This is a genomic window from Kribbella sp. NPDC023855, from assembly GCF_040639475.1.
Taxonomy (GTDB): domain Bacteria; phylum Actinomycetota; class Actinomycetes; order Propionibacteriales; family Kribbellaceae; genus Kribbella.
Genome location: NZ_JBFAAA010000020.1, coordinates 1 through 57,172, shown reverse-complemented (window position 1 = coordinate 57,172; position 57,172 = coordinate 1). Strand labels below are relative to the sequence as shown.

Annotated in this window: 49 protein-coding genes and 1 pseudogene; 16 read left to right on the top strand and 34 right to left on the bottom strand. The window is 67.3% G+C overall.

Going from position 1 to position 57,172, the window contains the following annotated elements:
• Positions 1-35 precede the first annotated feature (35 nt).
• The gene (locus AB0F51_RS37940) at positions 36-1,397 is read left to right on the top strand and encodes a polyketide antibiotic transporter (RefSeq protein ID WP_360288379.1); all 1,362 of its coding nucleotides are present in this window, start codon (positions 36-38) and stop codon (positions 1,395-1,397) included.
• A gap of 256 nt (positions 1,398-1,653) precedes the next feature.
• Here AB0F51_RS37940 and AB0F51_RS37935 read toward each other — a convergent pair whose 3' ends face one another.
• Genes AB0F51_RS37935 through AB0F51_RS37920 form a run of 4 tightly spaced genes read right to left on the bottom strand, consistent with a single transcriptional unit; the run spans position 1,654 to position 4,297 of the window.
• Entirely contained in the window at positions 1,654-2,409 is a 756-nt protein-coding gene (locus AB0F51_RS37935; protein ID WP_360288377.1) for an ABC transporter permease, read from the bottom strand.
• Entirely contained in the window at positions 2,406-3,137 is a 732-nt protein-coding gene (locus tag AB0F51_RS37930; protein ID WP_360288375.1) for an ABC transporter ATP-binding protein, read from the bottom strand. Before AB0F51_RS37930 ends, AB0F51_RS37935 begins: the two co-directional genes overlap by 4 nt.
• Positions 3,130-3,684 (bottom strand): TetR family transcriptional regulator, encoded by a 555-nt coding sequence (locus AB0F51_RS37925; protein WP_360288373.1) that lies wholly within the window; start codon positions 3,682-3,684, stop codon positions 3,130-3,132. Before AB0F51_RS37925 ends, AB0F51_RS37930 begins: the two co-directional genes overlap by 8 nt.
• A 58-nt stretch (positions 3,685-3,742) precedes the next feature.
• Positions 3,743-4,297 (bottom strand): DUF3592 domain-containing protein, encoded by a 555-nt coding sequence (locus AB0F51_RS37920; RefSeq protein WP_360288371.1) that lies wholly within the window; start codon positions 4,295-4,297, stop codon positions 3,743-3,745.
• Positions 4,298-4,640: 343 nt separating this feature from the next.
• On the opposite strand from AB0F51_RS37920, the gene AB0F51_RS37915 reads away from it, so the two are divergent.
• Positions 4,641-5,387: a nuclease-related domain-containing protein gene (locus tag AB0F51_RS37915; protein ID WP_360288369.1), complete on the top strand. Its 747-nt coding sequence runs from the start codon at positions 4,641-4,643 to the stop codon at positions 5,385-5,387.
• A gap of 475 nt (positions 5,388-5,862) precedes the next feature.
• Here the strand turns inward: AB0F51_RS37915 and AB0F51_RS37910 are convergent, their stop codons facing one another.
• The 4 genes from AB0F51_RS37910 to AB0F51_RS37895 all read right to left on the bottom strand — a co-directional run bounded on the left by AB0F51_RS37910 (position 5,863) and on the right by AB0F51_RS37895 (position 10,267).
• A complete protein-coding gene (locus AB0F51_RS37910) occupies positions 5,863-7,485 on the bottom strand; it encodes a DUF6345 domain-containing protein (protein ID WP_360288367.1) in 1,623 nt (540 codons plus the stop codon).
• Positions 7,486-7,792: 307 nt separating this feature from the next.
• Entirely contained in the window at positions 7,793-8,362 is a 570-nt protein-coding gene (locus AB0F51_RS37905) for a hypothetical protein (protein ID WP_360288365.1), read from the bottom strand.
• 420 nt (positions 8,363-8,782) lie between these two features.
• Complete coding sequence (locus AB0F51_RS37900; protein WP_360288363.1) at positions 8,783-9,757, bottom strand: MvdC/MvdD family ATP grasp protein; 975 nt, start codon at positions 9,755-9,757, stop codon at positions 8,783-8,785.
• Positions 9,758-9,799: 42 nt separating this feature from the next.
• Positions 9,800-10,267, bottom strand: coding sequence for a hypothetical protein (locus AB0F51_RS37895; RefSeq protein ID WP_360288361.1), 468 nt, complete (start codon positions 10,265-10,267; stop codon positions 9,800-9,802).
• Between the two features lie 394 nt (positions 10,268-10,661).
• Here AB0F51_RS37895 and AB0F51_RS37890 point away from each other — a divergent pair, with 394 nt between their 5' ends.
• The 3 genes from AB0F51_RS37890 (at position 10,662) to AB0F51_RS37880 (ending at position 12,239) form a co-directional block, all read left to right on the top strand.
• Positions 10,662-10,892, top strand: a complete 231-nt coding sequence (locus AB0F51_RS37890) for a M4 family metallopeptidase (RefSeq protein WP_360288359.1) — start codon at positions 10,662-10,664, stop codon at positions 10,890-10,892.
• Between the two features lie 492 nt (positions 10,893-11,384).
• Positions 11,385-11,753 (top strand): hypothetical protein, encoded by a 369-nt coding sequence (locus AB0F51_RS37885; protein WP_360288357.1) that lies wholly within the window; start codon positions 11,385-11,387, stop codon positions 11,751-11,753.
• A 3-nt stretch (positions 11,754-11,756) separates the two neighbouring features.
• Positions 11,757-12,239: a hypothetical protein gene (locus tag AB0F51_RS37880; RefSeq protein WP_360288355.1), complete on the top strand. Its 483-nt coding sequence runs from the start codon at positions 11,757-11,759 to the stop codon at positions 12,237-12,239.
• A gap of 939 nt (positions 12,240-13,178) precedes the next feature.
• Here AB0F51_RS37880 and AB0F51_RS37875 read toward each other — a convergent pair.
• Complete coding sequence (locus AB0F51_RS37875; protein WP_360288353.1) at positions 13,179-14,435, bottom strand: MFS transporter; 1,257 nt, start codon at positions 14,433-14,435, stop codon at positions 13,179-13,181.
• A 77-nt stretch (positions 14,436-14,512) separates the two neighbouring features.
• On the opposite strand from AB0F51_RS37875, the gene AB0F51_RS37870 reads away from it, so the two are divergent.
• Entirely contained in the window at positions 14,513-15,184 is a 672-nt protein-coding gene (locus AB0F51_RS37870; protein WP_360288351.1) for a CGNR zinc finger domain-containing protein, read from the top strand.
• Positions 15,185-15,257: 73 nt separating this feature from the next.
• On the opposite strand, the gene AB0F51_RS37865 is transcribed toward AB0F51_RS37870, so the two are convergent.
• Positions 15,258-16,043 (bottom strand): SDR family oxidoreductase, encoded by a 786-nt coding sequence (locus tag AB0F51_RS37865; protein WP_360288349.1) that lies wholly within the window; start codon positions 16,041-16,043, stop codon positions 15,258-15,260.
• Between the two features lie 250 nt (positions 16,044-16,293).
• Here AB0F51_RS37865 and AB0F51_RS37860 point away from each other — a divergent pair, with 250 nt between their 5' ends.
• Both AB0F51_RS37860 and AB0F51_RS37855 read left to right on the top strand, forming a co-directional pair.
• On the top strand, positions 16,294-16,713 hold the full coding sequence (locus tag AB0F51_RS37860; RefSeq protein WP_360288347.1) for a hypothetical protein: 420 nt from the start codon (positions 16,294-16,296) through the stop codon (positions 16,711-16,713).
• Between the two features lie 56 nt (positions 16,714-16,769).
• The gene (locus tag AB0F51_RS37855) at positions 16,770-17,786 is read left to right on the top strand and encodes a hypothetical protein (protein WP_360288345.1); all 1,017 of its coding nucleotides are present in this window, start codon (positions 16,770-16,772) and stop codon (positions 17,784-17,786) included.
• Between the two features lie 34 nt (positions 17,787-17,820).
• Here the strand turns inward: AB0F51_RS37855 and AB0F51_RS37850 are convergent, their stop codons facing one another.
• From AB0F51_RS37850 to AB0F51_RS37765, 18 genes and pseudogenes are all read right to left on the bottom strand, one after another.
• Positions 17,821-18,039, bottom strand: a complete 219-nt coding sequence (locus AB0F51_RS37850; RefSeq protein WP_360288451.1) for a hypothetical protein — start codon at positions 18,037-18,039, stop codon at positions 17,821-17,823.
• Between the two features lie 102 nt (positions 18,040-18,141).
• Positions 18,142-18,784, bottom strand: a pseudogene (locus AB0F51_RS37845) (CapA family protein); the annotation flags it as partial.
• Positions 18,785-19,137: 353 nt separating this feature from the next.
• Complete coding sequence (locus AB0F51_RS37840; RefSeq protein ID WP_360288343.1) at positions 19,138-21,339, bottom strand: DUF6351 family protein; 2,202 nt, start codon at positions 21,337-21,339, stop codon at positions 19,138-19,140.
• Between the two features lie 35 nt (positions 21,340-21,374).
• Positions 21,375-22,565 (bottom strand): hypothetical protein, encoded by a 1,191-nt coding sequence (locus AB0F51_RS37835; RefSeq protein ID WP_360288341.1) that lies wholly within the window; start codon positions 22,563-22,565, stop codon positions 21,375-21,377.
• A 47-nt stretch (positions 22,566-22,612) separates the two neighbouring features.
• Positions 22,613-23,476, bottom strand: coding sequence for a sialidase family protein (locus AB0F51_RS37830; protein WP_360288339.1), 864 nt, complete (start codon positions 23,474-23,476; stop codon positions 22,613-22,615).
• 3 nt (positions 23,477-23,479) lie between these two features.
• A complete protein-coding gene (locus AB0F51_RS37825) occupies positions 23,480-24,391 on the bottom strand; it encodes a dihydrodipicolinate synthase family protein (protein WP_360288337.1) in 912 nt (303 codons plus the stop codon).
• Complete coding sequence (locus tag AB0F51_RS37820) at positions 24,391-26,244, bottom strand: trehalase family glycosidase (RefSeq protein WP_360288335.1); 1,854 nt, start codon at positions 26,242-26,244, stop codon at positions 24,391-24,393. Before AB0F51_RS37820 ends, AB0F51_RS37825 begins: the two co-directional genes overlap by 1 nt.
• A complete protein-coding gene (locus tag AB0F51_RS37815) occupies positions 26,241-27,035 on the bottom strand; it encodes an ABC transporter ATP-binding protein (protein WP_360288333.1) in 795 nt (264 codons plus the stop codon). Before AB0F51_RS37815 ends, AB0F51_RS37820 begins: the two co-directional genes overlap by 4 nt.
• Positions 27,032-28,003 carry an ABC transporter ATP-binding protein gene (locus AB0F51_RS37810; RefSeq protein WP_360288331.1) on the bottom strand — a complete coding sequence of 324 codons (972 nt, stop codon included), beginning with the start codon at positions 28,001-28,003 and terminating at the stop codon, positions 27,032-27,034. Before AB0F51_RS37810 ends, AB0F51_RS37815 begins: the two co-directional genes overlap by 4 nt.
• 2 nt (positions 28,004-28,005) lie before the next feature.
• A complete protein-coding gene (locus AB0F51_RS37805; RefSeq protein ID WP_360288329.1) occupies positions 28,006-29,520 on the bottom strand; it encodes an ABC transporter substrate-binding protein in 1,515 nt (504 codons plus the stop codon).
• Positions 29,521-29,564: 44 nt separating this feature from the next.
• Positions 29,565-30,434: an ABC transporter permease gene (locus tag AB0F51_RS37800; protein WP_360288327.1), complete on the bottom strand. Its 870-nt coding sequence runs from the start codon at positions 30,432-30,434 to the stop codon at positions 29,565-29,567.
• Complete coding sequence (locus AB0F51_RS37795) at positions 30,431-31,360, bottom strand: ABC transporter permease (RefSeq protein ID WP_360288325.1); 930 nt, start codon at positions 31,358-31,360, stop codon at positions 30,431-30,433. Before AB0F51_RS37795 ends, AB0F51_RS37800 begins: the two co-directional genes overlap by 4 nt.
• Positions 31,361-31,388: 28 nt before the next feature.
• Positions 31,389-32,768 carry an FAD-dependent oxidoreductase gene (locus AB0F51_RS37790; RefSeq protein ID WP_360288323.1) on the bottom strand — a complete coding sequence of 460 codons (1,380 nt, stop codon included), beginning with the start codon at positions 32,766-32,768 and terminating at the stop codon, positions 31,389-31,391.
• 28 nt (positions 32,769-32,796) lie between these two features.
• On the bottom strand, positions 32,797-34,392 hold the full coding sequence (locus AB0F51_RS37785) for an FAD-dependent oxidoreductase (RefSeq protein ID WP_360288321.1): 1,596 nt from the start codon (positions 34,390-34,392) through the stop codon (positions 32,797-32,799).
• Positions 34,393-35,424, bottom strand: coding sequence for a LacI family DNA-binding transcriptional regulator (locus AB0F51_RS37780; RefSeq protein ID WP_360288319.1), 1,032 nt, complete (start codon positions 35,422-35,424; stop codon positions 34,393-34,395).
• A 125-nt stretch (positions 35,425-35,549) separates the two neighbouring features.
• Complete coding sequence (locus tag AB0F51_RS37775) at positions 35,550-36,236, bottom strand: SDR family oxidoreductase (RefSeq protein WP_360288317.1); 687 nt, start codon at positions 36,234-36,236, stop codon at positions 35,550-35,552.
• Positions 36,236-37,015 (bottom strand): SIS domain-containing protein, encoded by a 780-nt coding sequence (locus tag AB0F51_RS37770; RefSeq protein ID WP_360288315.1) that lies wholly within the window; start codon positions 37,013-37,015, stop codon positions 36,236-36,238. The genes AB0F51_RS37775 and AB0F51_RS37770 overlap by 1 nt, the downstream gene beginning before the upstream one ends.
• Entirely contained in the window at positions 36,981-37,925 is a 945-nt protein-coding gene (locus AB0F51_RS37765; RefSeq protein WP_360288313.1) for an ROK family protein, read from the bottom strand. Before AB0F51_RS37765 ends, AB0F51_RS37770 begins: the two co-directional genes overlap by 35 nt.
• Positions 37,926-38,049: 124 nt before the next feature.
• Here AB0F51_RS37765 and AB0F51_RS37760 point away from each other — a divergent pair, with 124 nt between their 5' ends.
• The 6 genes from AB0F51_RS37760 (at position 38,050) to AB0F51_RS37735 (ending at position 45,049) form a co-directional block, all read left to right on the top strand.
• Positions 38,050-38,751, top strand: coding sequence for a GntR family transcriptional regulator (locus tag AB0F51_RS37760; RefSeq protein ID WP_360288311.1), 702 nt, complete (start codon positions 38,050-38,052; stop codon positions 38,749-38,751).
• 25 nt (positions 38,752-38,776) lie between these two features.
• Positions 38,777-39,709 (top strand): hypothetical protein, encoded by a 933-nt coding sequence (locus AB0F51_RS37755; RefSeq protein ID WP_360288449.1) that lies wholly within the window; start codon positions 38,777-38,779, stop codon positions 39,707-39,709.
• 75 nt (positions 39,710-39,784) lie between these two features.
• A complete protein-coding gene (locus AB0F51_RS37750) occupies positions 39,785-40,639 on the top strand; it encodes a phytanoyl-CoA dioxygenase family protein (RefSeq protein ID WP_360288309.1) in 855 nt (284 codons plus the stop codon).
• Positions 40,640-40,959: 320 nt separating this feature from the next.
• Complete coding sequence (locus tag AB0F51_RS37745) at positions 40,960-41,517, top strand: helix-turn-helix transcriptional regulator (RefSeq protein WP_360288307.1); 558 nt, start codon at positions 40,960-40,962, stop codon at positions 41,515-41,517.
• Between the two features lie 674 nt (positions 41,518-42,191).
• Positions 42,192-43,484, top strand: a complete 1,293-nt coding sequence (locus tag AB0F51_RS37740) for an MFS transporter (RefSeq protein WP_360288305.1) — start codon at positions 42,192-42,194, stop codon at positions 43,482-43,484.
• A 431-nt stretch (positions 43,485-43,915) separates the two neighbouring features.
• On the top strand, positions 43,916-45,049 hold the full coding sequence (locus AB0F51_RS37735) for a serine hydrolase domain-containing protein (RefSeq protein WP_360288303.1): 1,134 nt from the start codon (positions 43,916-43,918) through the stop codon (positions 45,047-45,049).
• A gap of 209 nt (positions 45,050-45,258) precedes the next feature.
• Here the strand turns inward: AB0F51_RS37735 and AB0F51_RS37730 are convergent, their stop codons facing one another.
• Together AB0F51_RS37730 and AB0F51_RS37725 are read right to left on the bottom strand one after the other, a co-directional pair.
• Positions 45,259-46,404, bottom strand: a complete 1,146-nt coding sequence (locus tag AB0F51_RS37730) for an ATP-binding protein (RefSeq protein ID WP_360288301.1) — start codon at positions 46,402-46,404, stop codon at positions 45,259-45,261.
• 4 nt (positions 46,405-46,408) lie between these two features.
• Positions 46,409-47,065, bottom strand: a complete 657-nt coding sequence (locus tag AB0F51_RS37725) for a response regulator transcription factor (protein ID WP_360288299.1) — start codon at positions 47,063-47,065, stop codon at positions 46,409-46,411.
• Positions 47,066-47,180: 115 nt separating this feature from the next.
• Here AB0F51_RS37725 and AB0F51_RS37720 point away from each other — a divergent pair, with 115 nt between their 5' ends.
• Entirely contained in the window at positions 47,181-48,425 is a 1,245-nt protein-coding gene (locus AB0F51_RS37720; protein ID WP_360288297.1) for a serine hydrolase domain-containing protein, read from the top strand.
• 719 nt (positions 48,426-49,144) lie between these two features.
• Here the strand turns inward: AB0F51_RS37720 and AB0F51_RS37715 are convergent.
• Together AB0F51_RS37715 and AB0F51_RS37710 are read right to left on the bottom strand one after the other, a co-directional pair.
• A complete protein-coding gene (locus AB0F51_RS37715; protein WP_360288295.1) occupies positions 49,145-50,536 on the bottom strand; it encodes an ATP-binding protein in 1,392 nt (463 codons plus the stop codon).
• Between the two features lie 3 nt (positions 50,537-50,539).
• On the bottom strand, positions 50,540-52,192 hold the full coding sequence (locus AB0F51_RS37710; RefSeq protein ID WP_360288294.1) for an FAD-dependent oxidoreductase: 1,653 nt from the start codon (positions 52,190-52,192) through the stop codon (positions 50,540-50,542).
• 282 nt (positions 52,193-52,474) lie between these two features.
• Between AB0F51_RS37710 and AB0F51_RS37705 the strand changes: the two genes are divergently transcribed.
• The gene (locus AB0F51_RS37705) at positions 52,475-53,524 is read left to right on the top strand and encodes a M4 family metallopeptidase (RefSeq protein ID WP_360288292.1); all 1,050 of its coding nucleotides are present in this window, start codon (positions 52,475-52,477) and stop codon (positions 53,522-53,524) included.
• A gap of 63 nt (positions 53,525-53,587) precedes the next feature.
• Here AB0F51_RS37705 and AB0F51_RS37700 read toward each other — a convergent pair whose 3' ends face one another.
• Both AB0F51_RS37700 and AB0F51_RS37695 read right to left on the bottom strand, forming a co-directional pair.
• Complete coding sequence (locus AB0F51_RS37700) at positions 53,588-54,457, bottom strand: LLM class flavin-dependent oxidoreductase (protein ID WP_360288290.1); 870 nt, start codon at positions 54,455-54,457, stop codon at positions 53,588-53,590.
• A gap of 622 nt (positions 54,458-55,079) precedes the next feature.
• Complete coding sequence (locus AB0F51_RS37695; RefSeq protein WP_360288288.1) at positions 55,080-55,436, bottom strand: hypothetical protein; 357 nt, start codon at positions 55,434-55,436, stop codon at positions 55,080-55,082.
• Positions 55,437-57,172: the final 1,736 nt, after the last annotated feature.

Sequence of the window (57,172 nt, the reverse complement as noted above, 5' to 3'; positions counted from 1 at the left end):
CTGGCTACGGTCTCGACCACTACACGCTCGGGGCCATGATCACCAACGAAATGGTGCTGTGGCTGGCTGTTCCGGCCGCCATGATGAGCATCTTCTTGGTGGTTCGCCACACCCGCGCCGAGGAGGAGACAGGTCGGGCCGAGTTGATCCGATCGGCAGTGGTCGGTCGGCATGCCGCACCGCTGGCCGCGCTGGTCGTCGCGGTGATCGCGAACGCCGCAGTCGCAGTACTGACGACGCTGGCGATGATGTCCGGCGGCCTCGCGGTCGCGGACTCGCTCGCGGTCGGTGTCGGCATCGGGATGACAGGGCTCGCCTTTGCCGGAGTCGCGACGGTGACGGCTCAACTCACCGAGCACGCTCGATCGGCGTCGAGCCTGGCGATGACCGTGGTGGGTGCGGCCTTTCTCCTGCGCGCGATCGGCGACGCCGCCGAACCTGGTGGCAGCCTGGTGTCGTGGTTCTCTCCACTGGCCTGGGTGCAGCAGACGCGTCCCTTCGTGGACCTGCGGTGGTGGCCGTTGCTTCTGGCGGTCGCAGTTGTTCTCGGATGTGTTGCGATCGCGTATGCGCTGTCGGGCCGGCGCGATGTCGGTGCCGGCCTGCTGCCTGCCCGGCTCGGACGGGCGGAGGCGCCGGCGTCGCTGTCGACGCCATTCGGGCTGGCCTTCCGTCAGCAGCGCGCCTCGGTCATCGGCTGGGCGATCGGGCTGTTCATCTTCGCCGCGGCCAGCGGCTCCCTGAGCGACTCCGTCACCGAGGCAGTCGCCGAGAATCCCGACATGGGCGAGGTGTTCGCCGCCAACGGCAAAGATCCGACTGACGGTTTCTACGCCACTATGGCGTTGTTCTTCGCCTTGCTGATCGCGGCTTTCGCGGTTTCTTCCGTACTACGGCTGAGGTCGGAGGAGCGCACCGGTCACGCGGAAGCGGTTCTCGCGACAGCTGTCAGTCGGGGCCGGTGGATCACGGCTTGGCTGACCTTCACCGTCCTGGCGTCTACGTTCCTGCTAGCCGTGAGTGGACTCGGCGTCGGACTCGGTGCGGTCGGCGGCGCCGCCGGCGCCGGCGTCATCGGCGAAGTGACTGTCGCGACGCTGGCCTTCCTGCCCGCTGAACTCGTCGTCATCGGAGTTGCCGCCGCACTGTTCGGGATCCGCCCGGGATGGTCGGTGTGGGTCTGGCTGCTGGTCGGTTATGCGTTCTTCTTCGGCATGTTCGGCGCGCTGCTCGACCTGCCCGGCTTGGTCGCTGACATCTCCCCGTTCAGCCACCTCACGGTCATGCCACTCAAGGGGCTCGACGCGGTACCGCTGATCGCACTCGCAGCCATCGGAGTCGCTCTGCTCACCGCCGGCAGAACCACCTTCCAGCACCGCGACCTCGACCTTCCCTGACAGCCCTTCCAGCTAGGAGGTCCGGAGGCTTCAAGAGGCGCTCTTTCGAGCCGGACTGAGAAATGTGGTGAGCGTTCTGATGGTCCTCGAACGAGGAATCGTCCCGTGCGCAACGGAAGGCTGGGGCGGTTCCTCGATCGGACATCTCCCCACTCCAACCGACCGGCCGGCCGGCCCAGCCCACGCACTATGCCATCGATCCTGATGACTGCTGAACGTCTGGTCGGGGTCGCGGGCCGGTGTCCTGGGCGGCGGTTCAGCGGTCGAGTTGGAGGCGGCGCCAGGCGTGGAGGGCGAGCCAGGTGCTGATCAGCACGATGGGCAGGACCAGGGCTAGTTGGGGGAGGGATACGTCGGCGCCGCCGGTGACTGCCCAGAGAGCCGGGGTGGAGAAGGGGAACCATGGGCCTGCGCCGGCGACCACCATGAGCTGGGCGAGTACGAGGATGCCGATGGTGGTTCCGACCCCGGCCAGTACGGAGCGGCCGACTGTTGCGGCCCACGCGACCGGGGCGGCGACCAGACCGGTGAGGATGGTCAGGGCGAATTGGCGGCCGATCGCGTCGAGGACGTCGGCGGGGATCGGGCCGAGTCCGCCCGCCAGTCCGCAGACGAGTAGGGCGCAAAGTAGCGCAGTACTGGTGAACACGACCCAGGCCAGGTAGACGCAGAGTTTCGCGGCGGCGATGACCGGCCTGGAGACCGGGAGGGCGAAGAGGCCGGTGATGGTGCCGTCGGCGAACTCGCGGCCGAACAGCCAGCTCAACATCATCCCGCAGCCGATGAGGTCGGCCGCGGCGGTCACCTGGGCGGCGGAGGCCAGATAGCCAGCCCAGCCGCCCGGGTCCACGAGCGGCCCGAGTTTCGCGGCGAGCTGAGGATCTTTGGTGCCCGAGGCAACGAGCATGACGGCGCAGATCAGCGCGATACCGAGCGCGGTGAGGACCGTGGTGGCGCGGACGAGGGTCGCGTGGACCAGTTTGGTGAACTCGACGGCGAGGGCGGATCTCATCGGGTCACCTCGTTCCGGTTGGCCGTGTCGTCGGCCAGGACGAGGTCGAAGAACGCACGCTCGATGTCGACGCCGCCCGGGTCGATGGCGCCGATGATCCGGCCCGCGTTCAGTACCGAGATGCGATCGGCGATCCGCGCGACCTCGTCGAGGTGGTGACTGCTCACCAGTACTCCGGCGCCCTGCGCCGCGCGGCGCATCAGCACCTCGCGGAGGAGGATCACGCCGGACGGGTCGAGCGCGTTCGTTGGTTCGTCCAGCACGATCAGTCCGGGCTGGTGCTGCAGAGCCGACGCAAGCCCGAGGCGCTGTCGATTGCCGAGGGACAGCTTCCCGGCGCGGCGATCCCGGTACTGCGTCAGTCGCAGCTCAGCCGTCGCTGCCGTGACGACCTCGTCGAGTTGGCTCGGAGCAACACCGTGCAACCTGGCCGCCAGGGCTAGGTTCTGACGGCAGGTGAGTTCCGGGTATGCCAAGGGGTATTCGACGAGGTGTCCGACGTCGGCCCAGTCGGTCTGATCCAGGCTTCGGCCGGCGATGGTGACCGAGCCCGCGGATGGTTTGAGCATGCCCAGCAGGAGGCGCATGAGTGTGGACTTCCCGGCGCCGTTCAGACCGACGAGGGCGTGAATCTCGCCTTGCCCGACCGAGAGATCCGTCCCGAGCACGCCGGTGCCGTCGTCGAAAGCCCGGACGAGACCGCGCGCGTCGAGCGCCTGCTCAGCCACGACGCTCTTCCAGTACGTCGAGTGCGGTCGTGATCGCCTCGCCGAGATCGTCGCTGTCGGTCTGACTCCACGCGAGCAAGGCGGTATTGAGCGCACCCATCACGGCTCCGGCGGCGATCACCGCAGTACGGCGTACCGTGCCGCCCGAAACCAAGGCGTCCGCGATCACCGCCTCGGTCGCGGCCGTACCGGCCACCATGCTTGCCCGCAGGGACGGGGTCTCGGCCACGATCCGCAGCCGGATCCGCACCTCGTCGGTCGCCGGCGAAGGAAGCTCCAGCCAGGCCGACCGCACCCCACGCGCGGCCCGGGTGATCGGATCCAGCTCCATCGGCTGCTTGCGAATCGCCTCGCCGATCACCGGATCGTAGGGATCGTCGACCAGCACATCGGCCTTGGTGGGGAAGTGCCGGAAGAAGGTCATCTCGGTGACGCCGGCCCGAGCGGCGATCTGACCCGCACTGGTCCGCTCGTACCCATTCTCCACGAACAACTCCAACGCAGCCTTCAGCAACCGCTCCCGAGTCCGCTCTTTACGACCACTCACACTGAGGAATGTTAGCCACTAACATTTCCAATCGCAAGCCCCCCGCGGTGCTGTGGTGTTACGAGGCGCCAGCTCCACGCGACCCGTCGGTGTACCACTGCCACCAGGCAAGGCCTCGCCGTCGTGCATCTCGACTGAGCAAGACAAGCGCTACGACAGTGACCCCAAGCCCACCGGCCAGCATCCAGACTCCCTGCTGCGGCGTCTTCCGGTCGTCAACCCACTCTTGTGCATCGATCGACGCCAGAGCTACTGAGGGATCCGCTCGCCGATACACGACCTTGAGGGGCATCGAATACCTTGTACCGGCCGCGGGCGTCTGCGGCCCTTCCGGCATGCCTTGAGCGTCGTTGGTTTCGTTGTCCGCAAGGTCGGTCCGAATCCGCTGGCCATCGGCGGTCCGGAACTCAACGGTCACCGGACCGACGAGTCGGCCAACGTTCACCTCCACCGACTCCGCGAGAACCTCGCCGCCGCTCGTCAGCAACTCCCGACTGAACTCCTGCCGATGCGTCACCTCGCCAAGCGTGAGCCCACCCACGACTGCTATCACCAACGCCGGTACTCCGAGCCAGGTCGGCCCTCGGCCCGGCCAGCTCACATCGCCGGTCATGTCACGCCTCTCGCGCGGAACGCTTCGCTCCACGACTCAGGCGGCAAAAGCGGCGGCCAAGCGCAGGACGATGATCGCGGCAAGTCCGTCGTACAGGCCCTCGGGTGCGATGGCAACGATCGCTCGGCGCCCCACCACCACGTCGATGGCTTCATTTCGCCCCCTAACGACGTTCCGCCCCTGCGCAATCATCACACGCGTAACGAGGCCCTAAGGAATGCCGATGGTAGGGGCAGGGGGACTTATGAAGCAGGACGGCTTGTCTGTTGCCGGGCGCGTGGTGGGGCTTCGGGATCGGAGGCCTGGCCATGCGGTGATGCATGCGGTTCTGACGGAGCCGGGCATGTTGCGTTCGCGGGGCCGGGTGCTCAGAGTGCTGGGTGCGTCGCCGCTGACAGCTGACGGATTGAAGTGGTTTCGCGGAGCCCACGCGGAGTTGGCGGTTGGGCGGATGCTGTCGAGACTTGATGACGGCTGGACCGTGTTGCACGCGGTGCCGGTCGGCGTACGCGGGGCTGATGTCGATCATCTGGTTGTCGGGCCGGCGGGCGTGTTCACGATCAACACAAAGAACCACTCTGGGCAGCGGGTGTGGGTGGGTGGCAAGACCTTCCTCGTGGGTGGAGTCAAGTGCGATCACATTCGCAAGAGTGAGTTCGAGGCAACCAGAGTTGCTCGCCTGCTCAGCGCCGCTGTCGGCTGGGAGGTGCCGGTGCGTCCGGTGGTTGCCGTGTTCGAGCCGGCGAAGTTGGAGATCAAGACTCGACCCACGGCCGTCGACGTGATCTCCACCGGCAGCCTGCTGCGCTGGCTCCGCAAGAAGCCGGCCGTACTGACCGCCGACGAGGTCGCCAGGATCAACGCCATCATCGGACTCCCGTCCACCTGGCGCCGTACTCCGGACGATCTGGCAGACCTCGACCGACAGGACGAATTCAGCGCGCTGCGAGCATCGGTCCGTCAGAGCACCCTGCTCCGCCGCCTGTGGGCAACCGCAATAGGCGGAACCGCCGCTGCCGGCGCCATTGCGGCATACCCAGACACTGTCCACCTGATCGCTCGTCGCCTCGGAGAACTCCTAGGAGCCTAGGCCGACGTGAAATCACGCTGGTCAAAATCAGCGACGCTCTCATCCCATGGTGTGTCGGCAACCGACAGCTAATGGCGGAGGCAGCTGCTGTATCAGCAGCGGCCGCGCTGCGGTTGCATACGCCCGAAATGCTGCACGCATGGTCGGCGACCACTGATGGACCGTTGATAAGCCAGCTCACGGTCGTCGTCGGCCATCGCCGCGAGCTGACCGCATGGCTCTCAGTTTTCCGGATCGGCCGGCAAGGTGGCTTACAGGTCGACGCCGTTGCCGGGAGGGTCGGCGACGCCGGCGTAGCGCATGCGCGATGGAGCGCGAGGAACATTCGGCCATTGGCCGGCGGCGCCCAGTTCGCGGTGGTCTTGGTGCGCAGGTCGGGGTCCAGGATCAGGTGCAAGCCCTTGGGTAAGTCGCAGCCGGTGTGCCTGACGCGAATGCCGCGGGTTCGGGATAGGTCTCTGCTTGGCTGGGCGACTCAGCAGACGGTCCACATGCAGGAGAGGCTTGTGGGCGATGTCGGATCGGCTGCCACCGATCCGTGGTTCCATGCATGATCGTTGATCGGATCGACTCCGAGCCTTGTCACCCACATGACACCGACCCAGACCGTCGGGCCGTTGGGTGGCGCTTCGCCGTTGGATGCGGGCTGGATCTCCTTGGCCGTGCGGAACCACGCGTCCTTCAGCGTCTGCCCCTGGCGCGCGTACGCGGCTAACGTCCGGCCTTCGCTTTCGTTGTCGAACGTGATCGCCCCATACCCCATCAGCAGATGCAGGCCGTCGAAGGCACCGTCCCAGCGGGAGAGTACATCCCCGCCGCCCTTGGACAGCAGCTCGTCCTGCAGTGGACCGCAGGCGGCCACGACAAGCCACTCCAAGTCGTTCTCGCCCCATAGGTCACCAGGGTTGCCCGGCGATCCGCCGACCTCGTTGAATTGGAGGCTCCCATCGTCGGGACTGGCCAGGGTCCAGCCGTTCATGTCGGCATGACCTGTGTAGAAGACGAAGTCTGCGGCATCGACCCACGTGTCGTCGTTGCGTCGCCAATCACTCTCCCATGCGTTGCCGTCGCCCCAGTTGAAATTGATGTTCCAGCCATCATCACGCCACTGGTCGATGAAGCCTTGCGCGTTCTTCTTGCTACCGGCAAGACCGCCGGAGCTCCCGATCCAGGAGGCCCCGGCTTCAAAAGGATTGGCGACAACTCTGGCACCCTGCCGTGACGCGCCAGAGTTGTACCCTCGGCGGACGTGCTTGGCTTCCGCGTCGCGACCCGTGGATCGTCTCGCTCCGATCTTGGACCGGCGAATCCGCTCGGGCGCTGGCAGCGAACGCTTAGGGCCGAACTCGGTGGCCGGGAACATGCTCAACCGCAACGGAACCTCGCGATCACCGAATACGCCGGTGCCGCCCATGACATATACCGGGTACAAAAAGTCTTGGCGATCGAATGCCGGCGCGGAGTAGAACGCAAGGTATTGCGACACGGCTGTCGTCTTGACGCCTTGGGCCGCGAGCTCCTCGCGGAAGATCTCGTCGATTTGCTCGGCCGGTAGAGCCGCCGAGCTGAAGGAGTCGTGGATCTCCCTCCATACGCCGTGCAGGCCGATCGGCCTGCCGCCGTCGCCAAAGGCGAGCGTGAAGTCCCCACCACCTCCGACGACCGGCAGGCCGTCTACGACAACCGGGAAGACGATCTGCCGGTCCAGCAGCACCTCTGTACGGCCGCCTTCGGTCAGGGTGACCACCCGGCTTGAGGCCGTCAGTAGTTCGCCCCAGGTTGCGGAGCCTGTGAGTGAGGGCAGGAGACCCGCACTCTCCATGAACGTACGCGCCTCGCTGACTGCTTCGTCTTCAGATGGCAAGTCAGGTGTCAGGTCAGCATTGAAGAGCTGGGACTTGTCCGCGGCCCAGAGTCCACCGCTCGCGCGGGATAGTTCGACCGAATGAGTAGCGCTGGACAGGGCCAGCATCGACTCGTCGGTCGTCATTGTGAACTGATCGTGATCCGAGATGCGGAAGAGGCGTGCCGCGCAGTCGAGCAGGTCGTCGACCTCGGGGCGCCGGAAGCTGGTTCGGAAGATCGGCAATGTAGTCACGTTGTGTCTCCTTGCCTGCACGAGTAGAACTTCGGTCTACCCTCGAGCGGCATGTGCAGTCGATGCCTGAATTGCTTAGGAAAGATATAGACCAGGTGTCCCAGGCTGTAGCCAGAGGTGACGAAGAGTTTGACTGCGAGCCCAAATCAATAAACCGAAGCACTCATGCAAATCGATGATTTGCATGGAAACGCCGGACGGGCAAGGCGGCGCACCTACCGTCGCGGTGAACGGCAGACCTAGCGCCGCTCCAGACAGTGCTCCACGATCGGACCATGGAAAGGTCCGGACCGCGGGTGGCGCCGGGTCAGTCGTTGACCGGGTTCAGAGCAGTCCCGTCGTCGAACGGTACGGGCCCGTGCAGTTTCGCACCGCCCTGCGGAGTCCAGTCGATGAATCCATGTTCGAAATCGCTACGCCGCCCGTTCGCGTGGCCGGCCGATGCGTGCTCGTCGCTGGTTGGGTAGCCGAGGGGGCCACGTTCCCAACCGCGAGTCTCCCAGGCTCTGCGGATGGCGCCGTGGACCTCGTGGGCACCTGTTCTAGGTGTCCAGTAGACGGAGGCGTCCGGATGGCCGGCGAGCTGCATCGCGCGGAAGTGGTTGAAGCGACCGCGCCCGTCCGGGCATGGCGACTCATCGGTGATGGGATAGCCGAACTGCTCACGCCCCAGCGAGATCCACTTCTGTCCGATCGATCCCCACACCGCGAAGGCACCGAGCTCGGGATGCCAGCTGATCGTCGCGCCGCCGCTGAACGACTGGGCTCGGCCTTGGCCGTCGAACGTTGGCCGTTCGCCGTCGAGAGGTTGTCCGAGACCGGCCTCCCCACCTAGGGCCAGCCACTTATCGCGAATAGCTCCAATGACCTCGTTCATGATTGTCCCCCAAATTAATGAAACGATTGAATGCCCTGCCCGGCGATTTCAATGCTGTCACTGTGTGGGGGTATTTGAAAGGGTTCGTGAGAATCAAAGGGCATCGATCGTTTTTCGGAATACTTGAAAATCCAGCCATAATCTCGAACGAGTACTCCGGCGGGTGCGGAACCCGCCACTGCTCCGCGAGCGCCGGTACCACCAAATCCCTGGCCGACCCATCACGCTGTCAACGCGTGCAACAACACCATCGCCATACTCGACGTCGTGAAACGACCGCTCTGACCGACCGCTGGCGGGCGAAGCCATACCTGCGACTAGCAGACCCGTCTACCGCCAGGACCTGGCGGCGGCGATGGTCACGGGTATATCTGCTTCGTAGTTGAGGGTGTAACGGCGGTCGGCGCAGAAGCAGCGCTGCTACTTCTGGGACTGCCGAGTTGGTTTGGCGTTGAGGAGGTGGGCGGTGAGGGCTGCGGTGATCGGCTGACCAGATGAGCGCTCGACGTACAGGAATTGGCCGGCTGGATTGACCTCGAAGAACACGTAGTGGCCGTCGGGGGTGAGTCTCATGTCGATGGCGCCGTACTCCAGGCCCAGCGTGTGCATGAGGCGGAAGATCGATGCGGTCACTTCGTCGGGAAGAACGTGTGGTTTGTAGGCAATTCCCGGGTTGAAGCGAATGTCGACGGAGTAGGTCGCATCGTCCAGCGCAGCGGCTGCCGCGAAGAGTTCGTCGCCGATCACGGTGACACGAAGGTCGGCGACCCCTTTGACCAGCTCCTGAAAGAGGACCGGGGTGAGCTGAACGGCGTCGATCGCCGATACGTCCTCGGGGAGTACCACCCGGGTTTCGCGCCAGGCGCCACGGGTCTGGCGGAACGGTTTGTGGACGACGTTTCCCGCATGCGTCTCCCAGAACGACCTGGCTGCTTCGGGATCGTTGGTGATCAACGTGTCCGGGAGGGTCAGGCCCGCTGCCCGCGCGGTCGCGAGTTGCCAGGGTTTGTGGGCGGCGGCAGCGTCGTTGCCCGGATGATTGACCCACAGGCAGGTCGTTGCCTGCCAGATACCGGCCGCCGCCGTGCGGGTTTCACTCAACGCGAAGTGGCGCATCGCGGGGTCGGTGATCTCGGCAGAAATCCGGTACGGCTGTGGACGTCGCCACCAGATCGCCCTGGCCTCGGCCAGGTCAAGGATCGCACCGTCGGGAAAGCGCAGCTCGAAACGCGGGTCGCTGTTCCCGCCGGCGTCCCTGGGGTATCGAGCGGTCAAGGCGATGCGGGACGGGAACAGCGACAGATCGAGGAGGCGGCACCGCGCACCCTGGTCGCTCAGCGCTTTCATGACCACTTCGGCATGGCCGTCGCCCGGCGCAGAGCTGACGAGAATCATCGATCTGGCGAATCTTGCCCGCGGCAACGCCGGTTCGGCAGCTCAGAAGGGGAGCGTCTGGTCGACGGGGACATCGAAGAACGCATCCGTCGTCTCGCCGTCTCCCCAGACATCCTTGATGAAAGCCGTCTCGACATCGAGGATCGCGGCGCTCATCTCGGCCCGCCGGAGTTGCGCCCGGATGGAAGCAGCCGACGCACGATGCGGGGTGGCCATGACGAACGGCACCCGTCCACCACCCTCGCCGGGCACCCGGCGTGCCGCGGCGTCGCGTACGGAGGCCGCGTTCAGCGTGATTCTGGTCTGTCCGCCGTCCAGCGGCTCGAAGTCCACGACTGCCCCGACATTGAGCTCGAGTGTCCCGGATTCCGGGGAACTGAAGACGAACTTGCTGTCGTCCGCCGACCGTCTCACCTCGCCGGTCAGGATGACCTGTGCCGACGCGTCGGGGGCAAGCGGCGCGTCCTGCAGGTACTCGGCAAACGACCGGCCGGAACTGTCCGTACTCATCGCTCGATCATCTCCCCGTCAACGCGATGACATTCGCCTTGAAACTCCAGAGTGCATCGGCGCCAATAGCTTGTCCACAGATGAGAAGACGGTCGTTCCGGCGTACGCACGGAGTAGTCGAAGGGGGAGATCCATCATGGCGAAAATCATGGTCGCGACCCGGTCGAATGCCCGATCGATCAGATGTCGTGGGCTGCTCGATCGACGAGAGCGGCGGAGTTCAGGGGGTGAACGCCGGGGCCGTCGATCAAGCCGCTTCGTGACCTGTCTAACCCGCCACGCTTCGGGCAGCCAGAGCACATGAAGAACTATCGCGATCTGGAGTACAGCATCGAGGGCGACTGGGGCGGCGTACACATCAACAGCGGCATCCACAACAAGGCCGCCTTCAAACATGTTCACTGCCACGGACAACGCCGGCGCCCTGATTCTCACCCCAACCGAGGTAGCCGCGATCTTCTACCTGGCCCTGACACAGCGGCTGTCCCGCAGATCCCAGTTCGCCGGTAGCCGCCGCTTCCCCGTCTCCAGCGCCCGAAGCCTCTTCCGGGCCCTTCCCGCAACTCAGCGCACCGCCAAGATCGCGGCAGTGGAATCAGCCTTCGAAGCAGTCGGTATCGCCTAACGGAAGCAAGCGTTTGAGCCCTCTTGGTGCATCGCGGGTTGATGACGGCCACTCTGGTGACAGGCCTGCTGCCGTTGTCGACGGCCCAGCCTGTCGCCGGCGGCGCAGATCTCGCAAGCCAGACTGGCAAGGTCAGGCTGCCGGTCTTCAGCAACGTGCGGGTCAGCTGCGAGGACGTCGGCGCTGAGGTCTCGGCCAAGTTGAGCAAACGCCAGGCGTGGAGACCGAGGTGCTTGTACGCTCGGCCGCATTCGTGGCACAGCAGACCTTCGGCTGTCTCTTCGAGCAGCCCGATCAACGATCTGCCGTTGACAAGCTCGACGTCCAGTCCGGTCCCTGCAGCCAGCTTTGCCCAGCATCTGAGCGGGTGCTTTCTGGTTGCTTTCCGCCCGCTTTCTGGGCGCTGAAGAGGCCTGTCGGCAGCCCCTGGACGGTGGCTACCGTGCGGCTGTGGCGCAACGCCACCTAGCCCTCCTCAAGAAGGAGAAACGAATGCAGATCTTCCGAGCCATGGCCTCGGTCACCGTGACACTGGGGATCACGGCGGCCGGCCTGTTCGCGAGCGCAGCTCCCGCGGCAGCCACGACGGGCACCATCGAACGCAGCTGTGGCGACTACTTCATGTCGAGCACAAAGTACGGAGCGGAAACGCGCAAATCGGCGAGTGCGAAATGTGCCGGGTGGGCCTATGTACTGATCGTCTACAAGAGCCGCAAGGACGGAAAGTGGTACCACACCGACTATCGCGGTGACCCGACGAAGGCGCGGTTCGCGTCCAACGTGGACACGTTCTTCAGCGAGCAGAAGCAGAGTTGGCACAAGGGCTGCCAAGACTGCGTCGGCCACTCGCTGTACCCCTGAGCCGTGCGGACCCGTTGGGTAGCTGTCGCCGTACTGCTGATGCTCACCGGCACAGCGTGTCGCGGCGGCAGCGTCACCGAGGCTGACTACCTGGATGCGGTGGACGACTTCACCGCCTGTCTGGCCGAGCATGACGTCGAGGTGGTTCGCCACGGCTGGGATCCGGTCAATCGCCTGACCGTGGCGTTCTCGTACTCCGTCGATGCCGCCACTGGTGGGCCGAACCCGCAGCAGGCGAAGTGCGAGTCTGAGCACCTGGCCGCGGTGAGCACGGCGTACGCCGATCAGGCCACTGCGGTGATGGCCGAAGATCTCCGCGCCCACGTGCGTGGATGTCTGACCGCCAGGCAGATCTCGGCCCCGGCGACCGTCACCAACCTGGCCGGCTTCCTGGCCGTCGCCGATGAACAAACCGTCAGCACCTGCGTCTTCACCGGCCTGGCCGCCCTCTATCCAGAGTTCCCAGCCGTGGTCGGCAGCCGCTGACGTCGCGCCACCGATCCTGTTCCGCTGTCAGTTGCAGTCGCGTGGCCACCGCCGGGTGACCGAGTCGCGGATGCAGAACGTCCGACCTGGGTCACGGTGGAGAAGCCACGCGCGGACCTGCGGGCGTGCTTTACATCTCGTTTCCGGCCGCTGCTACGACTCCGCGACCGGCAAGCAGTGCTGGCGCCGTTCGCGGGGCCGACGGCGTACAAGTATCCGGTCTGGAGGTCCTTGTCGATGCCGAGCAGCAAGATGCCGATTCCGGTCATGGGTCGACTGGTCCAGTGGGTGGTCTGGCTCTTCCGGGTTGGCAGGGAGGGTGCCACGATGGGCGGGTTGGTATACCAGGAAAGCGCGTATCACTCGATGAGCCTTGCGAGTTACCCAGCAGTGACGATTACTGCGGTCGCTATGCTGCAGGAGCGCGATGACCTGCTTGGTATCGCTCGCGTTGAGTGGGCGGATCCTCACGGTGGGTTGGAAGACAGCTCGATCGAAGATGTCATCCGATGGCTTGACCAGAGTGGCGGTATCGCTTACGTCGGCGCGCCCGATGGGAGTCGTGGGCCGCGGATCCATGTCGCCGGCGTGAACCCGCAGCGGTACATCCGGAGCAACCCGGACGACGAGACGGCCGACGCGCTGCTGACGTTGCCGCGGCTTGATGCCGTCGTACCCCCTGACCGAAGGTCCAGGTCCCGCCGGGCCAGTCGGCAACCAGGATGGCGCTGGACCATCGGAAGGCGAGCCAGACCGGCGATGTAGCCAGGCCCCGCGAGCAGTTCCCGGAACTGCGGAAGCACATCCCGGCCGACAAGCTCATCGATTTCAAAGACAAGGTCGAGGCGGCGAAGATGCGTGCGCCCACGCGGCCACATCCCACCGCACCGAACGCGGAGCTGCTCACCGGCCGCGCTCGACTCGGTCAGCACATGCCGGTCAGGGTTTCTCCAGGGCTGGCTCGTCGCGCGCGGCTGTTGCGGCGACTGTGGTTGCGGCGATGGCGATTGCGGGGAGCAGGAGTGCGGTCGGCAGGCTGGTGGCGTGGGTGAGGAGGCCGATCAGGGCAGGGCCGGTGAACGAGCCGAGATAGCCGAGGGCGGAAACGCGGGCAACGGCGACGGGCACGGGTATACGTCGGCCCGCCCCGGCGGCCGCGATGCTGATCGGCAGGAGGTTCGCGAGGCCGAGTCCGAGCAGGGCGAGACCTGCTACAGCGCTCCACGGAGTGGCGACCAAGAGGCCGGTGGCGAGACCGCCACCGGCAAGGAATGCGCTGAGACGAAACACCCGGACCGGGCCGGCCCGGTTGATGATCCGGTCCCCGAGCGCGCGTCCTAGGGTGACTGTGGCCTGGAAGACGGCGAGCCCGATGGCTGCGACGGCGGCCGTGGTGTGGTGGGTGTCGCGGAGCAGGACAGCGCTCCAGTCCAGGGCGCTGCTCTCGGCGAGCGTAAAGACGAAGGCGAGCGCCCCCAGCAAAACCAGTCGGCGGGACCATCCGGACAGCAGACCGGGGCGCAGATCGCCGGCGGGCGCGGGGGCATGCAACGTGTCCGGAGGAAGAAGTCTCCTGCTCGCGTGGATCCCCAGAATCGCTGCGATGATCGCAACTGCGGTGAAGTGGAGGCCGACAGCAATATCCAGTTGGGCTGCGCCGGCCGCGAGGGCGCCCCCGGCAACCCCGCCGAGGCTGTGCATGGCGTGCAACCCGGACAGCACAGGGCGGCCATAGGCGTGTTGCAAGCCAACGCCGTGGTCGTTGATCGCCACGTCCACGACGCTGTTGGCAGTCGCCGAGACAGCCAGTGCGATGGTCAGTGTCACAAGCCCGGGCGCATGGGCGATGGGGATCAGCATTCCGGCGAATACCGGCAGCGACACCGTGAGCGCGCGGCGGCTGCCTACCCGCGTCACGACCGCCGCACCAAGCTGCAAGCCGAAGATCGCGCCGGCGTTCAGTCCGATGAAGGCGATGGCCAGTTGAGCGTCCGACAATCCCAGTTCTGCCTTACGCGCCGGGATACGCGCGGCCCAGGTGGCAAAGACGATCCCGGTGAGGAGGAACAGTCCCGCAGTACCTGTCCGAGCGCGTCTGAGCCGGTCCGCCGGCAGTACCGGCCCACGCTCCGGTGATGTGCCAGTCTGGGGATCGTGACGTCGTCGTGGTGGGCCCGGCAGCACATGGTCATTCATCCGTGCCTCCGCAGGGATGGCGGATCGACGAAACCTCCGCTACCTGACTACCATCAAAATGGCTATAGAAGGTAGTCATGGACGAATTGGCTGACCGTTACCCAGCGCTGAATGGCGGTGCGCTGTGCCTCGATTTCGCCAACACGCTCGAGCCGAAAGCCGAACATGGCCAGGACCGGGATCATCTCGGCACTGACCGACGCCACGCTGACCACGCCGGCCTGCTGGCCTGGCTTGAGTACGCCCAAGTCATCGACGATGGAGAGCGGCGGCAACTCACTGCTCTCGCCCGGCAGAGCCCGCCGACTGCCGACGATGCCGTCGCGGCGGCCGTCGACCTTCGTGCGGCAGTCACTGCAGTCTTCAGCGCCCTCGCCGCTCACGCCGCTCTGCCCCCTGACGCGCACCGCTTACGGGATGCCTATGCGCGAGCCGTCAAGGCGGCCACGCTCGAGCCGGCGACTATGGGGTTGCAGTGGTCATGGAACCGTTCAGCCGAACTGATGGCACCTCTCCATCTGATCGCCGTTTCTGCGGCAGAACTGGCCACCAGTACGACGCTTGCGCGGGTCAAGCAGTGTGACGGCGAGAACTGCTGGGTTCTGTTCATCGACACCAGCAAGAACGCGTCCCGGCGCTGGTGCCAGATGCGCTACTGCGGCAACGTCGCAAAGAGTCATCGCCAAGCTGCCCGACGCCGCCAAGCCCGCGCCGCGTCGTCACCCAGGCACATGCCGCCTCGGCACTGACGCGTCGCAGAAGGCTGCAGAGTTGTTGGATCCAGGTTATGTCGTACTCCGGCGCTGCCGCCGCCGTGCGCTGTCAGGGGCGGCGCCAGTCGTTGGTGGGGAGGTGGCTGCCGGCCATGGGACCCATGTTGAGCATGCCGCCATCGGCGACGATGCTGGCTCCGGTGACGTACGAGGCGCCCGGGGAGGCGAGGAAAGCGATCACGGCGGCGATCTCGCGCGCGTCGCCGGGCCTGCCGAGCGGTACGCCGGGGCGGTCCTTGCCGTGCGGGTCCTCGTCCTCTTGGCCGGTCATCGGGGTGGCGATCTCGCCGGGGGCTACCGCGTTGGCGGTGATGCCATGCTCGCCGAGTTCGAGCGCCAAGGTCTTGATCAGCAGGCCCAGACCACCCTTGGCCGCGTCGTACGGCGCGGCGCCGACTCGCGGCTGGTGCTCGTGCACGCTGGTGACGGCGATCAGCCGGCCACCTCGCCCCTGTTGGATCATCCTGCGCGCGGCTCGTTGCAGGCACAGGAAAGCGCCGTCGAGATCGACGGAAATCACCTTGCGCCAGTCGTCGAAGCTCAAGTCGACCGCGAGTTCGCTGGTCCCCGTGCCGCTGTTCGCGACGAGAACGTCGACGCCGCCGAGGGCCTCCGCCAGGTCATCGATGACGTCTGCCGCGTCCGGCAGATCTAAAAGGTCAAGCTGCCGGACTTCCGCCCGTCGCCCATGGCCACGAACCTCCTTGGCCGTCTGCTCAGCACCTTCGGCATCGCTGTGCCAGGTCACGCCGACGTCGAACCCGTCCTGGGCCAGAGCAACCGCCGTCGCCTTGCCGATTCCACTGTCCGATCCGGTCACTATCACTGTAGGCATACGCCGCCGGTACCCCCGCGATCGGACACGCTAACTACCCGATGCGATCGCGCTGCCATCGACGCCGTGGCCACCGGGTATGGACTCGAGCGCGAGTTCCCAGGGATAGCTCCCGCGACCGGTGTGGTTGACGGCGAACGGCCGGTCGGGGAGTTCGCGGAGACGGCGCCACTGCTTGCGCGGTACGGCCGGAGTGGCCGGGTCGGGGCAGATAATGGGTGCGCCGTCAAGTGATCGAGGGTAGGTAGGCATGGAGTACGACGAGTTCTTCGCGCAGTACAAGAGGGCCCACGACGAGTGGTCGTTCGGCAAGCTGGACGCGGCCGGCGCCTCCGCGGCACTGGCGCGCTTGCAGGAGCTCGTGCCATCGGTCGAGCCCTCGGACAAGCAGCAGTTCGCCGACTACCTGCTGCGGCAGTGGGCGAACGAGACTTCGGTCCAGGCCGATGACAGGATGGCGCGGGCCATGGCGGTACTGGCCCGTGCCAGCGCGGACGAGGGGACCCTGGCCGAGCGGCTGGCCCGTGCCGAGGCGGGGATCGCGGAGATCACTGGCATCGCCAACGAGACGACGGATGTCGCCGAGCGATACGCCATTCTCGGCCTGAACGAAACCCTGGCGACGACGATCGATACCGCGGAACGGCCAGGCCGTCCAGGCCGCCCGTGACCCCGCGCGCCGAGAGTCCGGGACATCGGCCGGGCGTCCGGAGCTTCGAAGAACTGATGGCCCGCCAGGCGCAGGCCGCGCTCGCCCTGGCCGGTGCGCATCACTCGTCGTGGCGCGGACAGCTCGGTGAAACCCGGAAGGTGCCCGAAGGCATCGTGCTCGGTACCGCCGACTGGGACGGGACGCTTCGCTACCACTACGACGAGGTCGTCAAGCCGTTGCAGGAGATGTTCGCCCGCCGCGGTGAACAACTCGACGCGGAAACCCTGGTGCGGTACCGCAGCGCACTGCTCGTCGTACTGCACGAGAACGCCCACATGCTGGCGCCGGAAGGGCGGGACAACGGCGACGAGCGGGACACTCCGATCACCACCGATCCCGCCCGCAAGGCGCTCGAGGAGGGCGCCACCGAGGCCTGGGCGGTGCGCAACCTCGACCGCTACATCGACGAACTCGGCCTGGCGGACGTCTGCCCGGGCCTCAAGCAGGTCAAGGAGATCTCCAGGTACCAGCACTACCTGCCGGCCGCTGACGTCCTCGCCGAACGACTGGGCGAAGGATCGGCCGCCGGGCGGGACGAGGTGCTCCGACAGCTCAACTGCGTGCTCTCGGACGGCAAATGGCCGGTCCTGGTCGACGCGATGTACAAGAATTCCGAGCTACCCGACTTGGTCCCGCAGGGCGACCAGCGCCGGGTGAAGCGCGAACTCGACGCCGCGATGCGCGCCCCGATGCGGTTACTGAAGACCCTGGAAACCAAACTGCCGATCAGCAGCCGCGCCAGCGGGTCGAGAGCTCTCGGCGAGGCGGCGTACTTCGAGGGCCTGCGCGCCGTCGAACGCCTGGAGAACCAGTACCGCTCCGCGTCCGCACCGCTCCTCCACCAAGACCGAGCCGCCGAGCAACCCCAGCCGTCAAACCACCAAGACTACAAGGACGTCATTGTCAAAGCCTTCTCCGGCACAGCAGACCCCACCGGCGCCATCACCCACCCACCAGCCCATCCAGCTCCCGTCAGCTCCACCCGCCCTCCCCAGCAACCGCAGAAGTCCACCGGCCGCGACCCCCGCTGATCCACGGATCATAGAGCGGCCGATCGCCTGGCTATCAAAGCCTTTTGAGGCTCGCGTCAAGCGCGCCGACAGCTTCACTCGTACGCCGCTGCGCCAACTCGAGCCGAGCCCTCTTGGCCGCCGTGTTGTCCGGCTTCGCGAGCTGACGCTGTACGTCGAGCACGCGAACCGGCAACGTGTCGGTCATCAGCAACGGCGCATACTGCACGTCCGCCTTCCAGCCACCACCGTCGCGGCGGAACGTGAACTTCACCAACATTCCTTCGGACTTGATGCTGTCAGGCTTCCGGTGAGCGGCGACGAGATTGCCCAGCCCGTAGACGACCCACTTGCCGTCGATCCGCTCGACCGGCTGCACGACGTGCGCGTGGTGGCCGACGATCAGGTCGATGTTGCTGTCGGCAAGAAGTTCCTTGGCGATCGCACGCTGCTGGGGGGTTCGCGGTCGTGGAGTACTCGTCGCCCCAGTGCGCGCTGACCACGACGATCTCGGCGCCGGCGTCCCGGGCCTTCTGCGCCATCGTCTTGATCTTGCCGACGTCCAACGTGCCGGCCCGCCAGGTCTGGCCGGCCGGGTACGGGATGCCGTTGAAACCATAGGTGTAGCTGAGCAGGGCGATCTTGACGCCGCGCACGGTGACGATCGTCGGCGTCTCGGCCTCCTGCGGCGTCCGCGCCGTACCGGCGTGTTTGATCCCGGCCTTGTCGAGCAGCCCGAGCGTGCGGTCGACGCCGGCCGCGCCCTGGTCGAAGCTGTGGTTGCTTGCGGTGGTGCAGGCGTCGTACCCGGTCTTGACCAGCGCGGGGACGATCTGCGGCGGGCCCTGGAAGAGCGGGTAGCCGGCGGGCGGCGTTCCGAGCGGGGTTTCCAGGTGGCAGACAGCGAGATCTGCCGGCTGGACAAGCGGCTTGACGCCTTGGAGCAGGAGGGCGAAGTCCCATTCCCCGTTACTGCCATCGCGCTTGGCGGTGGTCCAGAGCCGCTCATGGAGCAGCACATCACCGGTCGCCACCAGCGTGATGTTGCCGTCCGCAACCTCTGGAGCAGGGGGCTTTCTGTTCGGACCGGTCGCCGGCGGCTTCTGCGTGGGTTTGCTGTCTTCTCCGCAGCCGGTGAGCGCGGCCCCCTGCGGCGACCAACAGGAGCGCTGCCAGCGCACTCCGTGAAACTCGCCTGCTTGTCCGCGTCCAGCCTGCCATCGTGCTCACCCCGCTCCGCCCGATTCGCACTGTGCGGACCTGCTAGGGAGACGCCGTCCGGAAGGAAAAGTTGACCCGGTTGTCAGGTGATGTTGGGGAAGCAGTAGCTGTTGGACCTGAAGACCGCCCGCTGCGCGGCTTGCTGCAGGAGTTATCTGATTGCTTGCCAGGTGTCGTGCATTGGTCGCTGGCTGACTCCGGGCTTTGTCCAGTCGCAGACCCCTGCGGGGAAGATCTCGGAGAGGCGGCGGCGTTCGGCTGGGGTGAAGGTGACTGTGTACTCGCTCGAGTCGATGGGCTTGCGGTGGCAGGTGACTACGTCGTTGGTTAGTGGAGCGCCGGCTACCAGGCGAGGGGAGGAATGGACGGGGTACAGGCGGCCGCACTCGCCGGTGTTGTCCGCAGTGAGGGGTTGGACGATTTTGCGAGGAGTGGTGTGGCGGCTCCAGCAGGTGTCGGTGAGGTCGGCCGGCTTGCTGCGTACCGCCTTCTGGTGTGGGGATAGCGGTGAGATGTCGGAGACGAGGGCGGTCAGCCACGTGTCCATGCTCGTCAGGGCGTAACGCAGGGTCGGGCTGTTCAGGCTGAAGCCGCCGTAGCGGCTATCTTCCAAGAGGAAGACGTGGTTGTCAGCGTCGCCGTTGGCCGCCTTGAGTCGGGCTCGGGTGGCGTGGCCGTGGGTCGCCATATGAATGTCGCCGGCCGGCCCGTCCTCGGTGAAGGCGCGGTAGTCGACGATCGGCGTACCGGCGAGGCCCGCGCCGCCGAAGAGGATCCGGCCGGTCCGGTAGGCGGCGTTTCTCGCGATCGGGTCGGCCGCGGTGCGGTGCGGTACCGGCTTGGCGTCGAGGTCCAGGCCTCCGATGCGCTCGTTCAGATCGAGAAATTGCTCAGGAGTGATCGCACCCGTGTTGAGCGCGGCCAGCCCGTACTGCACGCCGGTGTTGTCCAGCGGCCGCCGGGCGAACCCGGTATTCGGGTCGCGTCCGTAGACGTTCACCGTGTGGTCGTAGACGTCCGCCCGCGCCCCACCGGGGTTGTTCTGCGGGTGGTAGCGCAGCGCCGCGGGGAGGTCGGTGGGGAACTCGGCGACCGGGTCCAGCCGTTTTGCTCCGTCGCTGAGAGTGGGGATGCTCTCCTGGCGCAGGAAACCGGCGACCTGGCGCTTTTGCTCCGGGCTGAACGTACCCGGCGCCACGACAGTGAAGTAGTGCTCGAGCAGCCGGCTGTCGAACAGCGTGAAGTTCGTCGCGGAGGCCACATCGGGGAAGCTGTGCCCGACCACGATGCCGTCGAGCAACCCGGGGTAGTTGTCCGCGATCTGGTGGCTTTGGTAGGAGCCGCCCGAGGAACCCCAGCCGATGGTGAACAGCGGAGCGCCGTACTGCTCGACGAACCGCTCCTTGACCATCATCATCGTCTCGGCCGCGAGCAGGTCGTTGCAGTTGTTCCCGAAGACGTTCAGCGATGCCGACGCCACCGCGTAGCCGCGACCGAGCATCTCGGTGTCCAGCACGCCGCCGGTGTTCGAGCCCTGGGTGTACCAGCCCCGCCGGCAGCCGCCACCGAAGGTGTAGATGAGCCGCTCGTTCCAGCCGGGGCCGTGCCGATGGTACGCCGGATCCTCGGTCGCCGGGTCGTGCAGCATGGCGATCTGGTAGATCGCCCGGTTCAGCGTGCCGGTCTCGATCCGGATCAGGAACGGGACCGTCTCCCCGGTGCTGGTCGTCGTCGAGGCGAGATCGCCGGGCCTGACCGCCGGATCCGGCAGAGGTTTCGTCGTACCGGCGGTTGATCGGTAGGCGTAATCGATCCGGGTGGCGATCGAGCAGTCGGCGTCGAGCGGAGCGCCGAGCGTGCTGCCGTCGACCAGCCGGAACCGGCGGGTGCTGCACGCGTACGGCGTTTCGTGCGAGCCGCTGATCACCGGCCCAGTCCTCGGATGGTTGGTCAGGACGAGTTGGTCCCGCAGCGAACCGGCGATTGCGACGAGCTGGTTCGCTCCGGGACGAAGTCGATCGACCAGGCCGGTGAGGGTGTGCGTGTCAGCGTCGACCCGGAAGGAGTCGGTGACATCCGCGCCGTTGAGAGTGAGTCGTACGGCGTCCCACGGCTGGTCGCGCGGCACGGACGCGGTGACGAGCACGTCGTCGGCCGTCACGAAGTCGGCCCGGGCCGACACAGCCGCCAGTCGCAGATCGCCGACGTTCACCGCTGGTGGGTTTTGACGGTGGACGAGTGCCGACGCCGGTGCGGTGTGGGGGATGGCGAGGGCGGATGCGGTGACGGCGACTGCGGTCAAAGCCGCGATGAGGGCCGAGCGTGGTGGGCGGTGGGGCATAGCGGTGCGCATGGCGGTCCTCACTGTCAACGGGCGGGGGGAGTAGATCAGCGGAGGAGGCGTACGGCGTCGGCGACGACTACGCCGTTGGCGTCGTTGCTCAGCTCGATCGTGGTCAGGCCTTCGGCAAGCCGGTACTTGCCGAGTGACACCCAGGAGCCACCGCGCGGCTCTGGCGTTCCCGCCACCCGCTGATCGACCCGTACGACGCTGGTTCCGCCGGCATGCGTGATCGTGAACGGGGCGTTGCTCGCCCGATTCTGGTGCGCGGTGTGGGAGACCTGTACTTCGTACTCGCCATCGCGGGGGACCACTAGGCGCCACCCGACGGCGCGTTCGCCAGTGCCGGCGGCCACCGAGCGGTAGTTGCCGCCTCGATAACCGGGCACTCCGGTACCGGCGGGCCAGGCAGCGCCGCGCACTGTCAGATAGCCAAGTTCATCGTTGTCCACCACCACTTCGTCGCGGACATCGGCGGGCCATGGCGCGTCGACAAAGCTCAGCGTGTCGAGCGAGACCAGCGTGCCGCCGCCGCGTCCCGGGCCGGAGGCGGTGAACCTGATCGTGCATCGTCCTGGCAGGAGCTTCACGGTGCCGAGTTGCGCGACGTCGTAGCCGTCGGCCCGGTCAGCTGTGGTGTCCAGTACTGCGGTGCTAAGGCGTTCTCCATTGACCGTGACGGTGACCAGGCCGCCGTCGGCCGACCGGAAGTACCTCAGCAACAGTTGGTAGGAGGCAGACCGCTGGACGTCCACCGTGTACTCGACGTACGCGCCGGTGCTGTTGGGTGTGAAGACGACGCGGCTTCCCTGCCGGGCCACGAGATCGGCGACCTCGGTCAGGGTCCCGTCGTGCGCCCGCGCAGCGGTGCCGAGGTCGACGATCCGCTCGTCGAGGCGAGGGCCTGTGGCCAGGCTGTCCCGGCCCGAGGTGAGCCACTCCAACGAGAACCTGCAGATCGCCACCCGGCGAGGGAAACTCGGGTTGTCGCCGTCGCAGCCGTAGACGAGCAGGATCGTTCCGTCGGAGAGCCGACCGAGTTCGGAGTAGTAGGACCTGCCTTCGTTGATGACCCGGCTGTACCGGGAGGAGTGTGCCTCGTCGTAGCTCACCGAGACCGTCATGTTGGTCCGCACTGGTGAGTCCGGCCGGCTAAACAGCACCCGGTCCACCTCGGCCCGGCCGCGTCGATCGGAGGAACCGGGGCCGCCGGTGTACCGGAGCATGCTCGCGTCCACGGCGTTGAACGTCCCGGTGGACCCGTCCAGCCGGGGCGGCGACCAGGTCAGTCCGCGATCATTGCTGACGGCAACGATTCGCTGCCGGCTGCCGCTCGGCCGTTGACCAGCACGGTGCCGTCCGACCGCTGGACCAACCTGGCCTCGTTGATCGGGTAGGGGACGGAGACGGGCACCTCGGCCGTGGCCTGCCAGGTCGCGCCGTGGTCGTCGCTGTAGATCGACGCTACCCCGTAGAACCGCTGGTCGACGGTGTTGCCGATGATGACGCGCCGGTGCGAGCAGTTGAGCAGCAGTCGTCCGGTGTCGAGTTGGATGCCGTGTCCCGGACCGGGTCCGTGCAGCGCCCAGTCATAGGGGAAGTGGTCGAACAGGCCGGACATCGCCCGCGCCGCGGTCCACGTCCGGCCGCCGTCGGAGCTGGAGATCATGTAGAGGTCACCGATGTCGCCGGAGCAGGTGGTGTTCTCCGGCAACCGGATGGACAGCATGTAGAACAGGAAGATCCCACCGGTGGTTTTGTCCACCACGAAGGTCGGGTTCCCCCACGACTGACCGTCGACCGAGTTGACAAGTGTCTGGGTCGGCTCCCAAGTGTCACCGCCGTCCTCGCTGCGGCGTACGACGAGATCCCGCGGGCCGGCATCGCACACCTCGTGCCGGCCTTCGGTGGCGACCAGGATCGTGTCGTCCGGCAGGACGGCCAGGCCGTGGACGTGGTAGCTGTTCATCGGGTCGACGGTGTTGTCCCACAAGGTGGTTTCGTCGAAGGTCTGGGTCGCGGGTGCGGTCGCCGCGCCGGCGGGCAGGCCGACGTGGGATTCCAGGGCGGCGGCCGTTGTCACAGCGGCGACCCCGAGCCCGAACGTGCGGCGGCGGATCCGGGCGGGTTGGGATTCCGGTTGGGGCATGACTTACCTCCGGGGCAGAAGATGTGCTTCTTCGTCGCTGAGCAGGGAGACCAGACCGCGTTGCTCGGTCTCGGTGCACGCCAGGAGTGGCGCGGCGACGTACGGCGGGCAGAGGCCGCGGTCGGCGAGCACCGCCTTGATCGCCGGCACCCCCGGCCGGACCGAATGCAGTGCGAGGAGCCGGGTGAGTACGCGCTGTGCCTCTTCTGCGTCAGCGATGCGGCCCGACGCGTACGCCGCGACGAGCTCCACCGCTGGCCGGGGCGCCAGATTCGCGATCCCCGGAACGATGCCATCGGCACCAAGTTGCAGGGCGGCCAGCAGGTGCGGCTCCGCACCCTGGCTCACCCCGAAGTCGGCCCGTCGGCGCGCCGCGGACACGAAGGTGGCCAGCAGTTCCAGGTCACCGGAGCTGTCCTTGACACCTACGACGTGCGGCATGGCCACCAACGCGTCGATCAGTGCAGGGGTGAGCGGATTGCTGTAGCGCGGGGCGTTGTAGGCGACCACCGGAATGTCGAGCTCGGCCATCGCCGCGTAGTGGGCGGCGATCTCGTCCTGGCGGTGGCTGAAGTAGATGGGCGGACTGAGCACGAGAGCGTCCGGCCGGGCAGCGGTCACGGCGCCAGCGCGCTCGAGCGCCTCGGCCGTTCCCGCGGCGGTCACGTTGCACAGCACCGGCCCTCCGGTCAGCTCGCGCCATCGCGCGGCCACCCGGGCGGCGAACCCGGCGAGCACCGAGGCCGGTAGCAGTGGTCCTTCGCCGTTGCTCCCGAACAGCATCAGGCTTCGTGCTCCTGCCGCTGCCTGCGCCTGCAGGAGCTCGTCGACGAAAGTAGGCCGGCCCGGTTCGGACATCGGGGTGACGAGCGGGATCATCACACCGGCCAGGAGCTCCCTGCCGTCGACCGGCATCAGTGCTGCTCGCCGGTGAAGAAGCCGACCTCGCCGCGGTCCATCAAGACGATCAGACTCAACAACGCGCCCCAGGTCTGGAAGGGCTCGCTGTTGGGCTTGTCGCAGGCGCCGCCGTGGATGCTGGAGTAGTTCTCGTGGACGTGGCGATGCTCGTTCCACTCCTTCAGCACCAGCCTCGAACTGCCTTCCGCCAGCCAGCGGGCGGCGTCCTTCTCCTCTGCCCGCAGCAGCCCCAGGTAGACGAGGAAGTTCACCGGCGGCCAGGCCCGCCCCGACCAGTAACTGCCTTCGCTCAGGTCGATCGGCTCACTGCGGGGAGAGGTCGGCAGAATCCATTCGCCGCCGAAGCCGTTCTCGGTGAGCAGATGCCCGTCGACCATCCGGCGGGTTCGCTCACCCAGGCCGACACCGGCGAGGAGTGGATAGAAGCTCATGGTGGACAGGCGTTCGGTCGGCAGGCCGGAGTCGGTCCGCCTGCTCCGGTAGATTCCGTTCGGTTCGTCCCACAGGGACTCCATCGCTGCCACGACGACCGCCTGCCGTCCACGCAGTTCCGCGGCGGCTTCCGGATCTCCCAGGAGTTCGGCGATGTCGGCCAGGGCCTCGCAGTCGGCGGCGTACAAGCTGTTCAGGCCGATGTCGTGCGCGGCGAGCAGGCTCTTGGACTTATCGAAGGGCACCTCTTCGAAGACCGGATGGCCGTCCCAGCCGGACTCGCAGGTCGCGCCGAAGTGCTGGTGGATCCGCGGTAGATCCTGCGGTGACGGGAACTCGGCGTCGAAGTACGTCGAACCGAGGCAGAGCAGGTCGCCGTCCCGGCGGACCTTCCACCACCAGCGGTTCCAGGTCAGCAACGGGCCGAAGGTCTCCTCGAGGAACCACCGTTCGCCGAACCTGCGGTAGAGCTCGCGCACCACCAGCGATCCGACCGGAGGCTGCGAGCCGTCGTAGGTCTTTCGGCCGGTGCCCTGCTCGACGTTCGGTACGAAGCCATCCGGCGTCATGGCCCGGAGCATTTCGACCGTGTTGACGTAGGCGAGTTCCTTGCTCGACACGGCCGCCAACAGCGCGTTGAAGAAGGCGTCCCAGCAGAACAACGCGTACCCGCCGCGCTTGCCGACGTTCCACAGGCGGCTGACAGTGGTCACCACCCGGGACTTCGACGGTTCGTAGATCGTGTTCCAGGAGATGGCGTCGCGGACGATCTCGCGATGCTGCGCGAGCGGGTCCGAGCCGGCTTGCCCGATCTCGGCCGACGCAGCGGAGACGATCGACGCGATCTCAGCCAGGTCGCGGGTACGTCCGGTGCTGACGCCTACGGCTGTACTGAGGTCCAGGGCAAGGTACGGGCCGTCGATGTCGGCGTACGGGTCGTCGACGTGTGGCGCGGTGCTGAAGACGTTCACCGTCCTGCCGTTTGGGCCGATGGCAACGATCTGGTCGGCCGCACGGCTGACGGAGCCCGGCCGGTTCCACAGGTAGCCGACCGCGACGGTCAGCAGCGCGCTCTTGGGCTGGTTGCCGGTTGGCGTCACCAGGGCTACCAGGTCGTCGCCCGCGTGCGCGGTCTGCACGCGGATCGTGATGCCGGCCCAGCTGACCGTCGTCTCGGTGTAGCTGCCGTCGTAGGCGTGCCGGCCGAGGGTGACGGTCTCCGCGCCCTCGGTGCGCCGTCCGATCTGCGCGGTCCGCAGCGAGGTGCCTCGGTAGTACTCCTTCAGGCCGAAGGACACGCCCAGCGCGTCCGGCAGGAGTACCTGGGTGAGCACACTGCGCGTGTCCCACGTGTTCCAGCCTCGGGCAAGAGACTCCCGGATCCGGCCGTACGTCGCTTCGCTCTCGTTGGTCATCGGTTCCTTAAGGTGCTCAGGTCGTTGAGTTCCAGGGCGGCGTCGAGCAGTGCCCGGGTGTACTCGTGGCTGGGGTTGGAGAAGACTGCGTCAGCGGCGCCCTGCTCAACGATCTGGCCGGCCCGCATGACCACCACGCGGTCGGCGATCTGGTGGACGACGCCGAGATCGTGGCTGATGAACAACATCGACAGCCGGCGCGTCGCGCGGAGCTCGACCAGCAGCCGGAGTACCTGGGCCTGCACCGACACGTCCAGTGCGGACACGGCTTCGTCGCACACCAGGAGCCGGGGTGACAAGGTCAGGGCACGAGCCAGGCTTACGCGCTGGCACTGGCCGCCCGACAGCTGGGCCGGATACCGCCTGGCCACCTCGGGGTCCAGGCCGACGTCGGCGAGTGCGCCCGCGATGGCGGTACTGCGCGGTCCGGGCGGCGCGGTCGAGGGGTGTGTGAGCCAGGCCTCTTCGATGATCGCGCCGGCCCGCATGCGTGGGTTGAGCGACGATCGAGGGTCCTGGAACACCATCTGGATCGCCTGCTTCAGCTCCGGTGGCCGGCGGGCCGGGATCGTCGAGCCTTCGAACCTCAGTTCGCCCGCGTCGGGACGCTGCAGCCCGACCACACACCGCGCGACCGTGGTCTTGCCCGACCCCGATTCACCCACCACGGCAACGATCTCGTTCTCGTCCACGGTCAGGCTCGCGTCCTCGACCGCGGTGAACCGCGCCCGGCGCAGCGATCCCCTGATCGGGAACGTCACCCGCAGCTTCTCGACAGTGAGCACACTCATGACAGGACCTTTTCGGCGTAGTGGCAGGCGCTCCAGCGGCCCGGGGCGACTTCTCGCAGGGCTGGGGTCTCGGTGTGGCAGCGGTCGGTGGCCAGCGGGCAGCGGGGGTGGAAGGCGCATCCGGACGGGCGTTGCGCGGGGCTGGCCGACGTACCGGGTAGCGGGTCGGCGATCGCGGTCTTCGTGCGGATCGCGGGGACGCTGCGGACCAGAGCCCTGGTGTAGGGATGAGCCGGCCGGTGGAGGACCGCCGATGCGGTTCCGCGTTCGGCGACGCGGCCGGCGTACAAGACGACGAGGTCCTGAGCGACGTGCGACATCACCCGCAGATCATGGCTCACCAGGAGCATCGCCGAGCCTTCCTCCACCTGCAGCTTGCGCAGCAGGGAGAGAACCCGCGCCTGGACTGTCACGTCGAGCGCCGTGGTCGGCTCGTCGGCGAGGACCAGGGAGGGGCGGGCGATCATCGCCATCGCGATCATGGCCCGCTGCCGAAGTCCACCGGAGAACTCGTGCGGGTAGTCCCGGGCCCGCCCGGCCGGATCGGGAATTCCCACCCGGTCGAGCATGTCGATCACCCGCTCCTGTACCTCGGCCCGCGGCAAGCCGGATCGGCGCAGTACCTCGCCCACCTGACGGCCGATCCGCTGCGTCGGGTTGAGCGACGACAGCGGGTCCTGGAAGATCATCGACAGCTCGTCGCGGCGCAGGGCCCGCAGTCGCGCGTCGTCGCAGTGGACCAGGTCGGTGTCGCCGAACATGATCGACCCGCTCACCGCCGCTCCCTCGGGCAGCAGCCCGATGATCGCCATCGCGGTCATCGTCTTGCCGCTGCCCGTCTCGCCGATCAACCCGACCGTCGTACCGGCCGGGATGTCGAACGAGACGTCGTCGAGTACCCGGACCGGTGTACCGGCGTCGGGCAGGTCGACCGACAGGCCGGTGATCCTGACAAGCGTGTCCGTCACGGTCAGCTGCCCGTCACGGCCGCTTGGGAGAAGTCCGGGTAGCCGAGGCCGTCGAGGGTAAAGCCGGACAGGTTCTTGTTCGAGACGTACGTGACCTTCGCGGTCAGCGGGTACATGCCCACCGCGTCGTCCCAGATGATCTTCGACGCGCTCGCGTACAGCTTGGTCCGCTCCGCGCGGTCGGTGGTCGATCCGGCCTGCGCCAGCAGCTTGTCCAGCTCCGGGTTGCAGTAGCCGTTGCGCTTGGCGGCGCAGGTGTACAGCCGTCCGAGGTTGGTCGCGGCGTCGTACCCGGCGGTGCCGAGCAGCTGGAAGTTGACGTCCCACTTCAGTGCCAGCAGATCCTCGATGAAGACCGCCTGCTCCTTCTGCAGCAGGTCCGCCTTCACGCCGATCTTCGCCCACGAGGACACGACTGCCTGCAGAAACGGCTTGAACTGAGCCTGGCCGAACTGGAGCCGCAGTGGCTTGTCGAACGAGTAGCCCGCGGCCTGCAGAGCCTTCTTCGCCGCGTCCGGATCGTACTTCACCGGCGTCTGCGGCGCGTGGCCGAGGACCGTCGGTGCAAGTGGCGCGTCGGCGAGCTGCCCGGTCACGGGGTACAACTGCTTGGCGATCGTCGCGAAGTCGACGGCCTGCCACAGTGCCCGGCGGATCTTCACGTCGGCCAGTGCAGGCGTTGAGGAGTTGAACCACATGGTGAAGTTGCCGTTGCTGGGCACAGCCTGGACCTTCAGGTTCTGGTCCGACTGCAGAGCCGGGATCTGGTCGTCGGGCAGCCCCCAGACGACGTCGACCTCGCCGGTCTTCAGCGCGGCCAGCTTGGCGGCGGTGTCCGGGATGCTGCGGATCGTCAGGGACGGGATCCTGGGGGCGCCGCCCCAGTAGTTCGGGTTCGGCACCAGCTTGAGCTCGCTGCTGGGCTTGAACGACTCGACCATGAACGGCCCGGAGGAGACCGGCTTGCTGAAGTACGACGCGTCGTCGGCCGGCACCTCGGACGGCAGGACGTACAGCGTCGTCAGCTTGCTCGGTAGGGCCGGGTCCGGCGTCTGTCCGGTGAAGGTGACAGCGGTGTCGGAGGTGGCCTTCGCGGTAACGCCCTTGAAGTTCGCGGCGGTGGTGCCCTTCAGCTCGATCAGCCGGTCGAACGTGGCGACCACGTCCTCGGCGGTCAGTGGGCTTCCGTCGGAGAATTTCAGCCCGCCGCGCAGCGTGAAGTCCCAGGTCTTCACATCCGGAGCCGACTTCCACGACTCGGCCAGGTCCGGCACCAGCTTGCCGGTGGGATCCGGCTTGACCAGTCGTCCGTAGATCTGCTGGCCGGCCAGTTCCTTCCCGGCGGAACCGCCCTGGCTCGAGCCGGGATCGATGTTGTCGACGACGAAGGTCCCGCTGGCCACCACCCCCTTGCCGGTGGCGGCGTCCTGGCCGGCTCCGTCGCCGACCGAACAGGCCGGCAGCGCCACCGCGAGCACCAGGACTCCGGTGATCCTTACCGCTGTAGTAATACGCATTACTCACACTCCAGGAGCGAGGGCTTGATGGACATACTGGATTCCTATCGGGACCGGGCGCGCCCGTAGCGGGCGGTCAGGTTGTCGCCGAGCAGTCCGACGCTGACGACCAGGACGGCCAGGGCGAGTCCCGGCGCCGCCGAGATCCACCACGCCGAACTGAGGTATTCCTTGCCGTTGGCAACGGTTTGTCCCCAGGACACCGCGGACGGCGGCAGTCCGATGCCGAGGAAGCTCAGGCCGGCCTCGGCCAGGACGACGAGCGCGAACTCGAGCGTCGCCATCGCGACCACCGGGCCGACGGTGAAGGGGAGGATGTGCCGGCCGAGCAGGCGCACGGTGCGGACGCCGAGGAGTCTGGCCGCGTCGATCCAGTACCGCGCGCGGATCCCGAGCACAACGCTCCTGGCCACCCGCGCGAACGAGATCCAGCCGGTCACCGACAAGGCCAGCACGATGACCCACAGGCTCGGCGTGAAGACGCCCGCGATCACGATGGCCAGCAGGATTCCCGGGAACGCCTGGAGGATGTCGACCAGCCGGCTGAGCACCGAGTCCGCCACCCCGCGGTAGTAGCCGGCGGCGAACCCGACCAGCAGGCCGATGACCACGCACACCGCGACCGTGGCGAGCCCGATTACCACCGAGGTCCGGGCGCCGTACACGATCTGGGCGAGGATGTCGCGGCCGAGAGCATCGGTGCCGAGCAGTGCCGTACCGCCGGTCGAGGTCTGCGACCCGGGTGACAACAGCCGGTCCTCCAGCGGAGTGCGGACCGGGTCGTAGTCGATCAGCATCGGACCGAAGACGGCGACGAGCAGGTAGAGGCCGATGATGACGGCGGGCACCCGGCCCGAGCCGCGGCGTCCGCGCAGGCCTGCCCGCGAGGTGACCAGGTCGGCGACGCCGGTCATCGGCCCGCCGCCGTCCGGATCCGGGGATCCAGTTGCGCGTAGAGCAGGTCCGCGGCGAGGTTGAGTACGACGATGATCGCCGCGATCGTTAGCGTGGCGGCCTGGACGACGGCGTAGTCGCGGTTGCCGACCGACTCGACGATGAGGGTGCCCAGCCCCGGCCAGGCGAAGACGTTCTCGACCACGACCGCGCCGCCCAGCAAGGCCCCGACCTGGAGCCCGACCACGGTGGCGACCGGGATGAGCGCGTTGCGGAGCGCGTGCCCGGTCAGGACCTGGCGTCGGGTCAGCCCTTTGGAAAGGGCCGTCTGTACGTACGGCTCACCCATCGCCTCGGCGATGCCGCTGCGGGTGACCCGGGCCACGATCGCGGTGAAGGGGAACGACAGGGTGAGGGCGGGCAGGATCAGACTGCTCAGGCTCTGCGCTCCGGAGCTGGGCAGCAGCCGCAGTCCCAGGGCGAAGAAGAGGATCAGCATGATGCCGACCCAGAACGTCGGAAACGATTGCAGCACGATGGTCAGCGTCGTCACCAGCCGGTCCTGGCGCGAGCCGGCCCGGATGCCGGCGGCCGATCCGAGCAGCAACCCGGCAACGATCGAGATCACCGCCGAGGTCAGCGTCAGGTCGATGGTGGCGGGCAGTCGGGACAGGACCGCGTCGAAGGCGGACGTCGCCAGCCGGTAGGAGTCGCCGAAGTCGAGGTGGAGGGTCCGGCCGAGGTAGTCCCAGTACTGCGCCAGCATCGACTCGTCCAGGCCGAGCCTGATCCGCATGGCGGCGATCTGGTCCGGCTCCGCGTCGGGCCCCAGCATGACCATGGCAGGGTCGCCCGGGGCGATCCGCACGACCAGGAAGATCAGCGTGGCCGCGCCCCAGAGCACAAATACACCGGCCATCAGGCGGTGCGCGATCAGGGTCAGCATCGGCCGACTCGCTGGCAACAGATGACGATCACGGCGAAACTCTCCCGTCGGCACATACGGAACTGGGCTGGTCGAGCAGCGCGCCGCCGTCCTCGAGCGCGCGGCGGAGGTCGGCGACGTCCACGTCGGCAGGCGACCGGCCGGACGAGGTCGCGAGGGCGGCAGCCGTTCCCGCCGCCTGTCCCATCGCCATGCACTGCGCCATCGACCGAATGGACGCGTGTGCATCGTGGGTGGCCGACAGACACCGCCCGGCGACAAGGAGACCCGAGACGTCCTGTGGCAGCAGGGAGCGGAACGGTACGCCGTACGTCATCCCGGTCGGCTCGCCGTCACCTCCGACGTACTGCCAGATCGTCGACGATCCGGCGGCGTGGTCCTCGATGGGCGCACCGCACTGGGCGATCTCGTCAGGGAACCGACGGGCGGACAGGACGTCGTCACGGGTCAGCACGTACCGGCCGATCAGGCGACGGCTCTCCCGTACGCCGATCCGGCTGGAGACGCCGATCAGGTAGGACTCGGCGTACCCCGGGACGCGGGACTTCAGGAATCGCACGTACTCGTGAACCTGCCGGCGGCCTTCTCGCTCGGCCGCGGACAACTCCCACGGATCGAGCGGGTTGACGTCGCTGACCCGGGTCATGTTGGTGTGGACCACCCGCGGGAGCACCGTCCGATGGGCCGAGCCTTCGGTGCGGGGGAGGGCGAAATCTCCGGATCCAGCCGCTTCCCGCATCAGCCTGTGCATTTCCGGTGTCGGGGTCGTGGCGAGATCGACGTTGCCCAGCCGGAAGGTGGCGGTCAGCGGCTGTACCCGCTGCTGCCCGTCCGGTCGTTCGAGTGCGGCCCCGGCCCGCCACGCCACCTCCGCGTCGCCACTGGCGTCGACTATGACGGTCGCCGCAAGACGCACGCTGCCTGTCTTGGTTTCCGCGACGACCTCGATGATCCGGTCGCCGTCCATCACGACCCGGCTGACTCCCGCATGCAGGAGTGTCGCGACCCCTGCCTCCTCGGTGAGCTCGTCCCAGACCAGTTTCAGCGCTTCCGGCTCGTACGTCACGCCGGTCCCCGCGCCATAGGTGTTGGGCCGCTCGAAGGCTTGCTCACGAGCGAAGAGCCGTTCGCACAGCTCCCAGCCGATCCCACCGGCTACGCGATCGGACCGTCCTGGCGCGTAGAAGCCGTAGAAGGTGTCGAGCACCGCGGCGCCGGTTCCACCGAGAAAGCCGGTCGCCTCGACCAGCAGCGTTCGCGCACCGCTACGCGCGGCGGCCGTCGCCGCTGCGCAACCGGCCGAGCCGCCTCCGACGACCAGTACGTCGCCGCGCCACAGCACCGGGAGGGCCTGCGCCTCTTCAGGGGTCAGGCGCCACGGCGGCCGGGCCGGGGATCGGGGGTTCATCGGTCAGTCCTCCATCAGTAGCCGGTGCTCAGTAGCCTGCGATGGCCGGCCAGCTAAGTTCGATGCCCTGGGCAATCAACTGGGTCTGGAAATCGCCGAGCAGGGTAGGGGAGTTGCGAACCGCGCGTGGGCTGACGCGGTGGTCCAGGCAGAAGGCGGCGAGCAGCCCCGCGGCCTCGCCGATGTTCCACTCGACCGGGTGCAGCCGGTAGCAGCCGTTGGTGATGTGCGTCGTGCCGACGTTCTTGCCGGCCGGCAGCAGGTTCTCGACCCGCTGCGGGATCAGTGCCCCGAGCGGGATCCGGAACGGGCTGCTCGCTACATCGATGTAGTTGTCCCCGCCGGTCGACGGGTGCAGGTCGATCCGGTACATCCCGATGCCCACGCTGTCGTCGTACTCGACCGCACCGGCGTCGCCGCGAACTGCGACCGACAGGTCCTGCTCCACCACCGTGTACTCCGCTGCGATGCGCCGCGACTCACGGATGTACGGAGCCTGCGCGAGTCCGTCCTGGGAGCCCAGGAGATCTCCCCGGAGCCGTAGTCCGGGGAAGCCGGTGCCGCCGTCGGGACGAGGCGCCTCGGTCTGCAGCCAGTAGAGGACCGCCTGCGACAGTTCCCTGGCCCCCGCGACGTGCTTCTCCGCATCCGGTACGTCGAACACAGGTCCGTCGAAGTAGTCGATCATCGGCCAGTTCACCAGGCAGATGTCGCTCTCGTAGGCGCCCGGCTGGAAGTGCCGGCGGGCGGCGATGCGCCGGAAGGTCCACAAATTCGTGTCGCCGCCGGTACGCCGCTGGTCCGCGACGACCGCGAGTGGATCGTCATCGGGATTCGGGGTGAACGTCCGGCGCGACACGGCCAGCGTGCGCGGGTCCGGCGCGTTCCAGGACAGCATCCGGTCGCCCCAGAACGGCGGCTGGTAGTTGCGCCAGTACGCGTAGTTCGGCGGCTTGTCGCCGACCTGGTTGCCGTCGACATGGTCAACCGCGAAGCAGAAGGACACCGCCTGCATGTTGAGCGGCTGCGCCTCATCCGGTGCGCTGGGCTCGCCAGTTGCGGCCTGCGATTCGAAGCCGGTCACGTACTCCGTACCTGTGAGCGGCAGCAGCTCTCCGGTCTCGGTAGCATCCAGCACATACGGCGCGGTCAGGGTGAGCTGCTCACCACTGTCCCGGTGCTCTACTACGACCGACGTCACCCGGTCGCCATCGCTCGAGGCATCCACCGGCTTGTAGGGCTGCAGCACCTGCAGGCGACGGCTGGCTCGGTACGGAGCCAACATGGCCTCGATGACCGCCAGAGTGACTTGGGGTTCGTGACAGAGCTTCGACACGTAGCCGGCACCAGGGTTGAGCTCCGCAGCAGCCCGGGACTCCGCGGTGAGCGGGTAGTGCCGGCGGTAGTAGTCCCGGATCCCATCCCGCAGTGCGCGGTACGAGGCGGTGATGCCGAACTGCTCAACCCAGGTGTGCTCGTCCGGTGGAACTGCCTGGCTGGTCAGCTGACCGCCGAGCCAGTCGTACTCCTCGGTCATCACCACCTTGCGGCCCACGCGGAGCGCGGCCAACGCCGCCGCCACTCCACCGAGGCCGCCGCCGACGACCAGGACATCCGCTTCCATCTAAAGACCCTTCGGTTCCGAGAGAGTGCTTCCTTCGACCAGCTCGCAGGGGATCAGTTGCTGTGTTTCGGTCCCGGCGCGGCCGCTCAGCACGGCCTCCAGCAGTTCGGTCGCCCGCAGGCCCATTTCGCGCCGGGGGACGTGGAAGCCGGTGAAGTCGATGTCGGTACTCGCGGGCCTGGTCGGGTCACCGAGGGCGATCACGGACAGGTCGGCGGGGATGTCGATCCCACGCTCGGCCGCGGCGGCGACCAGGGCCACCGCGTCGGCCCGGTCTTCCACGAACGCGGCCGTGATGCGCCGGCCGATCAGGTCGGCGAGTACCTCGGCGGGCGGCCGGTCGCCAGTGGTCACGTGTGGCGCGCGCTTCCCCGCAGTACGCCGGAAGCCGCGCAGCCGGTCGGCCGACGACTCCGCGCCGATGCCGGGGCCGACGAAGGCGAGCCGCCGATGCCCCAGCGCCAAGGCCCGCTCGACGACCGTCGAGGTCGCCTCGACGTAGTCGGCGCCGACGTACGGGACCGGCCCGCCCGCATCGTCGCGGCGGCCCACCGAGACGAACGGATAGCCCTCCGCGATCAGCCGGCTGAGTTCGCTGCCGGGGATCCGGCGACCGAGCAGCAGGCAGCCGTCGGCGATCCGCAACCGGTTGTTCTCGTGGAAGATCCGGCGCCGGCCCTGCGTGACCGGAGCGCTGGTGAACAGCAGCAGGTCACAACCGAGCTGCTCGGCACAGTCCTCGATCCCGGCCAGGAACGGGTGGTAGAAGTCGCCACTGGAACTCGGGAACACCGACTCGTAGGTGAAGACGCCGAGGATCTGGTTGCGCTGCTTCAGCATCCGGCGGGCCAGCGGGTCCGCCTGGTAGCCGGTCTCCTGGATCACCTTGAGCACCCGCTCGCGGGTCGCGGCAGGAATCCGGGCTGAGTCCTCGACGCGATTGTTCAGCACCAGCGACACCGTCGTCTGGCTGACCTTCGCCAGTCGCGCGATGTCGCGCTGGGTGAGTCGAGCAGCGACCTTGTCCGGCATGGATGGTTCCAATCCCAATGCTAATACGAATTTGCGGGCTTCGTGGCCGAGAACCTAGTCCGGCTGGTGGAAGGTCGTCAAGAGTTCATCGCCTTGATAATCCGAATTAGCAAGGCTTGCTGGTCTCAGCGCAGGTGCCAGCCGCCGTCGACCGGGATGACCGCGCCAGTCGTCCGGCCGGCTGCGGGGGACAGGAGCCAGGCCACGACATCGGCGACCTCCTGCGGAGAACAGGCTGTGCCGCCGAGAGGCATCAGTTCCGCCATCCGCGTCGTGATGTTCGGCGACTCCAAGGCGCGACGGGCCATCGGAGTGTCGACGAGGCCGGCGGCGACGAGGTTCACCCGAACGCCTCGTGGCGCGGCGTCGTAGGCCGCCGAACGGACCAGCGGGATCAAGGCGCCCTTCGCGCTGGCATAGGCCGCGGTACGGAAGTCCCGATCCAGAGAGGTAGCCAGGGCCGACCCGACGATGACGACGGAGCCGCCTGGGAGCAGCTTTGGAAGGGCTGCTCTGAGCAGGCGGAAGACTGATTCGTGGTTGACTCGATGTACTTCGGCCCAGGCCTCGTCGGTGCAGTCGGTGACCGGACCGTCGCCGAGCCGGCGTCCCGACATGCCGATCGCGTGGACGACGCCGTCGAGGGCACCGAGTTCGGCCTGCGCTTGGTCGACGGCCTTCTCGGCTCCGCCCGGGACCGTGATGTCCGTGGAGTTGATGTCGACGCCGTACGCCTGGCCGCCTGATGCCCGGATCGATTCGATGCACACGCTGCCGATGCCGCCGTCGGCACCGGCTACCAGGACCCGCATCACGCGCCGCCGGCCGGCGCCGACCGCAGCGTGCCGGCGGCGCGGCGGGCGAAATCGAGGTAGGCGGCTTCGAAGAGTTCCGCGCTGCGTTCCTCGCCTACCAACCGGGAGCTGGTGATGACCGGCGGGACGATGCCATCGGCGGCGAGCAGCCGCGCAGTACGGACCTTGATCTCGTTGACGACGGCAACGGCCGTCAAGGTGCTGACCGGGCCGATCGGTTCGGCCACGCCGTCCACGTGAGACAGCGCGTCACCGACCGGCGAGCACAGGTCGATGACGACGTCCGCGTGGTCCGCCAGGCGGGTTCCGCTCGGGTGGCGCGCCTGGCCGGCGGTCGATTCGGCCAGCGACGTCACCGCGATCACCGGCAGCCCTGCCTTCTTTGCGCCCATCGCCATCTCGATCGGTACGGCGTTCAGCCCGCTGACGCTGAAGACCAGCATGCTGTCGTCCGGCCGGAGCCGGAAGTTGGCCAGGATCTGGTCCGCGAGCCCTTCCACGCGTTCGATGAACATCGCCTGACGTTGCCCGTTCGCGCCGACCACCTGGTGGTGGAAGGTCATCGACAGTTCGACGATGGGATGGAAGCCGGGGAACGAGCCGTACCGCGGAAAGATCTCCTCGACCGGCATCCGCGAGTGGCCGGTGCCGAACGCGTAGACGACACCGTCACGGGCGATCGAGCGCGCGGCCAGTACGGCGGCCTGCTCGATCGCGGTCTCCTGCGATCGTTGGACTTCTTCAAGGGTCTGCAGTGCGGCCGAGATCCAGCTCATGGTCACTTCGGTTGTCTCCGTCTCTGTGTGATTGCGCTGCCACCAGGAGGGCCGCGCCGAGCGCCCCCGCTCCGGGGCCCAGCCGGGCGTACTGAAGATCCACCGGACCGACCAGCCGGGCCCGAGCGGCGAGCTCGGCCTCGACGGCCGGTCTCATGAACACGAAGGCGGGGGCGACCCCACCGCCGATCACGACCGAGGTCACACCGGAGTACGCGATGACGTTGCCGAGCACGAGGCCGAGCGCCTGCCCGGCGTCTTCGAGCACGGCCCGCTCAAGGCCGCTTCCCCGGGCGGCCGCCTGGACCACCTCGTGGGGGGTCTCGGCGCGACCGCCTTCGGCGCGAACCCGCGCCACCAGCGCCTGTCCGCCAGCCACTGTCTCGAGGCAACCGTGCGCGCCGCAGCCGCAAGGGAGCCCGCCGGGATGACAGATCACGTGTCCCAGCTCGCCGACGGCATCGCCGCGGGCGCGCAGGATCCGGCCGTTCAAAGCGAGGGCGCCGCCGATGCCGGTGCCCATCGTCACGAAGAGGGCATCGTCGAACTGCTTGGCTGCCCCGAGCCGCAGCTCCGCGAGGGCGAAGGCGCGGGCGTCGTTGACCAGTTGGATCCGCGCTCCGGTTTGTGCTGCTAGCTCGTCGGCCAGGGGGAGGCCCGGCCGGTCACCGGGCAGGTTCGGCAGCAGGCGGACGGCGGTCAGATCGTTGGACAGGTGGCCGGGGAGGGCGACGCCGGCGAGTTGCACCGATGCCCTGGCGATCAGCTCGGCGACTGCTGCCACCACGGCTGGTGATCCCGAGCGGGGTGTGGCTTGTTCGCCTTGGTCCAGTACTCCGGAGCCTGGCGACCAGCGCACCCATTTGATCCGGGTGCCCCCGATGTCGACGCCGAGCGCGACATTCGCCATGGGTCACTCCCGTGTGCTGATCTAGGCTGTCTAGACAGGTGACACTAACGCTGGATATCTCAAGCGGTCAAGAATGATCGATGGCGGTGGTGTTACTTCGGGGCGACTTGTCTAGACTGCCTGCATGAAATCTATTCCGCGGCACGAGGCGGTGGAGCGGCACCTGCGCAGCCGGATCGCCAGCTCGAAGCCCGGCGACGCGCTGGAGTCGGACGCGGAACTCACTGCCCTGTTCAACGTCAGCCGGATGACCGTGCGCCAAGCCGCTCAGCGCTTGGCCGACCAAGGCCTGATCTACCGCGTCCCGGGAGTGGGCACCTTCGTGGCCGAGCCCAGGGTCCATCGCGACCTCGGCCGGCTCCGGTCCTTCACCGAGGAGATGGCGCGGCGGGGAGCGTCAGCCAGCTCGAAAGTCCTGGTGGCAGAGCTTCGCTCCGGTACGGCGAACGAGGTGGCCGCACTCCACCTGGCGCCGGGAAGCACCGTGGCGCACGTGCGGCGACTCCGGCTTGCTGACGGCAGGCCCGTCGCGATCGAGAACGTCGTACTCCCGATGTCCTGCAGTTCGGTACTGGACAAGGACCTCGAGCACGGCTCCCTGCACGACGCGCTGCGTGAGCTCGGCGAGGTTCCCACTAGCGCCTCGGGAACCCTGGTCGCGGTCAACGCCGCCGCCGAGGACGAGGAACTGCTCGCCGTCGAGCCGCGCGCCGCGTTGCTGGTCGAGGAACGCCTCATCCTCAACCAGAGCGGGCGGCCGCTGGAGCGGACCCAGACCCGCTATGCGGGTGACGAGTTCGTGTTCAACGTATCCCTGGCACGATGACGAACGGAGTCCGGTCTTGGCCGACGTGATGACGGTGCTCGGCCCGGTGGCGCCCACCGAGCTCGGGTACGTCGATGCGCACGAGCACCTCTTCCTGCGTTCCCCGGCGTTGCCCACTGACGAATTCTGGGACGGGGAGAAGTCCACCGCCGAGGCCGCGTCGGTTCGGGCCAGCGGGATCGGCACGATCATCGACCTGACACCGGTCGGTTTGGGCCGCCGGCCGGTCGCGCTGGCGAAGCTGTCCGCCGAGGCAGGGCTGCACGTTGTGGCTGCTACCGGCTACCATCGCGTGGCGCACTACCCCGCTTGGCACTGGGCCCGCGAGGTCTCCGAGGACGTGCTCCTCGACATCCTGCTCACCGATCTCACCGCGGGGATGGACGATCGCGACTGGGCCGGTCCGCGCCCGGTGCCGTCCACCGTCAGAGCCGGCATCATCAAGCTCGGTGCCTCCTACCAGCGCATCACCGGCGACGAGCACCGCTGGTTCCGCGCCGGCGCCGAAGCCGCCCGGCGAGTGGGCGTGCCGGTGGCCGTGCACTGCGAGACGGGTACGGCGCCTCACGAGATCCTCGACACCTTGGCCCGACTCGGCGTCGCGGAGTACCGGGTCCTGCTGGGCCACATGGATCGCAACGCCGATCCTGAGCTGCACCGCGAGCTTGCCTCCCGCGGCGCGTACCTCGTGTACGACACCGTGGGGCGGATCAAGTACGGACCCGACGCGCGCATCCTGGATCTCATCGAGAGCTTGGCCGCCGCGGGTCTGGCGGGCCAGCTCTGCCTCGGTACTGATGTCGGCCGCCGCTCCATGCTGAGGGCGTATGGCGGCGGGCCCGGGATGGACGTACTCGGACGGGAGTTCCTGCCGCGGCTCGAACGCCGGCTGGGGCATGAGCTGGTCGATCTGGTGATGAGGGATGCGCCGGCGGCGCTGTTCTCCGGTCGCCCCTGACGATGAGCGGATTCGCCATCCGGATGCGTTGTCACGCCATGGACCGGCCGGCGCGCGGACGGCGATGATCGAACGGTGACGAACACTGACCTGAAATCCCGATACGACCGTGACGGCTATGTCGTCCTCGATCAGGCGCTCAGCACCGGCGAGGTCGCCAAACTGGTCGAGGAGGCCGTGCGCATCTGCCGCCGCGACCTCGGTGAGATCGACGGCGCGCTGCCCGTCGACCCGGCCCAGACCGACGACGACGCGCTGCGCCGGTTCCTCTGTATCCACTACCCGCACAAGATCTCCGAACTGATGGCCGCCACGATGCGCCATCCAGCGATCGTCTCGGCGCTCACCCAGGTGATCGGCCCGGACGTGAAGGCGATGCAGTCGATGCTCTTCATCAAGGCCGAGGGCAAACCGGGCCAGGCCTGGCACCAGGACGAGATGCTCATCCCGACCCGTGACCGCTCGCTGACCGGCGCATGGATCGCGCTCGACGACGCCACCACCGAGAACGGCTGCCTGTGGGTGCTGCCCGGGTCGCAGCGACCCGGGGTGCTCTACCCGAACCGCGAGCACGACGATCCGCAGTACGACTGCACTGTGCAGTCCTACGGCTTCCCGTACGACGACGCCGACGCCGTACCGGTTGAGATCGAGGCCGGCTCGGTGCTGCTGTTCAACGGCTATCTGCTGCACAAGTCGCTGCCCAACACCGGTCGGCACGGGTTCCGGCGGGCTCTGGTCAACCACTACATGAGCGCTGAGTCCCTCCTGCCCTGGTCGGTGCCCGCGGAGGGAACACCAATGGCGCAGGCGGACTTCCGCGACGTCGTACTGGTGGCCGGGACGGACCCGTACGAGTACAAAGGGCTGGAAGAGGTACGCCGGCCGCGGATCCGACCGGATCGCGATGGCGGTTGCGACAGAGGGTGAGCCAATGGCTTCTGTGGGCCTGATTCCGCGCTTGGGGCCGGCGGTGGCCGACTACCCGCCGGGCTCGACCTTCGGGCCACGGGAGGCCAGGTGGTACCAGTTCGTCTGGCTGCTGAGGGGTAGCGCCACCTGGTTGTGCGACGGCGTCGAAGTATCTCTGGCACCAGCAAAGCTGCTGCTGGTCAGACCAGGGATGCGCGACGAGTTCCACTGGGATCCGCGAACTCCCACTCGGCACGCCTACGTCCACTTCACCCTGTCTGGCGAAGTGCCTGCGCAGTACCCGGCTGGTCCGCGACCTGACCGGACGCCAGGATCCGATGGGGGCCCTATGCAACTACTTGCTCTGGCTGCGCAGCGCCTGCCCACCGTCGTGGCAGGTCCAGGCATCCGAGACTCTCCATCTCCTGCTGCGGACTTTTCTGACCCACCCACTGCCCGAGCAGCCCCCACCACTCCTGCCAGACCCGATCGTCGCAATGATGCGCGAAGTAGCCGACCGCTGGTCCGCCGGCCCGGCAACAGCAATCTCCCTCAAGGACCTCGCCACCGCCGCCCAGGTCTCACCGAGCACCCTGACCCGCATCTTCCGCCGCCACTTCAGCGTCGGCCCGGTAGCCGCCATCGAGCTTCTACGCCTATCCAGAGCCGAACCGTTGCTGTGGCAGAGCAACCTGTCCATGCACGCGATCGCCGTCCAGTGCGGCTTCGCAGACGGCTACCACTTCTCCCGCCGCTTCCGCACCACCTACGCAATGGCGCCGACCACGTTCCGCCAAACCCCACCAGAGTCCGTCCCACCCTCCCCAATCGAGTCCTACGGACTCACCACACTCCAATCCCTCCTACCCGGCGAAACCAGAACACGGTCTGTCTAGGCCTTGGTGTGAGTGCGGCCAGGGCTCGAACGACAGCCGCCGCCTCCGAGACTGGAGCTCAGCCCTCTCTGCTCCGCCCGCGCCAGGCCGGCGGCCGCAGACCTGAACCCCTCGGACACAAGCGACATCGGCCCGGTCCGCTCCCGCGCACTTCGCCCCAGGACCCGACCACTCATGTCGAGACCCAAGTTCGGGGACCCCACTCCTGCCACGTGGTGATCGAGGGAGCGGGTGCGCCTGTCAGGACTCGACCCTTTGACACGGCCGCGGTTGGACATCATCTGTGTCCAGGTGTCGCGCGACGAAGCACGGCTCGGCGGTCCAGCGGCGCAGCCCGGTGAAGATGTCGGTGTCGGTCTCCCCGGCACGGGATACGCGGCCCCACTAATCCCGAGGCGCTTGCCGAGGCACTCATCGAGTCTTCCCAGGGACGCGACCTTCCGGGTCACCACCGGCCTCTCCGGGGGGGCGCGAGTTCGCGCTACGTCGGCGGTCAGCGTGACCAAGGATCGTGGTGCAGGACGGGTGTCGCGGACGGTGATGATTGGTGGCAGCGCTTTCGCGGCAGGACCCCTGATCAACCCCCCATCGAGATGAGATTCCGGGGTTCCATGGGCGAGTCCCCAGGCGCGCGCTTCGGGCTTCATGCCGGAACTGCTGAGGGGGACGTCGGAGTGAGCCACCTGGCGCGGCGCGAACTGTCGGATGGCGTCCCTATGCTGCGGTGGATGACGGTGGAGACGGCATCGGCCCGGCCTCCGGTGCGATCGTTCGCCTCGATGGTGGCGGCGGTCGCGCTGTTCGGTTGCGCCGACTCGATGACCGGGTCGTACCTTGTGCTGTTCGCCTCCGAGGAGGCCGATCTGTCGCCGTTGCGCGTGGGCCTCTTCGTGTCGGCGGTCGCGTTGGGCGGCATCCTCGTGAGCACGGTGTTCGGGCGCCGGTTCGACCGATCGCCCACCCGCGGGTGGGTCGTCGTCGCGGCCGTGGCCTCTGCGGCCGGATTTGCTTTGGTCCCGTGGGTCGACGGCTTCTGGCCGCTGATGCTCATCGGCGTCACGTTGCTCGGGGCGGCAGGCGCCGGTTATCCGCAGCTGTTCGCCTTGGCGGACATCGCGTTCGAAGGCGCGATCAAGAAGCGGGTCGCGCCACTCTTGCGGTCCGGGTGGTCGCTGGCCTGGGCGGTCGGGCCGCTGCTCGGCGCCTGGTTGCTGGGCGTCGCCGGCTATTCCGGCCTGTTCCGGGTGGCCGCCGTGGTGCTGGTGCTGACGATGGGCGTGGTGGCGCTGGTTCCTCGAGCGGCGGACGTCGCTTCCGGCCCCGGCTTGGCCAACCCGTCCACGTCCGCGCGGTCGCGGCCAAGAGGCCCCGTGGTCCTGCTTACGGCGGCCATGGTCCTGGTGCACACAGCGATGTTCGCCGGTTCGGTGGCACTGCCGCTGTACGTCACGGCTGAGCTGGACCGCCCGAGCGGCGATGTGGGCTTGATTTTCAGTGCCTGTGCAGTGGTGGAAATTGCCGCGGCGCTCTTGCTGGTCTGGGTTCTGCCGCGGGTCCGTCTTCAGCAGCTCGTTCTGGCAGGCCTGGTTCTGTTCATTGCGTACTTCGTGGTGGCGGCGCTGGCCGAGAGCCTGTCCGCCGTGCTGATCGCTCAGCTTGCGCGCGGTGCTGCGATCGCCGTCATCGGTACGGCGGGAATGCAGCTCTTCCAGGCCGTTCTCGCCCCGGCCAGCGGTACCGCAGCCGCGCTGTTCTCGAACGCGGCGACGGCCGGCTCGCTGGTCTCCGGGGTCCTGGCGGGCGCCCTCATCCAACTACTGGGGACGCGCGCGACGTTGGTCTCCTGCGGGGTGCTGTGTGTCGCGGCCTGCGGCGCGTTCTGGGCCGCCAACCGCCTTCACCGCCGCGCTCCGGATGACCCGCCGTCAGGCGGGCCATCCGGTGACGATCGGGCATCGCAGAGATGACCACGACCTGACCCCGTACCTCGGGCCTCACCACCATCTCGCCGGACAAACGCCAGATCGCCGAGAGCCGTCGGGGAGGGTGAAATTTTCGGCATCCTCGGCCCGGAGGGCACCGGCAAGATCACCACCGTCGAGTGCGTCGAGGGCCTCCGCGTCTTCGTGGCGAGCACATTCCCGAGCAGCCCGGTAGCCGGCGCGAGGGCAATGTTGCCGTCGGCGACGATCTGGTCACGCGTACCGGCCGCACCGGTCGTGGCCATCAGCGAAACTGCCGCGTCGGCCGGAACTCTCGGCCACCGTCGCCACAGTGGAAACAGCGGCGAAACACCGAAGCCGCCAAGGTGGTTCTCGTTCCGCACGACGGGAGTTCTGGCAAGGAGTTACCTTGCGGCTGCCGGTGCACTCCAAGGAAAGGAATCACTGTGAGGCGAGTGACTACTCGATCCGTCGCCGGTTTGGCCGGTGCTGTGCTTGTTCTGTCGGCAACGGTGCCCAACGGCGCACTGGGTGCGGGGGCGGTGGCCGATGGCGCTGCCCGGCCGCAGATCGCTGACGTTGACGCGGCACTGGAAGCTGTAGCCGCGGTACCGGGTGTGGTGGGGGTGATCGGCGAGGTGTACTACGACGGCAAGCGCATCGGTAAAGGTTCGGCAGGCTCCCGCCTGCTGGACGGCAAAGGCGGCGCGATCCCCTCCGACGCCCGCTACCGGATCGGATCGCAGACCAAGCAGATGACCGCGACCATCGTGCTGCAACTCGTGGCAGAGGGAAAGCTCAGCCTGGACGACAAACTCAGCCAGGTCCTGCCGCAGGTGGCCGCGCACGACCTCGTCGAGCGTGCGTCCGAGATCACCGTGCGCCACCTGATCGCCTTGACCAGCGGCATCCCTGACTACTTTCCGCTCGATCCGCTCGACTTCACGACGAACTACACCCCGACCCAGCTCGTGGAGATCTCCCGGAAGCGACAGCGACCAGTGGAACTCGGGACGTTCAACTACTCCAACACCAACTACATCCTGCTCGGCATGATCATCGAAAAGCTCACCGGCCATGGTCTGGCCACCGAGTTCCAGCGGCGCTTGTTCGGGCCCTTGCAGATGACCGACAGCTACCTGCCGACCAAACCTCCGGAGGGGATCGCAGGCCCACACGGCCACGGCTACTGGCCCGACGACGCAGGCGTGGCGCACGACGTTGACCGGCTCAACGCCAGTGCCTTTCTGGGAGTTGGCGGAGTGGTATCCACCGCACGCGACGTCAGCCGGTTCCAGCGGGCGTTCCAGCAGGGCAAGCTCCTGCCCGCCGACCTGCAGAAGGTCATCACCGACCCGCCGGCCGGGCAGCTCCCGCTGCCACCCGGCGGTCCCTGCGCCGGCAAACCCGAACTGCTCCCCGGCCACGCCGGGGCGGCACCGGGGTTCGTTGCCAGCACCTACACCTCCTCGGACGGCCGCCTCCAGTTCGCCGTCTCCACCACGGTCGCCGACCGCCAGAGGTTGTGGCAGGAAGTGTCGATAGCAGTCACGCATGCCGTCAAGGCGGTGTTCTGCCCGTCGCGCTAACTAATCGTCACGCCGGGCCGGCCGCGACCCCAAGGCCCGGCTTGACGGCTCACCTCATGGATGGGCTTTCGTGGTGGCCGTCAGTTGGCGGCGATGCGGGCGTTCGGGATGTCGGCCGTCAGTTGCCCCCAGTCCGGGTAGGTCGGCGTCAGTTGCGCGGCCGGCGATGTGCGGTCGGACGAGCGGGACCTACTCAGCAGTCGGGCGGGTCAGGTTGGGAAGCGGAGGTGGAGGTCCAGGCCGCCGCCTTGATTCGCGGTGGCGGTGATGGTGCCGTCGTGGGCGAGCACGACGGCGCGCACGATGGACAAGCCGAGTCCGGCGCCGCCTTCGGCCGGAGTACGGGTGCCTTCGCCGCGGACGAACGGGTCCAGCAGGCGGTTGACCTGGTCCTCGGCAACCACCCGCCCGGTGTTGACGACGCGGAGGAAGGTGAAGCCTGCTGAGCTGCCGGTGGTGACAATGATCCGTCCGCCGGGATGGTTGTACCGGATCGCGTTGCCGATCAAGTTGGCCGTCATCCGTTCCAGCAGCACGGGCTCGCCCACCAGCGGGGCGTCATTGAGGTGCTGTTGCACTGTCAGGTCTCCCGCGACCACCTGGTCGACGACGGCGGCCAGTACGTCCGCGATGACCTCGGCCAGGTTCACCGTTTGCAGGTTGACCGCGCCGGCTTGGCTGCGGGCCAGCGTGAGCAGGCCGTCGAGCGTCCGTCTGCTGTTGTCCACCGCGTGGCGAATGTCTTCGGCCATCGTCAGCAGTTCCGCTCGGCTCGGATCGCCGTCCAGGGTCACGTCAATCGCGGTTCGCACGGTCGTCAGGGGAGTGCGGAGCTCGTGGGCGGCATTCGCGGTGAACAGCCGCTGACTGTCGAGTACCCGGTCTCGCTCGGCGACACCTTGCTGGATCCGGTCGAGCATGCCGTTGATGGTCTCGGCCAGCGCGGCGAGTTCGTCCTGCGGCGGGTTGACCGGTACTCGGTCGGACAGGTTCTCGGCGGAGAGTCGTTGCGCCGTGGCCGAGATCGCGCGAATCGGTCGTAGTACGCGGCCTGCGACGAGCCATCCGAGCAGAGCCGCCAGTACGGTGACCACGGCGAGCGCGATGGCCGCCTGGGTCAGGAGGGTGGCGAGGGTTTCGTTCTGGAGTTGCTGGGCGATCTCGGACGGTTCCTTGGCTTGTGGAGGCAGTGGGGGCGTGCCCGGCCCTGTCCGCTGGAGCAGGAAGACCTTGCGGTGTTCGAGGTTCTCCCGCGTCAACACGTAGGTGAGCGCGGTCAGCGCTACGCCCGCCGCCAGGACCATGGCGGCGTAGAGCAGTGCGAGCCGACTGCGGGCGGTCAGTCGCACACGCATGGCGTCATGTCCGGATCCGGTAGCCCGCGCCGGTCACGGTCTCGATCAGCGGTGGGTCGCCGAGCTTGCGGCGCAGCGTGCCGACCGTGATCCGGACCGCGTTGGTGAACGGGTCGGCATGTTCGTCCCACACCTTCTGCAGCAGGATTTCCGCGCTGACGACGTCACCCGCGGTGGTCATCAGGTGGGCCAGTACGCCGAACTCCTTCGGTGCCAGCGGCAACATCCGCCCGGCCCGCTCCGCCGTACGTCGCGCCGGGTCGAGAGTCACGTCGGCGACCCGCAGTACCGGCGGCCGGGCGGGGCTCGTACGCCGGGCCAGCGCGTGCACCCTGGCCGCCAGTTCGGAGAACGCGAACGGTTTGCCGAGGTAGTCGTCGGCGCCGAGCCCGAGTCCGTCGACCCGGTCCTCGACCGTGCCCGACGCGGTCAGCATCAGGATGCGCGAGTCGCCGCGATCGGCGAGCCGGCGGCAGACCGTGTCGCCGTGCACCACCGGCAGATCGCGATCCAGCACCACCACGTCGTACGGCGTGAGGTCGTGCTTGTCCAAGGCAACTTGTCCGTCCAGCGCGACGTCGACGGCGAAGCCGTGCTTGCGCAACCCCGTCGCGATGTACCCGGCCAAGGGCTGTTCGTCCTCCACCAGCAGCACTCGCATGATCCGAGTATGGCTGGCCGGACCTATGGGTTTCGTATGGACTCGCGAGCGGCTGCCGATATGCCGTGCCCGGTAGACCTTTCGGTGACAGTTCATCCAGCGAAAGGAAGCACTCATGGCTCAACCGTCCAGGCGTTCGGTCCTCGGTCTGTTCGGCGCGACCTCGGTGGCCGGCGGCGCCGCGCTCATCGCCGGCCGGACCGCAATCGCCGACACAGGTCTCGCCGACACCAGTCGTGACGGCGCAGGCCGGATCCCGCCAGGTCTCCGGCCCGGTGGCGAGCTGGACCGGCTGATCGCCGACAAGGCGGCCAAGGACGAGTTCTCCGGGTCGGTGCTGCTGACCCATCGCGGTAGGACCGTCCTGGCTCGGTCGCACGGCCTGGCCGACCGGCAGCGCGCCGTCCCGAACGGGCCGGACACCATGTTCGGGCTCGCCTCGGTGACGAAGCTGTTCACCGCGGTCGCGATCGCGCAACTCGTCCAGCAGGGCAAGGTCTCGTACGGCGAGAAGCTGGGCGCGTACGTCGACGGGTTCCCTGCGCCGATCGCCAACGGGGCCACCGTGCACCACCTGCTCACCCACACCTCCGGATTCGGCGACTTCCACCAGCTGCCCGGTTATCTGAACGCAGTACCAGGCTGGAACACGCCGGCCGAAGTCATGTCCGGCACCACCGACTTCATCCGCAAGTCGGAGCCCGCCTTCCCAGCCGGTGCGGGTTGGCTCTACAGCAACTCGGCGTACCACTTGCTCGGCGAGATCATCGCCAAAGCGTCCGGTATGTCGTACTACGACTACGTCCGCCGGCATGTGTTCGCGGCCGCCGGGATGACCAGCACCGGCTTCTTCACCAAGCCGGAGTGGCGCGCCAACCGGCGGATGGCCCACCCGTACCGGCGTGATCCGAAGGGCCTATGGACCGACACCCTCGGACAGTTCGCGTACATCGGCCTCCCGGCCGGAGGTGCCTCCGCGACCTGCGCGGACATGGACCGGTTCGCCCGCGCGCTGTGGAACGCCAAGCTGCTCGATCGCGGCCAAACGGAACTCGTCTTGAGCGGGAAGCAGCCGATGCCGACGCAGGGCCCACCGCCGGGCCAGGCGGCGAACCCGTCACCGGACACCCCGCCCGCCGGGGGTTCGCGGATGACCGCGTTCCAGTGTTACGGCCCGATCGGCAAACTCGCCGACGGGAAGTGGTCGTTCGAGTTCGGTGGCGGCAACACCAACGGGCATGCGACCGCGATCCAGTTCTTCCCCCAGGACGACTGGGTCGTGGTTGTCCTCAGCAACTATGCGAACGCCGCAGTACAACCAATCGTCGCCACCGCCAGCCGCCTGATCCTCGCCAAGTAGGTGGCGGTCCGTCGCAGGTAGTCCCCGTTCAGCGCACCCTGCGTCGATCACCGCCCACCAACGCCGTTCGAGGTGTTCTCAGCCACTCCGTGCAGCATCAAACTCGGGCTGGAGGAAGGATGCAAAGATCGCGATCCGGCAACAGCGGAGCCGATCGCGAGGCAGTTTAGTGGACTGGCTCTTCGGATCGTGGCCGCGAGGCGAGATCGACGACTCGTGGCCACAGGACGTCCACTTCGACATTCAGCGGCACCAGGCGCGATGGTTTGCAGTCTCGTCTCAAGTAGGAGCACGGGGTGAATCGCAGCAGCGGAAACTGTTCATAGAGGCCAGTGAGCCGAGGACTAAACCAGTGGGACCTTCGGTCCTCCGAATCATGGAGACTGTTGCAATTCTTGTCGATGCTCAGGGCGAGGAAAATGTCGTCGCCGCGGTTGGGTAAAGGTTCCGAGCCGAGCTGGCGGACGCTACGACGGGTGGCTGGCTCCGGGCGGCGACGTTGAGAATGCTGCCTGTGGCCGAGTTCCTGGCTTTTGAGTTCGAGTGCGGTCACCACAGGCGGCGCCGCGTGGGGGTGAAAGCACGAAACGCGAGCCGCTGGGGGGTCCAGTTGCTCGCCTTACCTATGTCCGAGGTGGAACACGCACCTTTAACTATACGGCTCCAATTGAGCGTCTGAGTTTTCTGCAGCTCTGTGGTCTCCTGCAGAAGGCGGGTGATCAGGGGGTGGACTTCTGGCGGATGGGGATTTCTACGTGGAGGGTGGTCTCGCCGGGGGTGGAGGTGATGGTGATGGAGCCGTTGTGGCGTTCGACGATGATGCGTTGGGCGATGTCCAGGCCGAGGCCGGTGCCTTTGCCGACGTCCTTGGTGGTGTAGAAGGGCTCGAAGGCCCGGGCGGCGACTTCTGGTGGCATCCCCTCGCCGGTGTCGGTGAGCTCGACGACGACCTTGTTGCCTTCGGCAAAGGTGTGGATACGCAGGGAGCCGGAGCCTTTCATCGCGTCGACGGCGTTGTCGATGAGATTGGTCCAGACCTGGTTGAGCTCACCGGTGTACGCCTCGATCCGCGGGAGGTCGCCGTACTCGCGGACGACCGAGATCCCGTCGCGGAGCTTGTGGCCGAGCATCGTCAGGGTGTTCTCGAGACCTTGGGTCACGTCGGTGGGCTGCAGGGACGCGCGGTCCATCTGTGAGTACGACCTGACGGCCGCGACCAGGTCGGAAATGCGCCGGGTCGACTCCTTGACCTCGGACAGCAACGTGGTAGCGGCGAACGTGCTCGCCACCCAGTCCAGCCCTGGCTCGAGGTTGTCTTCATCCAGTACTGCGGCCGCCCGCTCGCACCAGGCGACGTCGACCCCGGCCGCGGCCAGCGGCTGGGCGATCACCCAGTCACGTTCCACCCCATGACGCCCGAGCCAGGTGGCCATGGCGTTCTCCTGATCCGCGATGTCCAGCGGGTCGAGGCCGGCTGCGGCCGGCTGGATCTCGCGGCGGAGCTTGTCGAGCGCGGTCAGCTGCGGGGCCGAGATCTCCCCTTGGGCCAGCCGGTCCAGGGAGGAGATCAGCGTCTGGCAGACAGCCTCGAGCGCGTCCGCGGCACGCGTCGCGGCGGCTGCGGGATTGTTGATCTCGTGGGCGAGGCCCGCGGCAAGGGTTCCGAGCGTCACCAGCGACTGGCGTTGCCGCGCGGTCGCCTCGATGGATCGTGCGGTCCCATAGACCCCGTTGATCAGGTGACCGCCCAAGGGGAACCAGGCGTCGGTGAGCGTACGCAGTACCGGCGCCGGCACCCGCAGTACGCGGCCCTCCTGCACTCCCCGCCCCGACGCGAGATAGACCCCTCGCTCGTCCCAGGCCCTGAATCCACCCGCCCAGCGGCCCGGCACGTCCATCCGGCCGACCACGGTGTCCTCCCTGCCGACGTGCCTCGACAGCTCGATCGCGCCGTCGACCAGCACCCACCAGTGGTCCGCGTGCTCACCCTCGGTGAACAGCTTGATCCCGGGCTCGATCCGTACTTCGTCGCCGCCCTCGAGCAATTCCCCCAACTGTGCGTCACTCAGCCCGGCGAAGAGGCCGAGTCCGCGGAGATCGTCGACGCGCATGACTCACACCGTCGCCAGATAGCGGTGCACGAGATAGACCGACATGGCGCCCTCTCCGACCGCGGAGGCGACTCGCTTCATCGAGTCGAGTCGTACGTCGCCGGCCGCGAAGACGCCGGGCACACTCGACTCGAGCGCGAACGGGGCCCGCGGCAAGCGCCAGGCCTTGTCGTGGCTGAGCAGCTCCTGGCCCGTCACCACGAACCCCTTGGCGTCGCGGACGACATCCGGGCCGAGCCATTCGGTCCGTGGGGAGGCGCCGACGAAGACGAACAACCAGCTCGTCGGCAGCTCTTCGGCGCGGCCGGTGTCCCGGTCGGCGATGGTGATGGCCTCGAGGTGCCCGTCGCCACGGCAGGCCGCCACCTCACTACGGCGTCGCACCTGGACGTTGGGAGTGGACGCGATCTTGTCGATCAGGTACCGCGACATCGTGGCTTCCAGCGAGGCGCCCCGGACGATCAGGACCACCTTCTTGGCGTAGCGCGCCAGATTGAGCGCGGCCTGGCCCGCCGAGTTGGCTCCGCCGACGAGATAGACGTCGTCGCCCTCGCACTGTCTCGCGTCACTGGCACTCACGCCGTAGTACACGCCGCAGCCGGTGAGCTCCTCGAGCCCGGGCGCCTCCAACCGGCGGTACGAAACCCCGGTGGCCACGATCACCGCGCGGGCCTCGATCTCGCCCCCGCCCTCGACCAGTACGGCATGGACCGGGCCTCTGGTTTCGAAGCCGACCACCGCGCGAGCAAGCACCATCTCCGCGCCGAACCGCGATACCTGGGCGACCGCCCGCTGGGCGAGATCCAAGCCGGTCAGTCCTTTGGGGAACCCGAGGTAGTTCTCGATCGCCGCGCTCTGCCCGGCCTGTCCACCCGGCGCCTCGCGCTCGACGATGACCGTGCTCAACCCCTCTGATGCGGCGTACACCGCAGCCGCCAGGCCCGCGGGACCACCTCCGACGATGCACACGTCGTACAGGGGCTGCTGAGCAGTGGTACGGAGGCCGAGTGCTCCCGCGAGATCGAGAGTCGACGGTGAGCGGAGGGTGTCGCCATCGGGGATCAGTACCAGCGGCAGGTCCGTCGCTCCCGCTTCGGCGAGTTGCGCCAGCCGCTGAGCCTCGGGATCGCGCTCGACGTCGTACCAGCGATAGGGCACGTAGTTGCGGGCCAGGAAAGTCTTGATCTCGTGGCTACGGTCGGACCACCGGTTGCCGACCACCCGTACGTCGGATGTGTGGTCGGGGTTGGCCTGCCGCCAGTCGTCGAGCAGGTCCTCGATGACCGGATACAGCCGCTCCTCGGGCGGGTCCCACGGCTTGAGCAGGTAGTAGTCGAGGCCGATGTCGTTGATCGCCTTGATCGCGACATCGGTGTCGGCGTACGCCGTGAGTAGCAGGTACTTCGCGCCGGGTGCATGGGCGCCGGCCTGCTCGAGCAGCTCGATACCGGTCATCTCCGGCATTCGCTGGTCGGCGGCGATCAGCGCGACCGGCTGGTTCCGCAGCGCGAGTTTCGTCAGTACCGCAAGGGCTTGTGCGCCCGAGTTCGCGCGCACGATGAGGTAGTCGTCGCCGTAACGGTTTCGCAGATCGCGGGCGATCGCGGCGGACACCATGGGATCGTCGTCGACGGTCAGGATCGTCGGTTTGCTCATCTGGGCTTCCCCCCAAGGGTCAGGGTAGCCACGACGATGACCTTCGAACAGAGTTACGCACCCCCGGCCCGGGCAGCGAGCTGAACGGTGACCGGCTGATTGCAAACGGCAACAGATGGTTGCTCCTGTTGCCGGGGGCGACGAGTTGTGGCGGTGTTGGTTGTTGGTTGTGTGTGCCGGTAGATGCAGGAAATCCCTGAACCTTGGCATCGGCCCCTTCCTCCGCGGCTACGCGCGACCTACGTTGTGGTGCCAAGACCCCGCGTCGAGAAGGAGCCTCCGATGGCGCCAAGGACCTGGACCACTCCCATCGCCGTGACCGCGGCCGCGGCCCTGACCCTGGCCGGGCTGACTGCGCCCGTCGCCAGTGCAAAGCCCCCGGCCGGCGCCACAACAGCGAGGGCGCTGGTGTTCATTCCGAACCCGGTCCAGTCCAGTGGTGACCAGACGCTCACCGACCAGAAGGACTCGGCGACGGCGGTTCCTCGCGGTGAGTACTACGAGGTCACACTGACCGACCTGGACGGCTCTGGCTACCTGCGCGGCAAGTGGGCGAACGTGCGGAGCAGCACCGGCACCCCGGCGTACAGCACGGACGGCACCTACTTCTACGACCGGCACGACGACCAGTTCGAGCAGGTGATGTCGTACTTCTGGGGGACCGAGGCGCAGAAGTACCTGCAGTCGCTCGGCTTCGGCAGCGACTTGCCGCCGGTGAACGCCGAGAGCCAGGACTACAAGGTCGACCAGTACGGCGTCGACAACTCGTTCTCCTGGGACAAGCACGACACGATCACCCTCGGCAAGGGCGGTGTGGACGACGCCGAGGACGGCGAGGTGATCGTCCACGAAACGGGTCACGCCGTGCATGACGCCCAGGTAGCGGGATTCGGGTCCTCGCTCGAGGCCGGCTCGATCGGCGAGGCATGGGGCGACTACTTCTCGGTGACGGTCGGCGACTGGGTGGCGAAGAAGTACGGCGTACCGGTGAAGGCGCCGCTGGCCTGCGTGATGGACTGGGACGCGACGTCGTACACCTCGACGGTCCCGCACTGCCTGCGCCGCCTGGACGCCGGCAAGCACTACCCCGAGGACGTCGCGGGCGAGGTGCACGCGGACGGTGAGATCTGGTCGCAGGCGCTGTTCCAGATCCGGACTGCACTCGGTTCGACGGTCGCCGACCGGATCATCGTCAACGCTCAGTTCGCCTTCGCTCCGGACACCAGCTTCGCGGCCGGAGCCCGGACCACGGTCGCGACCGCACGATCGATGTACGGCTCAACGCAAGCCGCCGTCGTCCAGAAGGCCTTCGCGGACCGCGGCATCCTCTGACCCCGCAGATGGGTTGATCAGGCGGACCTCCTCGCGGCCCGCACTGTGGCTGCAGGAGGTCCGTCATCCGAGGCTCGGTGGGCCTTGTTCGATGCGCCGGAGGATCGGGTCGAGGCGGTGGAAGTCCGTGCCGCCGATCAGCTGGCGTTCGTCCCACCACGTGGCGCCGGCCTCGGCCAGCGGCTCGATCAGAGCGCGTGACTGCGCGGGATGCGCCGGGCTGATCCCGCCGACGATGACATCGTACGGCGTGGTCCGGTCGCCCCGATGGTCGTGGAGATACGCCACCAGCTCCCGCAGTTCGTCGACCGGGGGTGCCTGGCCGTGGTTAGCGCTCTGGAACAGTGGTACCGCGCCGTCCCAGCGAGCGGCCCGCCGCATTGGAGCCTTGCGTGGCCAGTAGCCGGCGATCCAAACCGGCGGCCGGGGACGCTGAACCGTTGCTGGGAGCAACGTTACGTCGTCGACCCGGTAATGGTCGCCCTGGTGGTTCACTGTCTCGCCCGACCAGTAGCCGGCAAGTAGGTCGAGCCCTTCGTCCAGCCGGCCGGCCAGTACCTTGGGATCAGTCGCGTCGCCGAAGCTGCCGAACTCGTCGTCAATCGGTCCGCCCAGGCCCGCACCGAAGATCACCCGCCCGTCGCTCATCCCGTCCAGCGTCGCGACCTGCCGCGCCAACTGTTCCGGCCGGCGCCGTGCAACCGGCGTCACCAGCGGACCGAGCTTGATCCGCGAGGTCGCCAGCGCGGCGGCGGTCAGCAGCATCCACGGATCCCCGAAAGGCTGGCCCTGCCGCCGTACCTTGCTGTGGACGACGTGATCCCAGAGGAAGAGGCCGTCCCAGCCGGCCTCCTCCGCGGCGGTCGCCACCTGTGCGACCGTGCGGGCGTCGGCGAAGTCACCGAAGTTCGGAATGTTGATCGAAAAGCGCACCCTTGCATCCTCACCTATCGAGACGCAGTTCGACGAGCGGAATAGTCGCCGCGCAGCGATATGCCTCCACCTCGACGAACCCGCGCGGCGTGGACGAACCGCAGGCAGCGCTGCAGATCGCCTCTCCGAACCCACAGCAGATCACGGTCATCGAGGTAACCGACCGGGCTGGATCAGCCAATCTGGCAGTCTCAGTGCGGAGGCACGGTTCCGTGACCGAAATGTTGTCATCAGCAACGTACTCGGTCTGTGCGCGTTTCCAGGATCCGGACATAAAGAAGAGGTGACACGTATTGCCGTGTCGCCTCTGGAGAAACAGATATTTCGGTGTCCGAGACCGAGCACGCACCTTAACCACACACCTTGACCTCGACGATGATGACGTCGGTCGAACTCCGTAAGCGCTGACTTGCGGGCGAGGTTGACCGATGCTTTCCGCCGATTTGCAATGCTGCCCTGACACCGAGCGGTCGATCGCGGATAGGAGTGAGTCGCTGGACTAGCTCGGCGCCGTGAGCGCGCCACGCAATCAGCAACTCCCGGTGATCGATGTCCGGGAGTTGATGATGCGGTACGCCGGCGTCGCGGCAAGCTTCTGGGTTCCGGGCCGATAAGAACACCCTTACGCTTTCGCGGGGAACGATCCCAGCTGGGTCCAGTCCTCCATCGCAGTCGTCAGGATCTTCTTGACGCTCGTTTTCGCATGCTCGAGCGCCAGCTCGATGAAGCACTGACAGCGGCGAAGGTCGTCACCGTTCAGGACGCATAGCAAGACACCGGTGATCTGCACGCCGCGAGCTGCGGCGGTGGCCTTCGCATCGAAGGGCAACGGGATCCGTTCAATCAGCTCCCGAGCGAACCGCTTCGCGAGGCTGCCGAAGCCGAACAGCGACATGACTCCTCCGCCGAGTAATCCCAGGACCTCGTGTGTCTTGTCCTTGGTGGCAAGGATCAACCTCGCGACCTCGGCGAGCGCCATACAGTGACGTCGACGCCGGGAGCGGACAAGCTTTCTGAAGGTCTCTGACACCGCGTAATCGGCTGCGCGCTCAGTGACCGTCTTCTGCCAGCCATCTGTGACAACAGCCGCGCAGAGCTCGAGAGCGCTGTCAACTCTCCTCCGTTTCGCAGACGAGAGGTCGCTGTATGAGCGAACTTTCGGCGGTTTTCGCTTGCCGTTAACCTGCGAGTATCTATACGCACCGGCGCCTGAGGTCCGCTTTGTTCTACTTCCGCTAGCGGTCCGTCGCCGCGCCACCGACCGGGTACCTGTGGAAGTTGCCCGTCGTCCTGCCGAGCCCTTTCGGCTGGGGGCTCGGGCGTGCTTGTGTTGCCAGCAGTGCATGCCCTCTCGTTTAACAGAGCGCCTGCAGCGCCGACCGTTACGTTTGACCCCCCTGCATTTGACCACACAAGAATCATCAAGTGTTCAGGCCTGGCCTGCATCGGTGGCGGTGTGTCACGACGATTCACGCACTCGCGCAGCCCGAATTTCACGCGTTCAGCGCCAGAATGTCCCGAACAGGGTTTGCAGCGGAACGACTGACCGGCGCCGGCCGTTGCCATGCCCTTCGCCTGGGGCTTGTGTCTGGGCCAGGGCGTGTACGCCGGAACCTCGCTACCCGCCACGCATTTGCCGGATCTATCAGCTACGCCACGGCCTGTAGCAGCGATGTACGGCTGCCCGAACTGCGTGACATGCCAGTGGCCACCCGGAGGGTTCGATGACGAGGCCGCGGAACGCTCGTGGATCGATTCTCAGCCCCGATCCAGGCGGACCGCGCTGAGTGGCAGTCCGTCGTCATAGACGCGCGTTGACGGAGCTGCATCCATCGCAGCCCACATGGCCGAGGAGCGAAAGGCCGCCGCCGCGGAAGCCTAGAGGATCGATAGGCAGCGGTGGCGGCGATGAGGTGCGTGACCTTCGAGGGCCGGTGCCGAACCGCTGGCTCGATGGAGTTGCGAGCGCTGTACGAGCTGGACAGCGCAGACATCGAGAACCGGTCAGCTATCGACGATGACGGCAAGACGATCGTCTGGCTCCTCGCAGGCGCGTCCCCGGCCCGGACAATGGACCCCATGGCCTGCTGGAAATCAGGCGATGGATCTTGGGCGCGAGCCGAGGAGGCCAGCGGAAGGGCTCACCAAGGCGGTGCGCTTCGCCTCTGGGATGACCTGGAGCGGGTCCGCTCGAGATGGGAAGAGACTGGGCGTTTCCCGCTCCATGAGCTGACTGTGGAGGTCACCCCGGAAGCGACCAGTGTCACCAGTCCGGACGGCGAACGGATCATCCATCGCTAGGCATCGCCCGACTGTCCAACTTCGCGAGGACCATCTGGCTGAGGGACTACAGGAGTGGGCAGGGCCCTCCAGTTCGTCGGAATCTTGATGAGACTGTTGCAATTCTTGTAGGTGCTCAGGGCAAGGAACATGCTGTTGCCGCGGTTGGGCAGAGGTTCCGAGCCGAGTTTGGCGGACGCGAGACGGGGGCTGGACCGGGCGCGAGGTTGAGAGTGTTGCCTATGTCCGAGTTCCAGGCTGTTGAGTTCGGGGGCGGTCACCACAGGCGGCCCGCGCTGTGGGCACCCGCGCGACGGAGGAGCGGTAGTCGCGGGAGGGCGGGTGGGAGTGGGCTTGCCCCCGGGTGGTGGACACCGGGTTATGCGGCTTTGGCCGCGTGGTGGTGTGTGAGTTCGTACTGTATTGGGCTGGTCA

What these genes read in the sequence shown, in the direction of transcription:
- AB0F51_RS37795 (WP_360288325.1), bottom strand. Translation starts at nt 31,360, where the DNA reads ATGCTGACCCTGATCGCGCACCGCCTGATGGCCGGTGTATTTGTGCTC.
- AB0F51_RS37935 (WP_360288377.1), bottom strand. Translation starts at nt 2,409, where the DNA reads ATGAGATCCGCCCTCGCCGTCGAGTTCACCAAACTGGTCCACGCGACC.
- AB0F51_RS37920 (WP_360288371.1), bottom strand. Translation starts at nt 4,297, where the DNA reads ATGACCGGCGATGTGAGCTGGCCGGGCCGAGGGCCGACCTGGCTCGGA.
- AB0F51_RS37820 (WP_360288335.1), bottom strand. Translation starts at nt 26,244, where the DNA reads ATGACCAACGAGAGCGAAGCGACGTACGGCCGGATCCGGGAGTCTCTT.
- AB0F51_RS37805 (WP_360288329.1), bottom strand. Translation starts at nt 29,520, where the DNA reads ATGCGTATTACTACAGCGGTAAGGATCACCGGAGTCCTGGTGCTCGCG.
- AB0F51_RS37705 (WP_360288292.1), top strand. Translation starts at nt 52,475, where the DNA reads ATGGCGCCAAGGACCTGGACCACTCCCATCGCCGTGACCGCGGCCGCG.
- AB0F51_RS37730 (WP_360288301.1), bottom strand. Translation starts at nt 46,404, where the DNA reads ATGCGTGTGCGACTGACCGCCCGCAGTCGGCTCGCACTGCTCTACGCC.
- AB0F51_RS37840 (WP_360288343.1), bottom strand. Translation starts at nt 21,339, where the DNA reads ATGCGCACCGCTATGCCCCACCGCCCACCACGCTCGGCCCTCATCGCG.
- AB0F51_RS37695 (WP_360288288.1), bottom strand. Translation starts at nt 55,436, where the DNA reads ATGGCGCTCGCCGAGGTCGCGAGGTTGATCCTTGCCACCAAGGACAAG.
- AB0F51_RS37870 (WP_360288351.1), top strand. Translation starts at nt 14,513, where the DNA reads ATGGACGAATTGGCTGACCGTTACCCAGCGCTGAATGGCGGTGCGCTG.
- AB0F51_RS37900 (WP_360288363.1), bottom strand. Translation starts at nt 9,757, where the DNA reads ATGATTCTCGTCAGCTCTGCGCCGGGCGACGGCCATGCCGAAGTGGTC.
- AB0F51_RS37765 (WP_360288313.1), bottom strand. Translation starts at nt 37,925, where the DNA reads ATGGCGAATGTCGCGCTCGGCGTCGACATCGGGGGCACCCGGATCAAA.
- AB0F51_RS37865 (WP_360288349.1), bottom strand. Translation starts at nt 16,043, where the DNA reads ATGCCTACAGTGATAGTGACCGGATCGGACAGTGGAATCGGCAAGGCG.
- AB0F51_RS37895 (WP_360288361.1), bottom strand. Translation starts at nt 10,267, where the DNA reads ATGAGTACGGACAGTTCCGGCCGGTCGTTTGCCGAGTACCTGCAGGAC.
- AB0F51_RS37770 (WP_360288315.1), bottom strand. Translation starts at nt 37,015, where the DNA reads ATGAGCTGGATCTCGGCCGCACTGCAGACCCTTGAAGAAGTCCAACGA.
- AB0F51_RS37875 (WP_360288353.1), bottom strand. Translation starts at nt 14,435, where the DNA reads ATGAATGACCATGTGCTGCCGGGCCCACCACGACGACGTCACGATCCC.
- AB0F51_RS37710 (WP_360288294.1), bottom strand. Translation starts at nt 52,192, where the DNA reads ATGAGCAAACCGACGATCCTGACCGTCGACGACGATCCCATGGTGTCC.
- AB0F51_RS37940 (WP_360288379.1), top strand. Translation starts at nt 36, where the DNA reads ATGATCACCAACGAAATGGTGCTGTGGCTGGCTGTTCCGGCCGCCATG.
- AB0F51_RS37745 (WP_360288307.1), top strand. Translation starts at nt 40,960, where the DNA reads ATGGGGGCCCTATGCAACTACTTGCTCTGGCTGCGCAGCGCCTGCCCA.
- AB0F51_RS37800 (WP_360288327.1), bottom strand. Translation starts at nt 30,434, where the DNA reads ATGACCGGCGTCGCCGACCTGGTCACCTCGCGGGCAGGCCTGCGCGGA.
- AB0F51_RS37790 (WP_360288323.1), bottom strand. Translation starts at nt 32,768, where the DNA reads ATGAACCCCCGATCCCCGGCCCGGCCGCCGTGGCGCCTGACCCCTGAA.
- AB0F51_RS37780 (WP_360288319.1), bottom strand. Translation starts at nt 35,424, where the DNA reads ATGCCGGACAAGGTCGCTGCTCGACTCACCCAGCGCGACATCGCGCGA.
- AB0F51_RS37905 (WP_360288365.1), bottom strand. Translation starts at nt 8,362, where the DNA reads ATGAACGAGGTCATTGGAGCTATTCGCGATAAGTGGCTGGCCCTAGGT.
- AB0F51_RS37860 (WP_360288347.1), top strand. Translation starts at nt 16,294, where the DNA reads ATGGAGTACGACGAGTTCTTCGCGCAGTACAAGAGGGCCCACGACGAG.
- AB0F51_RS37855 (WP_360288345.1), top strand. Translation starts at nt 16,770, where the DNA reads ATGGCCCGCCAGGCGCAGGCCGCGCTCGCCCTGGCCGGTGCGCATCAC.
- AB0F51_RS37830 (WP_360288339.1), bottom strand. Translation starts at nt 23,476, where the DNA reads ATGCCCCAACCGGAATCCCAACCCGCCCGGATCCGCCGCCGCACGTTC.
- AB0F51_RS37775 (WP_360288317.1), bottom strand. Translation starts at nt 36,236, where the DNA reads ATGCGGGTCCTGGTAGCCGGTGCCGACGGCGGCATCGGCAGCGTGTGC.
- AB0F51_RS37725 (WP_360288299.1), bottom strand. Translation starts at nt 47,065, where the DNA reads ATGCGAGTGCTGCTGGTGGAGGACGAACAGCCCTTGGCCGGGTACATC.
- AB0F51_RS37915 (WP_360288369.1), top strand. Translation starts at nt 4,641, where the DNA reads ATGTTGCGTTCGCGGGGCCGGGTGCTCAGAGTGCTGGGTGCGTCGCCG.
- AB0F51_RS37715 (WP_360288295.1), bottom strand. Translation starts at nt 50,536, where the DNA reads ATGCGCGTCGACGATCTCCGCGGACTCGGCCTCTTCGCCGGGCTGAGT.
- AB0F51_RS37825 (WP_360288337.1), bottom strand. Translation starts at nt 24,391, where the DNA reads ATGCCGGTCGACGGCAGGGAGCTCCTGGCCGGTGTGATGATCCCGCTC.
- AB0F51_RS37890 (WP_360288359.1), top strand. Translation starts at nt 10,662, where the DNA reads ATGTTCACTGCCACGGACAACGCCGGCGCCCTGATTCTCACCCCAACC.
- AB0F51_RS37720 (WP_360288297.1), top strand. Translation starts at nt 47,181, where the DNA reads ATGGCTCAACCGTCCAGGCGTTCGGTCCTCGGTCTGTTCGGCGCGACC.
- AB0F51_RS37760 (WP_360288311.1), top strand. Translation starts at nt 38,050, where the DNA reads ATGAAATCTATTCCGCGGCACGAGGCGGTGGAGCGGCACCTGCGCAGC.
- AB0F51_RS37785 (WP_360288321.1), bottom strand. Translation starts at nt 34,392, where the DNA reads ATGGAAGCGGATGTCCTGGTCGTCGGCGGCGGCCTCGGTGGAGTGGCG.
- AB0F51_RS37815 (WP_360288333.1), bottom strand. Translation starts at nt 27,035, where the DNA reads ATGAGTGTGCTCACTGTCGAGAAGCTGCGGGTGACGTTCCCGATCAGG.
- AB0F51_RS37885 (WP_360288357.1), top strand. Translation starts at nt 11,385, where the DNA reads ATGCAGATCTTCCGAGCCATGGCCTCGGTCACCGTGACACTGGGGATC.